Genomic DNA, 54,894 nt, shown 5'->3' with positions numbered 1-54,894 from the left:
GACCAACCCCAACATCATCGTCGGCCGCTTCAGCTACTACTCGGGCTACTACCACGGCCATAGCTTCGACGATTGCGCCCGTTACCTCATCCCCGACCGCACCGATGTCGATCGCCTGATCATCGGCAGCTTCTGCTCCATCGGCTCGGGCGCCGCCTTCATCATGGCCGGCAACCAGGGACATCGGAACGATTGGGTCAGCACCTTCCCGTTCCACTACATGCCTGAGGTCGCAGCCTTCGCCGGTGCCGCCGACGGCTTCCGGCCAGCCGGTGACACCGTCATCGGCAACGACGTTTGGATCGGCTCCGAGGCCATCATCATGCCCGGCGTCACCGTCGGCCATGGCGCCCTCGTCGGCACCCGCGCGCTGGTGACCAGGGATGTCGAGCCCTACACCATCGTCGGCGGCAACCCGGCCAAGCCGATCCGCAAGCGCTTCGCCGATGAGAAGATCGCCATGCTGCTCGAAATGAACTGGTGGGACTGGACCGACGAGCAACTCGCCGGCACCATGCCGCTGCTCACATCGAACCGCATCGCCGATCTTTACGCCTACTGGCAGACGGCAGTACTGAAGGCATAGCCCAACACCGGGAGGAGGCCGCGTGAGGCTGGTTCTGCTGACTGCAGTAGCCATGATCGCCTTCGCGGCCAACTCCGTGCTGGCCCGCCTCGCCTTCGCGACGGCCGGCGCCGAGCCCTTGAGCTACACGGCCATCCGCCTCGTTTCGGGCGCCGCCATGCTCTCCATCCTCCTCGGCTTGCGGCAGCGCACGCTGCCCCGCTCGCTCGGCGGCAGCTGGCATGCGGCAGCAGCCTTGTTCGGCTACGCCATCGCCTTCTCCATCGCCTACGTCCTGCTGGGCGCGGGCACAGGCGCGCTGATCCTGTTTGCCAGCGTGCAGGTTGGCATCATCGGCTGGGCGATCCTCAAGGGCGACCGACCGGGACCGCTCGAGTGGCTCGGTATGGCCGTTGCGCTGGCCGCCTTTGCCTGGCTGGTGTCGCCCGGGCTGGTGGCGCCCCACCCGGTCGGCACGCTCCTCATGGTCCTCGCCGGCCTGTGCTGGGCCGCCTACACCTTGCTCGGCCGCGCCTCCCGCTCTCCGCTGCAGGATACCGCCGGCAACTTCATCCGCACCGTCCCGGTCGCCGCGCTTCTGCTGGTGGCCGGCCTTGCCGGCCAGCCGATCGACCCTGCGGCCGCAGCCTATGCCGCAGCCTCCGGCGCATTGGCTTCCGGTCTCGGCTACGCGGTCTGGTACGCCGCCCTGCCCGGCCTGCCGCGCACTACCGCCGCCATCGTCCAACTGACGGTCCCGGCAATAGCTGCCATGGGCGGCGTCTTCTTCATCGGCGAGACCGTCACCGGGCGGCTGGTCCTCGCTTCGATCGGCATCCTCGGCGGCGTGGCCCTCGCCCTTGTCGGGGCCGATCGGCGTCGCAGCGCGATCTCACGTTAGTCACTGAATAACCAAGCAGATTAGCTGCCGCTTAGTCCGGCGATACTATCTTCTCCGCCATTGCCTTTGGGGGGCTCATTGTCATGCATTTTCCAGCGCTTCTGGCGCGGCTCTTGTTTGCCGTTCTTCTTCTTTCTTTTTCCACCTCGAACACGGTGGCGCAGGACGATGCGCCGGCCGAGCCGGTGAAGGTCGGCGTCTATCTCAGCGCGCCGTTCGTCGCGCGCGAGGGAGACACCTATTCCGGTCTCGCCTACGACCTGTTCCACGAGATTGCGCAGCGCAACCAGATCACGCCGGTCTACGTGGACTACGAGACGCCCCGCGACCTGCTGGCCGCGATCAACGCCGGCGAGATCGACGTGGGGATCGGTAACATCACCATCACGCGCGAGCGCGAGGACTTCGTCGATTTCACCCAGCCCTGGCATGATGGCGGCCTGCGCATCATGACCGCTGCGTCCGATGGGCTGAGCCTTGGCGAACTCCTCGGCGAACTCGGCGACGCCGGGCACCTCAGGGCGTTGCTCTGGCTCGGCTGCATCATCGTCGTCGCCACGATCCTGCTGACCCTGTTCGATCGCAAGTTCGACAAGGATTTTCCCAGGGGCTGGCTGCCCGGGCTTATCGACAGCTTCCACCATGTCGTGTCCATCGCCACGTCCGGCCGGACCTCGCGCAAGCCCATGTTCGGTGCCTTCGGCAAGCTGCTCTCGGCATTCTGGCTGGTCTGCGGTGTCGCCGTGCTGGCCTTCGTCACCTCATCCGTTGCCAGCGTGATGACCGCTGCTGCCGTAACCGACGAGATCAAGAGCGTTGCCGACCTTGGCGATCGCACCGTCGGCGTGCTGGCCGGCGGCATGTCCGAGGCCTATGCCAAGAAGATCGGGCTCACGATACGCCCCTTCCGCACCCTCGGCGAAGCCTCCCAGGCGCTTGGCGAGCAGCGCATCGATGCCATCATCGCCGACGGCTCGGTCCTCGAATATCACGTTCATCACGAGGCCCAGGCAGGCCTGCAGGTAGTCGGACCGCTGTTTGACCCCGAAAAGTACGGCTTCGTCACCGCCAACGAGAGTCCGTTGGGCAAGGCCCTGTCGCTCGAAGTCCTCGGCGCTCACGAGGACGGAACAACGCAGGCCCTGCGCACCAAGTACCTGGGCATCGAGCACTGACGCCACAGGTACGCAGGCGAGCCGCCCCCTCGGCGGCGGCTCGCTTCACCGACTACGCTGCCTGATTGACCGGGGAGTTGTCATTCGCAGGCCCGCCATCAGGCGTGCCCTCGATGACAGCGAGACCGGCTCGCGCCACGACGATCAGTCCGCCGACAGGCTTGCCCCGCTCCGTGCGGATGACCGTCTCGGTCGCCACAAGGTCGTGGAAGCCGATGGAGCGGCAGAGCTCGATCGCATGCCTGCCCGAATGCTGGAACCTCAGGTTCTCGGTCAGCACCACGGGCTCCTCACCCGGATGCGTCTCCAGCGTGAAGGCCAGCAGCCCGCTCGGCGCGAGCACGCGACGGGCCGCGATCAGTGCAGGAGCCAGGTCGCCGACATAGTTGAACACGTCCGCCGCCACGATCAGGTCGCACCCGGCCGTCTCGGCCTCGAGGAAGGCAACCAGTTCGGCCCGCTCCAGCCGGTCGTAGATGCCCTTCTGCTTCGCCTTTGTCAGCATCCCGACCGACAGGTCGACGCCTTCCAGCCAGTCCACCAGTGGGCGCAGCCTCTCGCCCATGAGCCCGGTCCCGCAGCCCAGGTCAATGGCCCTGCGCACCGGCCGCGCGGGCCGTGACGCAAGCACCGATATCAGGGCAGCAGCAAGCTCGTCCGGCATCCGGTAGCCGAGTCCTTCGACCAGCGAGGTCTCGAAACGCGGCGCGTAGTCGTCGAACAGCGCCGCGACATAGTCCGGGGCCGGACTCCGATCGCCGCCCACGCCATGCGCCGCGAGCTTCAGTCGCGCCCCGAACACGCCCTCGTTGTCATGCGCCAGCAGCTCCGTCCATGCCGATATCGCGCCCGCGACATCGCCGGCCTGCTTGCGGTATTGCCCGAGCAGATCCCAACCCGCGGCCCACCACGGCGCCAGTTCGAGAGCCTGGGCCATGACCTCGGCCGCCTCGGGAAAAGCGCGCTTGGCTGCCAGCGCCACGGCATAAGCGGCGCGGCGGTCGGCGACGATGTCACCGGACGAATACTGTATTCGATGCAAGTTTGCTTGCCCCCAGCAGGCGCGACGCAGCTGCAATTAGCGCATCGCCGACGGCTGGGGAAGGTGGGGGCGGAGGGGAATTTCCACTTTGCTGTCACATCGGTGCGGCATACAATGGACCAAGGTCAACCCAGGCTTCGGGCCGGCCTGCCGGGCCAATGCACCGGCGTTCCCTACGCCTCGACGCACCCACTCCCCGGTGCGCAGGACTACTTGCCGGATCGAATTTCAACCCGTCGCGCCATCGGCTCGCCGGGCAAAAGTCGTTTCATTGCCCGTATTGATAGGCGGAACATTTCCGGCTACAAGTTAATAGTCGAATATTGCGGCCGACACTTCGTGCCTGGCGTCTTACGCGCCTGCTGAGGTCATTCCAAGAATTCGATGGGCAAAGGTTCCTATTGGGGTGGGAACCGCCACGGCAGTCTGCGAAAGGGACTCTATATATGGCTACCGGCACTGTGAAATGGTTCAACGGCCAGAAGGGCTACGGCTTCATTCAGCCCGACGAGGGTGGGGCTGATGTCTTCGTGCACATCTCTGCTGTCCAGCGTTCGGGGCTTTCCGGCCTCGATGAAGGCCAGAAGGTGACGTACGAGATCGTCAAGGACAAGCGCACCGGCAAAGCAGCCGCGGACAACCTCCAGGCGTCCTGATCTTCCGGACACCACCGGTTCGGCAAAGCGCGGCCCCGCGTGGGCTGCGCTTTTGTCTTTTCTGGCTTCGCGCTGCCCCCCGACGGCATCGTGATCGCCGACCTATCCGCGAGAATCGCAAGGCAACGTGACCGGCGCCTGCAACAACGAAATCCGCGTCGACAATGTGCAGCGTGGCCCCATGGGTCTGCGGCGCGTCCTCGAGCGGCCAGGCGATGGTCACTACTGGGCCGAACTGGCCCAACCGGACTAAGGCCTTGACGCCGCCACGATATGCAACGATATGCACCGCTCGCGAGGGCACTAAGTGGCCGCGCGCTTGACCGAAGCCTTCGTCGAAGGCAACTTAGTCTTACGCTCCCCCTTCAGGTCAGCTTGGTGACGACGCCGAATGACTTTGGCCGGGTGGAGCTTTCTTGATTTGGAGACGGCCATGGAAAAAATTCCGCTGACACCTGTTGGTCATCAGGCCCTGGCTGAGGAATATCGCCGCCGCACGGCCGAGGATCGCCCCAAGATCATTGCCGATATCTCCGAAGCCCGCGCGCATGGCGACCTTAGCGAGAACGCCGAGTACCATGCCGCCAAGGAGCAGCAGAGCCTCAACGAGGGCCGCATCAAGGAACTCGAGACGTTGCTGGCGCTTGCCGAGATCATCGACGTCACCAAGCTCTCCGGCTCGACCGTCAAGTTCGGCGCCACGGTAAAGCTCGTCGACGAGGATACCGAGGCCGAGAAGTCCTACCAGATCGTGGGCGACGCCGAGGCCGACCTCAGCAAGGGCCGCGTCTCCATCTCGTCCCCCATCGCCCGCGCCATGATCGGCAAGGAGCCAGGCGATTCGGTCGAGGTCGCTGCCCCCGGCGGCGCCAAAACCTACGAAATCCTCGAGGTAAAGTTCGTCTGATCCACCTGAGCGCGGTATCGGCCGCGCGAAGCTGTGGACTTTGGGACACCAGCCTGCGCTCCATCGTCTCAGTGCGATGGAGCCGGCCTTGAAACGTGGGCACCTATCCTCCTATTTTGACTAGACTAAAAGTCTCAGTGTTTTGGAGCATGTACGGTGCACGCTAAGGTCGTCATCATCGGATCGGGTCCGGCCGGCTACACCGCCGCCATCTATGCGGCGCGCGCAATGCTCGAGCCGGTCATGATTGCGGGCCTCCAGCCCGGCGGCCAGCTCACGATCACCACCGATGTCGAGAACTATCCCGGCTTCGCCGACGTCATCCAGGGCCCCTGGCTCATGGAGCAGATGAAGGCTCAGGCCGAGCACGTCGGCACGAAGATGATCAACGATATCATCGTCGAGGTCGACTTCGACCGCCGCCCCTTCGTCCTCAAGGGCGATAGCGGCACGACCTACACCGCCGATGCCGTCATCATCGCAACCGGCGCCCAGGCGCGCTGGCTCGGTCTCGACTCCGAAACCCACTTCCAGGGCTTCGGCGTATCGGCCTGCGCCACCTGCGACGGCTTCTTCTACCGTGGCAAGGAAGTGGTCGTGGTCGGCGGCGGCAACACCGCCGTCGAGGAAGCCCTCTTCCTCACCAACTTCGCATCCAAGGTCACCGTCGTTCACCGCCGCGGCGAGTTCCGCGCCGAGCGCATCCTGCAGGAGCGCCTGTTCAAGAACGAGAAGGTCGAGGTGATCTGGAACGCCGAGATCGAAGAGGTCTACGGCGACGACATGCCCCGCTCCGTGAAGGGCGTAAAGATCCGCGACACCAGGACCGGCCAGGTCACCGAGAAGAACGTCGATGGCGTCTTCATCGCCATCGGCCACCAGCCGGCGACCTCCATCTTCTCGGGCAAGCTGGACATGAAGCCCGGAGGCTATCTCAAGGTCGTGCCCGGCGGCACCTCCACGAACATCCCGGGTGTCTTCGCCGCGGGCGACGTTACCGACGATGTCTATCGCCAGGCCGTGACTGCGGCCGGCATGGGCTGCATGGCCGCACTCGACGCCGAGGAGTTCCTCGCCTCGGTCGAGCTCGCGGAAGCTGCGGAATAGCCGATGCTGGATTGGGACAAGCTCCGCATCTTCCACACCGCCGCTGAATCAGGGTCCTTTACCCACGCCGCCGAGCGGCTGAACATGAGCCAGTCTGCCGTCTCGCGGCAGATTTCGGCACTCGAGGAAGACCTTGGGCTCAAGCTCTTCATCCGCCACGCCCGCGGGCTGGTTCTGACCGAAGTCGGCGAGCAGCTCTTCCGCACCGCGCACCGCATGCATTGGGAGCTGCAGCAGGTCGAGACGCAGATGTCCGAGAGCCAGGAGGTGCCGACCGGCCCCCTGCTCGTAACCACCACGGTGGGTATCGGCTCGACCTGGCTATCGTCCCGCATCCACGAGTTTCTGATCCTTTATCCGGAAATCCAGATCGAGATTAAGCTCAACGACGCCGAGCTCGATCTCGCCATGCGCGAGGCCGACGTCGCCATCCGGCTGCACCGGCCGAACCAGTCAGAGATGATCCAGCGCAAGCTGTTCACGGTGCACAACCACTTCTATGCGTCGCGCAGCTATGTCGGCGAGTTCGGCGAGCCCTCCGCCGTCGAAGATCTGGACAAGCACCGCATCATCTCGTTCGGCGAGCCCGTCCCCTCCTACCTCGGCGACATCAACTACCTCGAGCGCCTCGGCCGACCGGACTCCTCGCCCCGCCGCGCCGCCATGAAGGTCAACGCCATCTACGGCATGATGCAGGCCGCCCGCGCCGGCATCGGCATCGCCATGCTGCCCGACTACGTCACCGAGGGTGAGGACAACCTCGTCCGCGTCCTCCCGGGCATCGAGTTGCCGGCCTACGAGGCCTATTTCGTCTATCCGCCCGCGCTGAAGAATTCCAAGCGCGTCGGCGTCTTCCGCGACTTCCTCGTCGGCAAGGCACGCGAGTGGTCATTCTGAACCGTCTGCTCGGGCTGGCGCTCCTGCCCGCCCTCCTCGTCGCGCCGTCCCAGGCGGACTCGCTAACGTCCGGGCAGTTCGGCGCGATCTTCTGCATGTCGCGCCTCTCCGGCGACATGGCGCCCGTCCTCGCCATCCTCACGCCCGAACTCACCGACCTCGTCGGCAAGGCCGACCCGGCGCAGGTCCGCTGGCAGGGCAAGCCCGACTATGCCGCCATGTGCCAGCCCGTCGGCGCCGCCGGCACGGCCGAACGCCCCGAGATCATCCTCTCCTACCAGTACCGGGAACCCGACAAGGCGAACTTCTCCGATCGCCTCGTCACCGTGTTCGTCGATGGCCGCCTGCGCCTCGACGACATCCTGTTCGCCGACAAAACATCGCTCCGCGACAGCCTCAGCTGATTGCTCCGCGCCTCAGCGCGGCCGCACGACCGTGAAGTCCAGCTGCGCGCGCACCGCGAAACCAAGCTTCTCGTAGAGCGCGATGGCTCCGGCGTTCTCGGTCTTCACGTGCAGGAACGGCACGCGTCCCTCCGCCCCGATCAGCGCCGACACATGCGAGACCAGCGCCTTTGCCAGCCCCCTGCCCCGGAATTCCGGCCACGTGCACACCGCGCTGACCTCTGTCAGCCCGTCGAGCCGCATCCGCTCCCCGCTCATCGCCATCAGCCGCCCGTCCTCCGCCCGCAGCCCGAAGTAGTGCCCCATGCCGATCGTCCCGAGACGAAACGGTCCCGGCTCGGTCGCCGTCGCCAGCTCCAGCATTTCAGGCGCATCGGCAACGGTGAGCTGCACCGCCCCGACGCCACGCGCCGTCGGTGGCGTCTCGCACACCATCTGGAACACCGGCACCACCTGCAGCACATCCCAGTCGCTGGGCACCGCATACTTCGATGCCGACACCAGCCCAACCGCCCCCTCCGGCTCGATCAGCGGCCGCAACTGTGCGAACGCCGCCTCGTCATAGGCCTGCAATCCCGCCAATGGCGACAGCTCCGCCCGGTATCGCGCCGCCCCGCCATTCAGCTGCCCCAGCGCCATGTGCTCGGTGGTCAGCGCATTCCACGCGGGATCGTCGAGCAGGGAGAAATCCGTCATGGGCAAAGTCCTTGAGTATGGCGACACGCCTCTATCACCCATGCCCGTTCATCGGCAATTCAGCCGCCTCCGCTAGAACGGGCCAACCTCGGGGATCACCATGCACCGTTTCGCCGCCGCAGCCGCGCTCTGCCTGCTCGCCACGCCGTCATTCGCCCAGATGGTCACCATCAGCCCCGAGCAGATCGGCGAGATCTTCTGCATCGCCCGTGAGGGCAACGACATGACACCGGTCGAGGGCCTGCTCACCGCCGAACTGAAGTCCGCCATCGCCGAAGCCGAGGCGAAGAACGACACCATCCAGAAAGCCACCCCGGACGAGAAGCCGCCGCTCGGCGACGGCATTCCGTGGCAGGCCTTCCCCGACTATGCCGACACCTGCACGCCCGGCGCTGTCACCCTCACGCCAGGCGAAGCCAGTGTCGCCATCGACTATGCCTTCAAGGATTACCCAGACGCCAACTTCAGCGACTCCCTGATGCTGAAGCAGGTCGACGACCCCGCGACCGGCGCCAGTTTCTGGCGCATCGACAACCTCGCCTACGCCACCGAGGGTGACCTGCGCACCGTCCTTTCCTCGGTCTTCGAGAACTGAGCGGGCCAGCGATCCCGCCCCTTGACGCGCCGTCCCTAAAGGCGCATTCCGACCTTGTTCCGGGCGCTTGCACCCGGACCTTCATCAAGGACTGAAAATGAACCCCGACAGTCGAAGTCGATCTTCGATCTTGCCGGCGCTCTAGGCTCCACGGGCCGGGCGCGCTGGCCCGGCTATATAGTGGAGCCCCGTCATGCTGCGTGCCTATATTCGCGAAGGCGACCGCCTCGTTCCCACCGATTTTGACCCTGCGTCCGACGCCAATCTCGGCGGCGCCGTCTGGTACAGCCTTACCGACCCCACGCGCGAGGAAGACAAGTTCGTCGAGTCGTGCCTCGGCATCGACATCCCGACCCGCCGCGAGATGCAGGACATCGAGCCCTCCGCTCGCCTCTACAGCGAGGACGGCGCCGAGTTCATGACCATCACCGCCCTCATCGACGGTGAGGGCGAGCAGCCGATCAAGACGCCGATCACCTTCGTCCTGCGCAACGACCAGCTGGTGACCGTCCGCTACGCCGACCCCAAGCCGTTCCGTCTCTACGAGCGTTTCGTCTCCCGTGCCAACAAGGGCGAGTTCGGCGGCGAGCGCGTCATGATCGGCCTGCTCGAATCCTTCATCGATCGCCTGGCCCAACTGCTCGAAACCACCGGCGACGGCATCGACCAGATCTCGCGCGAAGTGTTCGGCAACAAGGCCAAGAAGCCCACCCGCAAGACCCGCGACCTGCAGTCGCTGATCGAGCAGATCGGCAAGAAGGGCGATGTCCTCACCCTGGCCCGCGAGAGTCTCGTCTCGATCAACCGGCTCGTCAGCTTCCACCAGACCGCCGGCACCGACGATCAGCGCGCGGTGCGCGAACGCAGGCTGGAACTGAAGGTCCTCCAGCGCGACGCTACGGCGCTCAGCGACCACGCCGCTTTCCTCTCCGACAAGATCACCTTCCTGCTCGACGCGACGCTGGGCCTGATCAACCTCGAGCAGAACCAGATCATCAAGATCTTCTCGGTCGCGGCCGTGGTGTTCCTGCCGCCGACGCTGGTCGCCTCGATCTACGGCATGAACTTCGACTTCATGCCCGAGCTGGACTGGGCCCTGGGCTATCCGTTCGCGCTGGGGCTCATGTTCCTGTCCGCGCTCCTGCCCTACCTGTTCTTCAAGCGTAGCGGCTGGCTCTGAGCCCTGCCGGATTCGCCCATGGCACTGACAAAAAACTGTCACATCAGGGCCTTAGGCCACAAACATGAACAACCGTGCGACAGCGTGGCACACCGGATTTAGGGAATACACGAGCAAACCCATCGACTTAGCAACCATGCGTTTTTTGCATAACACGCATTCATCATTCCGGGTTGATAGGTCAGGATCACGAACCTATATCCCGCCCCGACAGCAGCTGAGCGCTTCTCCCTCCTCCTCCTCGCGCTCGTTGTTGTTCCTCCTTGCAGTCAGCAATGTCTGCAAACTCGGCCCCGCTCTCCCCTCGAGCGGGGCCTTATTCTTTTCTGCCCCCGAAATGAAACCGGTGCTGCAATGTGACGTTTACGTCATGTCAGCACAGCTGTCCTTTCCCTGCGGAAACTGCATAGCTGGCATGTAGCAATGCGCATTGCTGACCAAACGGTCAAAGTGCATATTGTGAGTGTCGATGTGAGCCGCACCGTATCCTCCTCCCACGGTCCTGCTCTGCGACACCCGGTTCGAAGTCGTATCCTCCTCCCTCGACCTAGAACCACTGGCAAATGGCGTATCCTCCTCCCTCGTCCATTTGCCACCACTTTCGATTTGGACTTCGGTCCTTTTCATCAGGCTCCATCTTCGGATGGAGCCTCTTTTTTTGCTTCCGACGACTAGACCATCCGAGCGCGCTGGCGATGCGCCCGCGCCTGACGCATGGCAGCCGTTCCGACTAAGCGTTTGTCCGCAGCGGCCTTCACCGCGATAGTCAGTTTCAAGAGATCGCGGCCTACCTCCTCCCAGGCCGCTTCTCCTTGGTCGCCCGCTTCGGCGAGCCGGCCTCCGGGGCTCCGCTCATCCCCTCGAGCGGAGCCCTTTTTCTTTTTCTGCAACATGTGCCCGGCATTTCCTGCCGGCCTGACCGTTCCGAGCCAGCACGGCGCCCGGAAATCCGGGCTTTGCGGGCTGGCACGCGATCTGCATGGGGTTCCGTCGAACGTCGGAGGCTTCCATGACCAGCGTCGGTACCGTCAGCCAGTCCATGAGCTATGCGCAGATCCTCGCGAGCGCGCAGAAGTCGCAGCAGGCCACCGCCGGCACCGCCGCTTCGACGTCGGGTAGTTCCGGCAGTTCCGCCACCAGCGTGACGCTCTCCGATGCCGCCAAGGCCGCGCTGGCCGAGAAGAGCTTCGCCACCGTCACCACCGAGGCGCGCGCTACCCTCGACAAGCTGCTTTCCGACGCAAAGCTCACGAGCCCGCTGAAGGACGGCAAGCTCGCTCTCGACCTCAGCAAGGTCGATCGGCGCGAGCTCTATGCGATGAGCACCAACTCCAACCAGCTGTTCACCGCCGATGAGCAGAAGGCCGCCGCCATCGAGCTGCAGAACCGCTTCGACCAGGCGCTCGCCGGCCCCACCGCCGTCGGCCGCGTCACCGGCAGTGTCAAAGGCCTCTACGTCGCCGCCCTCGCCTATTTCGACGCCATGGGCCCTGAGGAGAAGGCCTCCGCCGCTTATGTCGACCAGCGCGCCGCGCTCGAGGAGATGCTGAAGCAGATCGAGGCCAAGCCCTCGACCCTCCCTGGCGCCGTGCCCAACGATCCGATCAACGCCTACATGGAGCGTCTCGCCACAGGCGAAACCGGCAAGCCGCGCGACATCGCCAACGTCGCCGCCGACGCCCGCACCACGCTCGACGCCCAGTACAAGGCGACCGGCAGCAGCAAGCCCGACTATTCCGAGTTCGACAGCCGCTCCCTCGCCTCGGTGGCGCTCAACTCGGCGGACAAATTCTCGCCGACCGAGGTCCGAGCCGCTTCGCAGGAAATGCGCTCCCGCTCGGGCGCCGCGCTGCTGCAGAGCCTCAAGTCCGCCGGCAACGGCAACCCCGCCGGCTTTGCCCAGAACGTCATCTCGCTCTACGGCGCCATGAGCAGCGAGGAGCGCGCCGCCGCCGGCTGGTCCGAAAACCTCTACAACGCCGCCGTCGCCAACTATCAGACGGCCAGCAAGCTCGGCTCCATCCTCGGCCAGGTCACCGGCTCCTCCGCCTTCGGCAGCAGTAGCGGCGACGAAGGACGCTCGATGAGCTTGATGGACTATCTGTAGGCGCCGAACGTGTAGGTAGTCCTTGGCGGTTTCCACGACAAAGTGGCCGCGCGTGACCCCAGGGCCTTGCGCCGGTATCATGAAGAGAGGGCAACATCGCGCAGGGCGGCTTCCCCATGGATACGATCGCAGCCATCTATGGTCGCCGTTCGATAAGGGACTATGAGCCCCGCCGGGTCCCGCGACCGCTTATCGAGGCGATACTGCGCGACGCCGCGCAAGCGCCGACCCCGCCAGTGAGCGGCGAGGCACCATTCGTTTTCATCGTCATCGAGGGCCTCGAACGCATCGCCGAATATGGGGCTGCGGCACTCGCTTTCGCCAGGCAGCACCGCAGACCCGGCACCGCCTCCGACTGGGTCGAGAAGCCGGGTTTTCTCGTTTTCTTCAACGCGCCGGCCGTCGTCATCGTGTGCGGCTTCGATGACGGCTACGGGCAGGCGATCCAGGACTGCAGCCGCGCCGGCCAGAACCTCATGCTATCGGCGCACGCGCGCGCCCTCGGCACATGCTGGGTCGGCTCGCCGATGCAGTGGTTGCGCGACCCGGCCACCAGCGCCAGCCTCGGCGTCCCGGCCGGCTACACGCCGCATGCCGCATTCACGCTGGGCTATCCATCAAAAGTTCCAGGCGCGAACCCGCGCGGGATGCCGGAAATCATCTGGCGGGCATGACGTAACGAGCTCCGCGCGAGTGCTGGGCAACGCCATACGGCAGTCCAGTGAGCCGCCCTCACCCCTACCCCGCGAGATCATCAAGCGCGGCGTTCAAACTCGCCAGCCGTTCGGCCCCGATGCGTTCCGCATAGCGGGCCTCGATCTCTCGCTTGACCTCGTTGCCATCAGCGATCGCCTTGATCCCCTTGGGCAGCAACCGGACGATCTTCCCGCGCTTGTCGTCAGGGTCCGGTACGCGCTCGACGATCTGCTCGGCGACCAGTTCATCCACCAGTTGCTGAACGGCCTGCTTGCTGATCCCCATCGCAGCGGTGAGTGCGGATTGTGAAAGGCCGCCCGGACGCAGATGCCCCACCACAGCGCCGCGCGCCTCGGCCATCCAGCCATGCCCGCGCGCCGCCATGCCTGCGTCGAACTCGGCCTTCCATTGCCGCGCCAGGCGCCATAGCCGCCATCCGACATGGTCGATCAGCGGCGGAAGTTTATCGTCAAGTTGCTTGACCAACTCATGCGCTCCATGTAGTCAAGTTGCTTGACGATACGTCTTCACGACCACCCATGCAAGATAACGCAAGGAGCACGACCATGCCGCTCATCAACAATGCCAATCCGCCCAGTTTCGAGATACCCGGTGTCTCGTTCGTCAACGTCGCAGCCCCGAGCCGCGGCTCGGTGGAGAATGCCATATGGCGGACCCGCGTCGAGCCAAACTCGCTCGGCCTCGAACATCACATGACGCGCGAGGAGATCATCGTCGCCGTCAACGGCAAGGGCGTGGTCCAGGTCGGCGCCCACCGCTACGAACTCGCGCCCGGCGACGCGTTCGCCGTTCCAGCCTTCACCAGCTTCCGGCTGGGCTCCTTGGGAGACGAACCGTTCGAAGCAGTCACCGTGCTCCCGGCCGGCAGCCACGCCGTGGTAGCGGGCAAGCCGTCGTTCCAGCCGGCTTGGAGCATCTAGCGAAAACGCGGCGGCCAACCGGCCGCCGCGGTTCGCGTGCGCCCCGTTAAACGGTAACCCCAGCAAACCCATCCAGCGCCGCCGTGATCGCCTCAGCCATCCCGGCATCTCCCGCCGAGTGCCCTGCTCCGTCGATCACCACCAGCTCGGCCCCCGGCCAGGCCCGTGCCAGCTCCCACGCCGTCACCAGCGGCCCCTGCAGATCGAGCCGCCCCTGTACCAGCACGCCCGGTATCCCGCGCAGCCGATGGGCATTGGCGAACAACTGGCCCTCCTCCATCCACGCCCCATGCTGGAAGAAGTGCGTAACGATCCGGCCACGCGCCAGCAGCCGCGCCGGATCCACACCATCGGACGGTCGCCCGACCTGCGCATTTACCGAAGCCGCCGCATTGTCCCAGTCGTGAAAGTCCCGCGCCGCCTTGTCTCGCACCGCCGGATCGGCATCGAACAGCAGCTTGTTGTACGCCGCGATCAGCTCGTCCTCCGGCGTCCCGACCGGCGCGCCCGCGACGAACCGCTCCCACTCCGCCGGGTAGAGCGGCGCCATGCCGCGATAGAGCCAGTCGATCTCCCGCCGCCGCGTCGTCGTCACCCCTCCGAACACCATCGCCGCAACGTGCTCGGGGTGCTCCTCGGCATAGGCAAGCCCCAGCGTCGTCCCCCACGACCCGCCATAGATCACCCACCTGTCGACGCCGAAATGTGCACGCAGCCGCTCGATATCGGCGACCAGATGCGCCGTGGTGATCACCGAGAAATCAACGCCCTCGCCCGATGCATGTGGCGTGCTCTTGCCGCAACCGCGCTGGTCGAAGCCAATGATCCGATAGCACCGGGGATCGAAGAACCGCCGCATCGAGGCCGAAGACCCCGAACCCGGCCCGCCATGGAGGATCAGCGCCGGCACCCCGTTCGGGTTGCCCGCCTCTTGCCACCAGAGTGCGTTGCCATCCCCGACCTCGAGCCAGCCGCTCGCGACCGGCTCGGTTACGGGGTGGACCATCAGCTCACCTTGGCGCAGAAATCCTGGATACGGCTCACCGCATCCTCGAGCTGCGCATTCGACGCCGCGTAGCTCAGCCGCATGTGCCCGGCGAGGCCGAACGCCGAGCCATGCACCAGCGCCACGCCGGTCTCTTCGAGCAGCGCCAGCACGAAGGCCCCGTCGTCGGTCAGCGCGCGGCCACCGCCGGAGGTCTTGCCGAGCAGCCGCTGCACCGACGGGAACACATAGAACGCTCCCTCGGGCGTCAGGCAGTCGAGCCCGGTATTGGCGTTGAGGCCGTTCACGACGAGGTCGCGCCGGCCCTGGAACACCTTGAGCCAGTCCTTCAGGAACCCCTGCGGCCCGTTCAGCGCTTCCACCGCCGCCCACTGCGAGATCGACGATGGGTTCGTGGTCGATTGGCTCTGCAGCTTCAGCATCGCGCCCAGCAGCGGCCGCGGGCCGGTGCAGTAGCCGATGCGCCAGCCGGTCATGGCGTGCGACTTCGACACGCCATTCATCGTCAGCGTCCGCTCCATGAGCTTCGGCTCGACCCCCGCGATCGTCGCGAACGTGCCGCCATCATAGACCAGCACTTCGTAGATATCGTCGGTGAGGATGTGCACGTGCGGGTGCCGAAGCAGCACATCCGCCAGCCCGCGCAGCTCGTCGCGCGTGTAGGCCGCGCCGGTCGGGTTCGACGGCGTGTTGAGGATCAGCCATTTGGTCTTGGGTGTGATCGCCGCCTCGAGCACGTCCGGACGCAGCTTGAAGCCCGTCGACGCATCCGCCACCGCGAATACCGGGTTGGCATCGCACAGCCGCACGATCTCCGGGTAGCTGACCCAGTACGGCACCGGGATCACCACGTCGTCGCCGGGGTTCAGCGTCGCCATCAGCGCGTTGAAGATGATCTGCTTGCCCCCGGAGGAGACGAAGCAGTCCGCCGCCGTGACATCCAGCCCGTTGTCGCGCTTGAACTTCGCGGCGACGGCTTCCTTGAGCTCCGGGATGCCATCCACGGCCGTGTAGCGGGTCTTGCCCGAGTTGATCGCCCGGATCGCCGCCTCGCGCACATGCTCGGGCGTGTCGAAATCCGGCTCGCCCGCGGCCAGCGAGATCACGTCCTGCCCCTGCCGCTTCATCTCCACGGCCTTCGAGTTGATAGCCACCGTGGCGGACGGCTGGATGCGGTTCATTGCGTCGGACAGAAAGGCCAAGATCGTCTCCCCGGAAAACTGGCCGGAAAGCTCTATGCGCTCGTCGCGTACCGCACAATCGGTCAGTCGTTCTAGATGCCCAGGCCCGGCTGCTTGACCAGTTGCACGCCCTGGACACGCCAGCCCGCCTCTTCTTGGCCCAGCTGGTAGATGGCCTCGTAGAGGCTCTGGTCGGTCCCCAAGAGCTTCACCTCCTGCACCACCACGTTCTCATCGATCCGACGAAACGCGCCGAAGCTGTGCGAGCGCGACTCCATGATCGGTGCATAGCCCGATCCGATGATCGAAACGAAGAAGGCATCCGCGGATGAGAAATTCGACTGGAAGTACGCACTGGCGAAGCTGAAGGCACTCGGCGCGTCCTTGGCGCGAAACGCCTCGATCTGGCCGGTGATCACCGCCTGCCACGGCTCCGAAATCGCCGGCAGTTCGGCCTCCTGGGCCGTGATCCCAGCAACCATCACTCCCCAGAACGCCGTCCCCAGCATCACCCGCCCGATAGCGACTCTCGCAGCACCCATCTCCACCTCCCTGTCGGCGGACGGGGCGCCCCGTCACAGGAATGCCTCAAAAACGTCCGCCCTTCACCGCCGTAGCAACGAAACATCCGCGCATTCCCGCGGTCACCTCACTGCGTTGTGATCGTCTGAATTGAGTGAGCGAGCCGATGTCCCCCACCAAGCTTCCGACGCCGAAAAAGCCGCAGTTCCGGCTCCCCAAGCTTCGCCTCGGCAACCCGCTGACCACGGCCGCGGCCATCTCGTTCTCGCTCACCTTCGTCGCCGGCGGCATAGCGTTGCTGCTGGGGGTGTTCCCCGCGCACGCCATCATCGGCAGCCGCGAGTTCGATACCGGCGTCATCCTGTTACTCGTGCCGCTCACCGCGCTGCTGTTCGCCATCATCGTCGAGGTCGTCCGCTCGATCCTCCGCGAAGGACTGCGTCCGGCCAAGCCGCGGCAGGCCAACCCGCTGTCCGCCTGGAAGCCGGGCCACGGTGAGGGCTGATTAACTGGCGGTAACGTTTCCTCGATCCGTTCATCTTCCCGTTAGTTGCAATGCCGTAAAAGGCAGGTAGCGCTCACTTTGGCCAGTGATGCGCCCGCAAGAGTTCGCCCCCTGAGAGGCGCGCCGGCGGCGTCAGACACCAGCGACTGAGGAAACAATGACCCGATCCGATTTTGCCCCGCTCGGCCGCCCGCTGCGGGGACTCCTGCTTGGCACCGCCTTCGCGAGCCTGGCTGCCAGCGGCGCCCTCGCCGAAACCCTCACCGTAACCGACATCGCGCCCACCGACGCTTCGGGCTACGGCCTCAGCGTCCCGACCATCGAAGTCGTCGATGGCAACCTCAACGAAGGCACCGTGCGCGGCCTCTTCACGGGCACCCCGGATGCCCTGCAGCCGCTCTCGACGCTCAACGCCGCTTCGGTGACGATCCCCGAGATCTCGGTCTCCTACAAGATCGACGTCGAAGGCGCCGAGCCCGCCGTCATCACCTACCACGATCTCGTCCTCACCGATGTCGTCGACGGCGTCGCCGCATCCGCCACCGTCGCCTCGTCTGAGTTCAAGGGCGGCGAGGCCGGCATCGCCAAGTTCGGCGAAATGTCCGCCAGCAATTTCGATCTCGGCCGCCTGCTCGGTTTCTACGGCCTTGTTCCGACGGACGGCACCGACACTGAACTGCGCGAGGTCTATTCCGACTTCACCTTCTCGGGCGGCACCTTTGCCGTCGACGGCGTCTTCAACTGCGACATTGGCGGCGCCGAAGTGGCAAGCTTCAGCGCCCGCCCGCTCAAGCAGAGCATGGGCGACATCCAGGGCCTGATCCTCGAGGCGGAAGCTGCCGAGAAGGCCGGAACACCGATCGAGCCCGAGCAGATCAAGCAGATCGTCCTCTTCTACACAGACCTGCTCACCGCCTTCTCCTCGTCGCCGATGACGTTCGAGGGCATCGATTGCTCCGGCCAGGACGACGCCGGCAAGCCTCTCGCCTTCTCGGCGGGCACCATTACCGCCGGCGGCTTCGAGCCAGCCATCTACCCAGACTTCTCCCTCGACGATCTCAAGATCGAGGTCGAGGGCGACGGCCACGTCAACTTCGGCAACTTCACCTGGAAGCGGATGGACTTCACTACCGCGATCGAGACCGTCGAAGCCGCCACTACCCTCGACGAGGCCTTCTTCACCGCCAACTGGCGCAAGCTCGTGCCCGCCATGGACGGCTTCAGCCTTGCCAACCTCGATGTCGACGTGCCCGACCCGGACAAGCCTGGCGCGCGCGTCAAGGGCACGCTCGGATCGTTCGACGCGACCCTCGGCAACTACGTCAACGGCATCCCCGCCGACGTCGCGCTGACCCTCGCGAACTTCATCCTGCCGATCACCGCCGACATGAAGGACCTGCCCGTCCAGGACCTGCTCGACCGTGGCATCTACACCCTCGACATCTCGCTGGGCACCAAGCTCGCCTGGAACGAGGAGGCTTCGACCATCGAGGTCGAGGACGTGCTGATCGACATGGGCGCGCTGGGTCGGGTCAACTTCTCGGGCACTTTCGGCAACGCCACCGAGGCGCTGTTCGCCGACAACCCGGACGAGGCCCTCATCGCCGCCCAGATGATGACGCTCAAGGCGCTCACCATCGAGGTCGAGGACCGGGGCATCGGCTCCATCGCCTTCGCTGCCGGCGCCAAGGAAGCCGGCCAGCCGGAGGAAGCCTTCCGCACTGCCGTCGCCGGCATGGCGCAGGGCATGACCCTCGCCTTCCTCGGCAACACCACCGAGGCGCTCACCGCCGCCCAGCAGCTCGGCACGTTCCTGCAGGGTGCCTCGCACCTCAAGGTGACGATCACCAGCAAGGACGAAGCCGGCATCGGCCTCGCCGACCTCGCCGCAGCCGAGACCAACCCGGCAGCGCTCGCCGGCAAGCTCGACGTCGTCGCCGAAGCCAGCGGCGAGCCGGTCGTCCTCCCCCTCGTCGAGGCTCCCCCCTCGATGCAGGACCAGAAGCGCGACCTGAAGACCCCGGCCACCACGCAGTAAGCAAGGGCCGCACCTGATCCTCCCCCGCGCGGCGGGGGAGGAAACCGGCGAAACGGTGAAGCGGGCTGCCCACTGACCGACTTGTCCCCTCCCCCCTTTGGGGGCACTATGGTGCCCTGAGAGAGGAGGACTAACGATGCAAGTCGAGACTATCCTTCAATCCAAGGGTCACACGGTCTTCACCGTGGAAGCTGGCGCGCCGCTCTCTGAAGCCGTGCACGTCCTCAACACCAAAAAGATCGGTGCCGTGGTCGTCGTGGACGCCAAGGGCAAGGTCGTCGGCATCCTGTCGGAGCGCGACATCGTGCGGCGTCTCGACAAGGATCCAGTCGCCCTGCTCGCGTCGCCCGTGCGCAGCGCGATGACCTCCAAGGTCATTACCTGCACTTCGGCCTCGACGGTGTCGGATCTCATGGAAACCATGACCCTCAACCGCATCCGCCACATCCCCATCGTGGAGGGCGGCAAGCTCACCGGCATCGTCTCCATCGGCGACGTGGTGAAGCGCAAGATCGAGGAAACCGAGCAGGAAGCCCTCGCCCTCAAGCAATACATCGCGTCTTAAGGTCCGGGCCTGCCCCGGGGATGCAGGGGCCGCGCGTCGACGCGGCTCCACCTCTTCCTTCTCCGCTTGTCGGAGAAGGTGGCGCGAAGCGCCGGATGAGGGCTGAGCCCGTCACCTTTCCAACCTTTCCGCCATTTCATCGCGCCGCAATCCCCCCGCAATCCGACGCAGGGCATCGTCTCCCCATTGCCACTCTGGGAGACCACGATGACCCCGACCCGCGCCTCACTCTTCGCCGCCCTCGTCGCCGCCCTCGGCCTCACCGCCATGAGCCCCACCTTCGCTGCCGGCCCGCAGCATCAGCGCCACGACACCGGCCGTATGCTCGAGTTCCGTCGCGACGGCGGCGCCTTCCGCTTCGCCCAGTTCTCCTGCAACGATCGCGCCGCCGACCGGCTCGAGCGTCGCCTCGACCGCATGGCCGGCAGGCTCGAACTGACCAAGGAGCAGGAGAAGCTGTTCGAGGACTTCCGCACCTCGGCCCTCACCGCCCAGACCGAATTCGCCGACCAGTGCGACACCATCCGCCCGGGCGCCACTGCCAGCAAGGAACGCGCGGACCTGATCCAGCGCCTCGAGCAGCGGCTGAAGTTCGATGAAGCCCGCCTCGCCGCCATGAGCGAGCTCCTGCCGCACTTCAAGACCTTCTACGGCAGCCTGACCGACACCCAGAAGCACGAGCTGATGCCCGGCCGCGGCATGGACCAGCCCCACGCCCCGCGCCCGGGCGCCCAGTCGAACGGCTGATCCCCAAGGCCGACCTCGCTCCGCGTGAGGTCGCCTCAGCCGTACCGAGAAGCCCCGGCGTCCCTCCCGCCGGGGCTTCTGACCAAAAGTCCTATCTTCCGACGCTCGACCTGCCCCCTTGCAGCCTCTACACATAGAGAACGCGAACGGGAGATCGCGTTATCCTGGAGGGGTTTCAGACGTGAAGATTACTTCGGTTAGGACCGCGGCCACCCGCGGTCACTGCATGCACTTGTGGGTCATGATCGAGACCGACGCCGGCGTCACCGGTCTCGGCGAATGTGTCCATGGCGGACATCAGGCCATCGCCATCATCCAGGAATTCGCGCCCAAGCTGGTCGGCCGCGATCCCTTCGCAATCGATGCGATCTTCGAGGAAATGCGGCGCAGCCTCGTCTTCGAGGGCGGCTTCGCCGGCGCGCTGATCACGGCGCTGACCGGCATCGAGATCGCGCTCTGGGATCTCAAGGGCAAGGCGCTCAAGGCCCCGGTCTACGACCTGCTCGGCGGCAAGTTCCGCGACGACATCCGGGTCTACTGCGACTGCGAAGTCGAGCCCGGCATGAACATGGACGAGATCAAGCGCGTCGTCGACGAGGTGCTGGAAGCCGGATTCACCGCGCTCAAGATCGACCTCGATATCTTCGCATACGGCCACCACGGCAGCGAGACGGCGGGCTTCGTCAAGGACCGCTTCAACATGACGCCGGACCGCTGGGAGCACGACCGCATGGTGCAACTGGCCGAGATGGTGGTTGCCGCCGCAGGCCCCACCGTCGAGGTCGCCGCGGACCTCCACACGCGCCTCGACAAGCACAGCGCCATCCGCCTCGCCCGCGATCTCGAGCACCTGAAGCTCATGTGGCTCGAGGAGCCGATCCCGCCCGAGAACATCGACACCATGCGCGAGATCACCCAGGCCACTTCGACGCCGATCTGCGCCGGCGAGAACCTCTACCTGCGCCATGGCTTCCGCGACCTGATCGAGAAGCACGCCGTCGACATCATCATGCCCGACATCCCCAAGTGCGGGGGCCTGTCGGAGTGCCGCAAGATCGCGAACATGGCCGAGATCTACTCTATGCCCTTCGCGCCGCACAACGTGTCGTCACCGATCGGGACGATGGCCTCCGCGCATGTCTGCGCCACCGTGCCGAACTTCCTCGTCCTCGAGTTCCACTGGTTCCATCGCGACTACTGGTCGACGATCACCGACGGCGGCGAGATCATCAAGGACGGCAAGATCACCGTCACCGACCGCCCCGGCATCGGCCTCGACCTCAACTTCGACGTCGCCAAGGCCCACCAGTACCCCGGCACCACCTGGTTCGCCTGATCAACGTAAGCTCCCTCCCCCTTGAGGGGAGGGGCTGGGGGTGGGGATCCATCGGTGATCCCCGCCCCCTCCTCAACCCCTCCGCAAGGGGAGGGAAGCGACGGCCTCAACCTCGGCGCGTCCCGCACGGCTCCCATGCAACAGGCGCCCTAACGCTCGGCCCCCTGCCCCACCACTTGTGGTGTCAGGAGACCAGAGCATGACCAGTCGTTTCGTCCGTAATCTCAAATCCGCCTTCGGCACCTTAGCTGCCGCGGCGCGCGCCGCCGGTTCCGTCGAGAACGGCCTCCAGCCACGCCGGCGTGACCTCGACGCCCTCGGGATCGACCCGGGCACCTTCCGCAGCATCGACCGCTAGAGCCTCAGGTGAGTTCCCCTCCCCCTTGAGGGGAGGGGTTGGGGGTGGGGGTCCATCGGCGATCACCGCACCACCCCACCCCTAAGGGAGAGGGACGCGACAACCGCCCCTACCTCACCAGCGCCGGCCGCTTCGGATCGAACGCCCAGCCCGGGATCACGAACTGCATCGCCGCCGCGTCGTTGCGCGCCCCGGCCGGCAGTGAGCGATAGAGCAGATGCGCCGCCTCGAGTGCGGCCTCGTCCAGTTCGACACCGAGCCCGGCACGCTCCGGCACCGCCACCGCCCCGTCGCGGATCATCGGTGGTTCGGCCGTCAGCCGCTGCCCGTCCTGCCAGATCCAGTGCGTGTCGAGCGCCGTGATCTCCCCCGGGGCGGCCGCCCCGACCTGCGTGAACATCGCCAGCGAAATGTCGAAATGGTTGTTCGAATGCGAACCCCACGTCAGCCCCCAGCGCGCGCACAATCGGGCCACGTCGATAGAGCCGCGCGGCGTCCAGAAATGTGGGTCGGCCAGCGGAATATCGACGCTACCCAGCCGTAGCGCATGATCCAGCTGCCGCCAGTCGGTGGCGATCATGTTGGTCGCGACCTTGAGCCCGGTGCGCCGCCGGAACTCGGCGAGAATCTCGCGACCCGAGAACCCGGCCTCCGCACCACACGGATCCTCGGCATAGGCGAGGATGCCCTCGAGCCGCTTGCCGATGCCGACTGCCTCCTCCAGCGACCACGCCCCATTGGGGTCGATCGTCAGCCGTGCTCCGCGGAAGTGGTCGGACAGCGCCTCGATCGCCTCGGCCTCCTCCTGCCCCGACAGCACCCCGCCCTTGAGCTTGAAGTCGCGGAAACCGTAACGCGCTTCTGCCGCCTCGGCCTGCCGCACGATGGCCTCGGCGTCGAGCGCCGGCTCGTCGCGCACGCGCATCCAGCCGTCTGCCCCCGGCGGCGGCACGCGGTAGCCAAGCGGCGTGCGCGTGCGGTCGCCCACATAGAACAGGTAGCCCAGCATCGGCACCTCGGAACGCACCATCCCGTCGCCGAGCAGTTCCGCCATGGGCACGCCCTGGAACTGGCCCATCAGGTCGAGCAGCGCGCATTCGAGCGCGGCCACGGCGTGCACTGCGACGCGCAGGTCGAAGGTCTGCAGCCCCCGCCCCCCGGCATCGCGCGAGGCGAAGGCGTCGCCGACTTCGCGCAGGATCGTCCGGTAGAGCCCGATCTCTCGCCCCTCGACGAAGTGCCTCGCCTCCTCGAGCGTGAAGGCGATCGCCTCACCGCCCGGCACCTCGCCGAGCCCGATATTGCCGGCACTGTCGGTGAGGATGACGATGTTCCGCGTGAAGAACGGAGCGTGGGCGCCGCTCAGGTTGAGCAGCATGCTGTCCTGCCCCGCAACCGGCACGACGCGCATGCCGGTAACGATCGGTGTCGAGTGCGGCACCCTGCCCTCCCGAAAGACGATTGGAAGAAGCAGGCGAGGTTGCGCCCGCCCGCCTGTCGGTCAGCCCTTCACGGCCCCCACGGTTAGCCCACCGACAAGGAAGCGCTGCGCATACATGTAGAGTATCGCCACCGGGATCGCTGTCAGCAGCGACGCTGCCATCAGTTCACCCCACGGCAGGATGTCGCCCACCACCATCGACTGCAGCCCGATCGGCAGCGTCCTCAGCGACTCCGACGTGATGAACACGAAGGCGAAGAGGAACTCGTTCCACGCATTGGTGAAGGCGAACAGAGCCACCGAGAGCAGCGCCGGCGCCGCCAGCGGCAGCGTGATGCGGATAAAGGCGTACAGCCGGCTCGCCCCGTCGATCATCGCCGCCTCCTCGAGCTCCACCGGGATCGAGCGGAAGTAGCCGATCAGCACCCAGGTCGCGAAGGGCACGAGGAAGGTCGGGTAGGTGGTCAGCAGCGCGCCGTAGCTGTTGATCAGCCCGAGATCGCTCAGCGTCTGGTAGAGCGGGATGAAGATCAGCGTGCCGGGCAGCAGGTAGGTGATGAGGATCGCCGTCGTCAGCAGCCCTGCCCCGAGGAACTTCAGCCGGGTCAGCGCATAGGCCGCCAGTGCTGCAATCGCCACGGAAATGACCGTGCTCAGGGCCGCGACCAGGATCGAGTTCCCCAGCCACACCAGGAACGGCGAGCCGAAGATCAGCTCCTGGTACTGGTTGAGCGTTGGCGGGCTCGGCCAGAAGATCGATTGCCGCTGGCTGATCTGGGACGTCGTCTTGAACGAGGTGATCAGCACCCAGTAGAACGGGAACAGCACGAACACCATGATCGGCAAGAGGATCAGGATGCGGATGCCGATCCCCATGCGTTCGCGGCCCTGCGGCTTGAACACCGGCTTCTCGACCGACCCGGTCATGCGCTTGCGCAGCGACCGGCCCAGCACCTCGATGCCGCGGTTCAGCATGTCGAATGGCCAGAAGAAGATATCGAGCACGAAGCTGAACAGCCGGCCGAAGAACTTCCCGATGCCGAGCCCCGGCTTCTGCACGCCTGCGGCGCGCTCGTCGTGCCGCATGTACTTGGACAGCAGGTAGATCAGGAACGCCATCAGCGGCGCCACGCTGAGCGCAATCGCGCTGCCGGGGCCATATTGCAGCGAGCCGATCGCCTTTTCATAGGCGAGGATCGAATAGAGGCGGGTGGCGCCGCTCGGCCCGCCACCGGTCATCAGGAAGATCAGCCCGAACTGGTTGAAGGTCGAGATGAAGCTGAGCAGCAGCACCACGAGGATCACGTAGCGCATGCCCGGCAGCGTGATGTAGCGGAAGCGCTGCACGGCATTGGCGCCATCGACTTCGGCCGATTCATAGAGTTCGGTATCGATCGCCTTGAGGCCGGCAAGCAGCAGCAGGGTGAAGAACGGAATGCCCTTCCAGACGTTCACCGCGATCACGCTGCCCAGCGCGAGGTTCGAATCCGACAGCCAGCCGAGCGGCTTGTCGATGAGGCCCGCGCCTTGCAGGATCGGGTTGAGGCCACCGAACAGCGGGTCGTAGATCGACTTCCAGGCCAGCGCGGTGACGATTTCGGGCACGATCCACGGCAGCAGCATGATCGCCGACATCAGGTTGCGCCAGGGCAACTTGGAGTGGAGGATCATGGCGATGGTCATGCCGGTGACGAACTTGATCGACAGCGACCAGAACGTGAAGTTGATCGTGTTCGAAAGGCTCAGCAGGTAGTCCGAATTGGTGTAGAGCCGCTGGTAGTTCCTCAGCCCCACCTGCACCGTGTCGCCGGTGTTGAAATTGAACGTCGTCATCGACATCAGGATGGCGCTGATGAACGGCCAGAAGATCAACCCGGCCATCAGCACGACCATCGGCAGCACGAACAGGTAGGCGATCTTCCAGTCGCGGCCGAATATATTCTTGAGCTTGAACCGCGGACGCGCGGCGGTAGTGGTGCCGCTAACGGGCATGTCGAGAGTGATGCGCTTGTCCATAGTCAAGCCTCCTTCCAGCTGAAGCACCGGTGGCTGGTGCAGTAGTTGGGCGCCGTCGGGCGTCACGATGTGACAGCCGCATTCGACACACGATGGCCGGAGGGCAGCGCTGCCGCCCTCCGGCCAGGAAGCAGTGCAGCCTTAGGGCTGCATGATCCCGCCCTCCTCGAAGAGGTCGACCATCTTCTGGTGGGCATCCTTGACTGCATCGGCGGGCGACATACGGCCCGAGATGACGTTGCCGACCGACTGCTCGAGCACGCCCTGCGCGCGGATGGCGTCGACGCCCGCGTTCGGGTTCGCCGGCCACGACTGGCCGAGGAACGGATCGGTGACGTCCACCGCTTGCTTGATGGTCGCAAGGTTCGGTTCGGCAGCCAGCAGCTCGGGGGTCCAGAGCTTCTGGTAAGCCGGCGTGAACAGCACGCTGCCCAGCGACGCGATCTTGCTGAAGTTCACCGGGTCGAGCAGGTTGAGCGCCAGTTCCTTGGCGAGCGCCGCGTTCGGAGCACCCTTGAACACGGTCATCCAGCCGCCGACGTTGCCGCCGTCACGGCTGTCGCCGTTGATCGCCGCCGGCGCCTGCAGCAGCAGGGTGTTCGGATAGACCGGGTTCGCGTCGCGCTTGGACTGCGCATAGATCGAGAAGGCGTTCTGGGTGAACCCGATTTGCCCGGCGAGCCAGGCCTCGTTGTTGCCCGTGTCGTTCCAGCTCTCGACACCCGGCGGCAGCATGGCGGCATACTTGCCGTTGCGGTCGTAGGTTTCGCGCAGGAACTCGAAGGCCGCCACGGTCTCCGGAGAGTTGAAGGTGACGACCTGGCCCGTCTCGTCGGTAAAGTGGCCGCCGAAGGCCTGCACCGTCGCGATCAGGAAGCCGAAGCCGTCGCCGGACTGGTTGGGGGTGAAGCCCCAGCCGTAGAAGTCGGGCCCGGAAATGGCGAGCGCTGCTTCGCGGCGATCGACGATCGTCTTCAGCGAAGCGGGGTCGATGCCCTTTTCCTTCAGCTTGTCGCCACGCGCATAATAGCCCGTCGTCGTGCCGATCAGCGGAACGGCCCACCACTTGCCGTCGAGTTGCGCCGTCTTGGCAGCATTCAGGCCCGGCATGATGTCGCCGTAGAGCCTGACGGCCTCGTCGACCACGTCGGTCATGTCCTCGACCAGGTCGAGCAGGTGCAACTGCGAGATCGACACGTTCGACGTGTAGGCGAAATCCGGCGGATTGCCGGCCTTCACTGCCGCCGTCATCTTTCCCATGAAGTCGCCGAACGACTCCGGGTTCGTGGTCGAGATGTCGAGTTGGACGCCCTTGGAATCCGCGAAGGCCTGCACCGTGTCGCGGAAGGCCGTCTGAGCCGCCTCGAAATACTCGGTGCGGTGAATGACGGTCAGCTTGCCGCTGGCGCCCACGGGCAGCGCCTCGTCGGGCTTGGGCGCGTCCTGGGCGAATACGGGCAACCCGTTCGCGCCCAACACCATGCCGGCGCCCACTGCCGCCGAGCCACGCAGGATGTCGCGGCGGCTGAACTTGTTCTTGTCCATGATTGGTCTCCTCCTTCTGATTTTCCGTTCCGGGCAGTCGGTCCCTCCACCGCATGCCCAGGTCTCCCCACGGGATCGCTAGATCATCGCAACAAGGCCTCCTGCGCACAATCGGCGCCTGTCGGGATGCATGGTGTGTGGAAGTGCTCGACACCGGCACGAGCGAACTGGAGCGCCCGAGACCGGAAAGAACCGGGGGTGTTCAACGGTGTATGTTTCACGTCGCCCTCCCTCCCCCGGGACGTTGTGCGGCCGTCGGCGTCACTCGTCATGCCGAACGTAACTCAATCTGTCGGTCAATCCCACACCTGTCAACGACCAATCATACTGCCTGTGCGCAACACCCCGTTGAGAACCGCCACGCAGTGCGTTGACACGACCGGAATGGTGGTGATAGTCGCAAGTAATCATACTAATCTGAGCAGGAGACGTGAATGTCCTTCGACGAGATCAAGGCCAAGATCGGTTCCGGACTGCTCTCATTCCCCGTCACCGACTTCGACGCCAATGGCGAGTTCGATGCCCCGAGCTACGCCAGGCGTCTCCAGTGGCTGTCCTCGTTTGGCGCCGCGGGCCTCTTTGCTGCCGGCGGCACGGGCGAGTTCTTCTCCATCGGCTATGACGAGTATGACAACGTCATCCGCACCGCCGTGGAGAACAGCGCCGCCGACGTGCCGGTGCTTGCCGGCGTCGGCTACGGCACCCGCATGGCCGTCGATCTCGCCCGGCGTGCCGAGGCGGCCGGCGCCGCCGGCATCCTCGTCCTGCCGCACTACCTGATGGTGGCCGAGGAGGCCGGCGTGCTGGCCCACATGAAGGCCATCTGCGCCGCGGTCGGCATCGGCGTCATCTACTACGCCCGCGACAACAGCCGCCTCTCGCCAGCCTCGCTCGAGCAGCTCGCCGAGGCCTGCCCCAACTTCATCGGCTACAAGGACGGCATCGGCGACCTGCAGCTCATGCAGCGCATCGCCTACCGGCTGGGCGACCGCGTCGTCCATATCGGTGGCCTGCCGACAGCCGAGGTCTTCGCCCAGCCCTATCTCGAGATGGGCGTCACCACCTACTCGTCGGCCGTGTTCAACTTCGTCCCCGAACTGGCCCTGCGCTTCTACCGCGCCGTCCGCCAGCGCGACACCGCGACCATCGACGCGCTGATGAAGGGCTTCTACCTGCCCCTGATCGAGTTGCGCGACCGCAAGCGCGGTTACGCTGTCTCGCTGGTCAAGGCAGGCGCCGACCTCGTCGGACGCGGCGCCGGCAAGGTCCGCCCGCCGTTGACTGACCTCGACCCGGGCGAACGAGATACTTTGGCGGCACTGATCGCCGCGCACAGCTGATCGTCGCAATTTCGCCTTGGGCTGGAAGTATTTCCATTTTTCATGGAAGTGGAACGGCCTGCGTACTCACCACTGGTGATTGATGGCCTGTCGTACTCCGACTGGGAGGACGACGCCGATCACCTTCGTCAACTTGCGGCAGGTTCGGGGCGCGTGACCAAGAAGCAGGTCGCGCACACCGAAAAACTGCTGGCCAGCCTGCAGGACGAGCTTGACGCGATCGACAGCGTCAGCCCCCGCCTTGTCGGCTTCGATGCCGTGCGCGTCGGCTGCGTCCGCGACCTGCTCTTCGCGCTCAGGATCAGCCTGCTGGAAACCCGGCGGCTCCTCGAGGCACGCACCGCGAAGCGACCGGCAAAGTCGCGCAAGGCCATGGCCTCGACCTAGGCCGGCCGGCATACCACGGTAATAGAATACCGCGATTGTTACTGAACCTCCGCGAGGCTTTCGCAAGCGCGAGGAAATGCCCGACTTCGTCCGCGACGCCCTCGAGCGCAGCGGACTGCGCGAGCAGTACGACGCCCGCCCACCCGCGCAACGACTACCTGCTCTGGATCAACAAGGCCAAGCGCGAAGCGACCAAGCACAAGCATCTGGCCCAGATGCTCGATGAGCTCGAAATCGGCGGAGTCTACACGGGCATGAAGTGGAACGGCTAGGCCGCCCCGCTCACCAGACGTCGCCGTCCCGCCAGTCGCAGGCGAGATCGCCACCGAGATCCAGCGGCTCGACCGGCAGCACGAAGATGCCCGCATCCTCCTCCTCGGTGCGCTCGAGCCCATGCGGCGCCATCGCGAAGGTGCGGCCCTGCCAGGCCAACCAGCCCTGCCCCTCGTAGAGCGAGCGCCCCTCATCCGAAGCGCTGAGGCCGCCCACCGCATAGGCGCCGTGGATGACGTCGCCGAGTGCCCCCATGATCGCCCCGCCATGGCCGCGTCGGCGCCGGTCGGCCCGCACCGCGACACCCTCGATGTACCCGCCCCGCAGCACCCGTGCCGTCCCGGCCGCGCCGGCCGGCGGCGTGTACAGCAGCCGGCGCTGCACCACCGAGCCGTGCCCGACCAGTTGGCCGTCCTCCCATAATGCCAGGGCATGGACGCCGCCCAGCGTGTGCTCCCAGTCCGCCTCGGCGAAGTCGTCGCCATAGGCTTCGTCCAGCAGCGCGCGAATGGTGACGAGCGTCGCGGAGTCCAGCTGCCAGGTGTGGAGCAGCGACACCGCGCTGCGTGCGGGATCGGGAGATGTCATGCGGCCGCTCCTCGGGTCAACGATGGGAGCGCGACCGTAGGCGAACCCGGCTCCCCGGTCGATGCCCTCGCGATCACGTCCGCTTGCCGACCTCGACGCTGTCCGCCCGCCATCCCAGCGCCTGTTCGCTCAGCGTGATGCCGAGCCCCGGCCGGTCCGAGACAAGCATGCGCCCGTCCCTGATCTCGAGTTGCTCGTTGAACAGCGGGTCCAGCCAGTCGAAATGCTCGACCCAGGTGTCGTGCGCATACGCGGCCGCGAGGTGCAGGTGGATCTCCATGGCGAAGTGCGGCGCCATGTTGAGGTACTTCTGCTCGGCCATCGTCGCGATCTTCAGGAACTGCGTAATCCCGCCGACCCGCGGCGCGTCCGGCTGGATGAAATCGACCGCGTTGCCCGCGATCAGCGCCATATGCTCGGCGACGCTGGTCAGCATCTCGCCCGAAGCAATGGGGGTCGTGAGTTGGGCCGCAAGGCGTGCGTGTCCCTCGACGTCATAGGCGTCGAGCGGCTCCTCGATCCAGACGAGGTTGAACTCCTCGAGGGCGCGTCCGACGCGCTCGGCGGTCGGCCGGTCCCACTGCTGGTTGGCATCGACCATGAGCGGCACACGGCCATCGACGACCTTGCGCACCGCCTCCATCCGGGCGAGGTCGGCCATCGGATCGGGCTGCCCGACCTTGATCTTCAGCCCGCCAATTCCTGCTTCGATCGAAGCCTCGCAGTTGGCAACCAACTGGTCGGTCGGCGTCGACAGGAAGCCGCCCGAGGTGTTGTAGCAGCGCACCGAGTCCCGGCGCGCACCCAGCAGCTTCGCCAAGGGTAACCCCGCGCGCTTCGCCTTCATGTCCCAAAGCGCGACGTCGAACGCGGCGATGGCCTGCGTGGCGAGTCCACTCCGCCCTACCGAAGCACCAGCCCAGGCGAGCTTGTCCCACAGCCGCGCGATGTCGTTGGGGTCCTCCCCGATCAGGGCCGGCGCGATCTCCCGCGCATGCGCATAAAGCCCGGGTCCGCCCGCCCGCTTGGAATAGCTGAAGCCGATGCCCTGGTGCCCGCGCTCGCTCTCGATCTCGGCGAAGAGCATGGCAACCTCGGTCAGCGGCCGCTGCCGCCCGGTCAGCACCTTGGCGTCGCTGATCGGCGCCTTGAGCGGCAGCATGATCAGCGACAGCTTCACCCAGGCGATGCGATCGGTCGTGGCCGGTCCCGCCGCAAGTCCGGCAAGCGGACTGCTGCCGGGGATGGAGGTATTCCCGTTCACGCTACCTCCCCCGCGAGGTCGTCGCCTCACGCGCCGTACGGATCCCATCCGTTCGCCTGGAACAGCGCGATGATGTAGCCGAAGCAGAAGGCGAAGGCCGTTTCCATCGAGTTGTCGGCGTCGATATGCGGCACATGGTCGGGCATGATCATGCCATCGTAGCCAGTCTCCTTGTAGATCTTGAACGTCGCCGGCATGTCCATGTCCCCGGCATCGGGGAACTCCTCGGTGAACGAGTAGCGGCCGCCCTTGATGTTGCGGAAGTGGACGTTGAAGATCTTCTTCCGGCTGCCGAACCAGCGGATGACCTCCGAAATTTCCGCCCGCGGGTTCTCCAGCCCCTCGGCCACCGTCCCCTGGCAGAAGTTGAGCCCGTGATAGGGGCTCTCGCAGGTCTGCACGAACCGCATCAGCCCCTCGACGCTCGACAGCACGCGCGTCTCGAAACCGCGATAGCCCGGCCGCGTCATCGGGTCGTGCGGATGGCAGGCGAGCCGCACCTTGTTCTCGGTCGCAACCGGCACGACGCGCTCGAGGAAATACTCGATGCGCTCCCAGAACTCCTCGGCGCCCACCCGGCCCGCCACGGTGAGCACGTCGTCGTCGGTCGTCTTGTCGGCCCGGAAGGTCGACAGCACAGCCCCGCCCCTGCCCCGCTCGGACTCCGTCCGCGGGATGCCCAGCACGTTGAAGTTGTACTTCGCCGCGCCGATGCCGACCGCCGCCAGGTCCTCGATGATCCTGCAGATGCCGTCGATCTCGCGGTCGCGTTCGCCGGGCCGGCCTAGCACGATGCCCGGCGCCTGGTGGTTGCGCTCGATGCCGGAAGACGGCAGCGGCAACTGCACCATGTCGAGCACGAGACCATGCTGGTCGATGCGATCCACATGGCGGGCAAGGATGTCGCGGTTCCACTGGTAGGGGTCGCCGACCGGGTCTATACAGACGTGCCGGACACCCAATTGTGCCAGCTGCCCGAGGTAGCGGTCCCCTACCTTGGCGAACTGGTCGCCCCCCAGCTGAGTGCCGACGTACATCGCATTCCCCCCGATAGTTTATGACTTCTTCAAAGTAGTATGATAGATTTTTGCAGTGGGCAACCGGCAGTCACACAACGCCGCCTATGCCGCTGCCAGGCCTTGCACATCAACCCGTTTTGAACCCAGCCATGTCCGCCGCACCCACCGTCCACCTCACCGACCGCGTCAAGCTCGGCCTCCTGCGCCTCATCGAAACGGACAACCTCCAGCCCGGCGACAAGCTGCCGCCGGCCGAGCAGCTGTGCGAGAAGTTCTCCGTCAGCCGCACGGTGGTCCGCGAGGCCATCGCCAGCCTGAAAGCCGAAGGGCGCCTGCGCTCGCTGCGCGGCAGCGGCGTCTATGTGGAGACCCCGTCGGCGACGACGAGCGAGCTGTCCATGTTCATGGCGGCGCCGCAGGAGATCGGCGACATCCTCGATTTCATGGAGTTCCGCATCAGCGTCGAGGTTGAAGCGGCGGGCCTCGCCGCCGAGCGCCGCACGGAAACGCACCTGTTGCGCATGGAACAGGCCCTCGCCCAGTTCAGGCGGCATCTCACCGACAACACTCTGGGCACCGAAGCCGACCGCGCCTTCCACCGCGCCATTGCCGACGCGACCAACAACAACCGCTTCCGCCTCTTCGTCGACGAGATGGGCGAACGGCTGCTCCCACGCCGGGCTCTGGGCGCGAGCTTTGCCGACGAAAAGAGCAAGGCCGATTTCCTCGACGCCATCCAGCTCGAGCACCGCCGCATCTACGAAGCCATCGCCGACCGCAAGCCCGACGAGGCCCGCATCGCCATGCGTCGCCACCTCGAGGATGGCCGCCGCCGCTACCGCGAGTGGCGCATCGCCCACGATACCCGCTGACACCAGCCGACCACTACTCTGCCGACGACGCCAGCCGGCTCTCGAGCAGCTCGCCCGCCTTGTCCAGCAAAGGGTAGGCAGCAGCCGCGACGATGAACGAGTTCACCAGCTTCATGTCGCGCATCAGGTCCAGATGCAGCGCGCTCGATTGCGATGCTGCCGAGAACCCGTCGCGCATGTGGGAGAAATGCCGCGTGGTCCCGTTCTGCTCCGCCCGGCGGAACACCACCTTCTCGGCGGCAAGGATGCGCGCGACGTTGGCATCCTCGGTGACGAACAGCGAGGCCGCCATCCGGGTGTTGGCGATGAGCCGGTCCATCATGGCAACGAGTTCCACTTCGCTGTCCGCATCAGGCAGCAACCCGCGCTTGAAGCGCTTGGTGGCGTGCGGCAACAGGTTCCGGTCCAGCACGTCGCCGGCCTGCTCCATGTTCATCGAGAACACCATGATCTGGTGCAGCTTCTGCCGGTCCTCGTCGCTGAGGTCGTCCTCGTCGAACAGCGCCAGGTAGCGCTTGATGGCCGTGTTGAGCCCGTCGAGCGTGTCGTCCATCGCCCGCGTCTCGGCGACCAGCCGGCGATCGTGCCTGACCAGCGCATCGCGTGCACCGGTCAGCATCGCCTCGAGCGCGTCGGCGAGCCGCAGCGCCTCGCGCTGCGCTCCGCCCAGCGCCATCATCGGCGTCTCGAGCGCGGCGTGGTCGAGATAGATCGGTCGCGCCGGATCGGCCGTATCCTCGCGGTCCGGCACCAGGCGTGTCATCAGCGCCGCGATCTGCCTCAGGAAGGGCAGCGCGAGCAGCGCCATGACGATGTTGAAGCCCAGGTGGAACAGCGCGAGCGAAGTCCCCTCGCCCAGCCCCGTCCCGCGGAGCAGCGTCACGATCGGCGCCAGCGCCACCCAGGCGATGGCAACGCCGACCAGCCGGTTGAAGAGGTTCGCGAGCGGCAGCCGCCGCGCCGCCGGATCCCCGTCCCCCGCCTCGAACAGCGGATTGAGCGCCGTGCCGAGGTTGGCACCCAGCACGAGCAGCAGCGCGCTTTCGAACCCGACCACGCCGTGGCTCGCCAGCGAAATGATCAGCAGCACCACCGCAACGCTCGAATGCACCGCCCACGAGGCAAGTGCACCAAGCAGGACGGCGAGGAGCGGCATGGCACCGAGCAGCCCCAGCAGCGCCACGACCTCGGCTGAGCTGGCCATCGGCTCCAGTGCTTCGAGCAACTGATGCAGCGCCAGCAGCATCAGCCCCAGCCCGATCAGCACGCGCCCCAGGTCGTGGCTCATCGCGCTGCGATCGAGCCGGAACAGCAGCACGCCGCCGGCGATCAGCGGCGCCGACAGCACCACGACATTAAACGAGAGCACGGTGACGATCAGCGCCGTACCGATATTGGCGCCCAGCATCACCGCCATCGCCGGCACCAGCTCGACGAGCCCGGCAGCGGTGAAGTTGGTCGCCATGAGCGCGGTCGCGGTGCTCGACTGCAACAACGTCGTCACGCCGATGCCGGCGAGCAGCGCCGCGAAACGGTTGCGCAACGTCCCCGTCAGGACCGCACGGAGTCGAGGCCCGAAGGCGCGCTGCACCCCGGACTGCACCATATGCGCGCCCCACAGCAACAAGGCTATGGCGCCGGCAATGGCAAGCGTAGCGACGAAAGACTCCAAGTCACCGCCTCCGAACTGCCCCGCACGCAATCATGTCTGAACATGACGGCAATGCAATGGTTTCCGGAATCCCGCTGGGTACGCCGGGCGGCGTCGTCGACAACTGAGGTGGGAAGATTGGGTGGCGGAGAGGATGGGATTCGAACCCACGAGACCCTTTAGAGGTCTGCGCCCTTAGCAGGGGCGTGCCTTCGACCACTCGGCCACCTCTCCGTCGCGCCCTCTAATAAGGCAAATGGCCTTGAGCGCAAGGGGAAACTGGCCGGCTTCACACTTCGTTCTCGGGATGCGTCCTTGCAGGTTCTTGCAGCCGAAAACGAGAACAAACGGGGATTCTGCGGGGGTCCCCGTACACTGCGCGTACAGGATGTTCACACCACGTTCCCGGCTCACTCGCGAGAACTGGCCCTCCTAACCCACCCAGCTTTGTCCTGAAAGGATGATGGGGAATGACGACGACAATTGAACGCGCTGCCGCGTGGATCGCCGGTCGCGATACCGGGGCTTCCTCCAAGGCACTCTGGGCCACGATGATGGGCGTGCCATCAGACAAGTCGCACCCCCATGACGGGGACGACCTTGGCCGGTGCATACGGCTGCTGGAAGCTGTCCCGGAGTGGAAGGCCCGCATTGGCGAGATGGCCGCAGTGTCAGCGTATTGGGCGGCCCTCGTCCCCCACTGGGACGAGTTGGTCGAACTGCACAACCGATCGGGGCGCGAAGTATACGTCCGCATGCGCCAGCTACTTGATCCGGTCGAGGCCGCCGACCCCAAAGTCTTTCGCATGGGCAAGGGCGTTACCGTGTCGTTCGGTCGCTGACACCCCTATGTGAAGGAGAGAGATAGGCTCACACCGGCTGTCCCCGGTCCTTCACGGTATCCAGCGGGATCATCGGGCCAAGCACGCACCCTTCGGCAACGCCCCATAGCTGGATGAGCCCGTTTCCACCTTCCACCAGCAGAACGTGGTCGATGACGCTGCCGTCCACAGGCACGAGGTCGATAAGCCCGCCGTCGACACTCTCGGCAGCAGCGACGGCATCGGGAACAGCAAGGCACTCCTGCGCCCTCACCGGGGCAACAGCAGCGAACGCAAGTACACCCGCGATTCCTGCAAGCAGGATCACGGCATCAGAAGAGCGGATCATGATAGCTTCTCCACGCAGACGGTTGCGACCCCCGCCCGGGTCATTCCGATATGGCGGGCAGCGGCAGTGCTGAGGTCGAGATGGCGGCCACGGACGAAGGGGCCGCGGTCATTGATGCGGACGACGACGGACTTGCCCCGGTAGGTGACGCGGAGCTTGGTGCCGAAGGGCAGCGTCTTGTGGGCCGCCGTCATGCCCTTGCCGGTGAAGCGCTCGCCGTTGGCGGTCACCGAGCCGGATTCCGCGCCGTAATGCGATGCCACCATCCGGCTGCAGGCGAGCGCAGAGTTCGTCAGAAAGAGAAAGGCGCCCGTGAGGATCACGAGCGCCGCAGCGATTCCAGCGATGATGTGTCGGATCAAGGGGTCTTCCCCCCGGAGTTGATCCAGGTCCAGAAGCCCGTCGCGATAATGCTCCCGGCAACGACGAGAACGCCCACCAGAACCCAGTTGCCTATCTTGGCAGCGGTGCCATCCCACCCGATGCGGAGCCGGCGCAAGAACCGGAAATCTTCGCGTGCCTCGTCCTGATGCTCACTGCCGTCGAGCCTTAGCCCGGAATCGGCCAGTTCTTCCCGAACCGCTGCCTTCACCACAGAGGCGAGCTGGCGGAGTTGTTCCGGCGTAAAGGAGACGTCGTCCGCCATTTACGAATTCCTCAAATGCGTCTGGGTAGTATCAGGCACGGGCAGTCTCCAGTTCATCTCTGGGGTTGTCCTAGGCTCCGGAGGGCAACCCACTGCTTCTCCGGGGCCGATCGATCATCGTCCGAGCTTCAGCTTCAACAGCTTCTCGATCAGGGTTTCCTTCCGCTGGCCTAGAGCGGTGCGGGTCAGTTCCTCGACAACGGTCTTCTGCGGGATCTCGCGCAACTCAACCTGCCGGCCGTCGATCACGACCTGAGGTTTCACCGTGGCTCGGTAGGAGCGCCACTGCACGAAGGCCCAGACGATGAAGCCGCCTGCCGCCTTCAGCGACAGGTCCTCCCAGTTGCCTTGCAGCACGAGCAGGGCAGTTTGCTGAATGTCGGGCGGCATCAGGGAATAGAGACCGAGCAGGCCGCTCAGAGTACCGGTGAGAAGCCCACCGATTTCCCAGATACGGCGAAGGAACCACTGCACGGCAACAGAGGCGAAGAACGAGCCCATCGGGCGTCTCCTAGAACTTGATGGTGAAAGCGGCGATGAGAAGCGCAGCGGCCACGACCACCCAGAAGATGGTCCAGCCGGAGATGAAGCGGGCCTTGCTGGTGACGGGCGCCGGGTCTGGGGCGGCGGCCGGGGGCTTCGTCGTCGGGATCGGCGGTTCGGCGGGAACTGTCGGCGGCTTCGATACCGGGGCAGTCAGTTGGACCGCCGTATCTCGGACGTCTTCCACGCGGTTCGACCAGCCCTTGCCGAACGTCTCCCAGGTCTTCAGCCCCTTGAGGAACGACATCCGCTGATCGCAGAGCGAGTGGATGAGCTTGATCGGGTCGGCGGCCTTCACAGCCGCGAGGGTGATCGGGCCAACAACACCGTCCTGCGCCACGCCCAGCACGCCTTGAAGGGCTTTCGCAGCTCGAGACGGGCCACTGTTCACGGCGTAGTCGAACACGGCATAGTCCACGCCGGCCGGCAGGTCATCGCCACGAACGGCATTCCAGTAGACCGATCGATAGACCTTCGCGACCTGCTCCCGGGTGATGGCCTTGAGGTCGGCAATCGTGCCTTCTCGCTTCACCCACTTGCGGAAGGTGGCGAGCGTGATGCCCATGTTGGTCGGGCCGCCAGGGTCTTTCGAATGGTTCACGTACCCGCCCTCGTGCCGAAGCACAGAGGCGAGCGCGCGTGCGAACGACGCGTTCATTGGGATACTCCGATGTTGGAAGTTCAGGTGCGCTGGAACAGGCGCTTGATCTGCTTGTAGATCGGTCGAAAGAGGATCATCAGCGCGACACAGAACGCCGCGATGGCCCACGCCCAAGGCGGGAGGACTTGCTGCAGGCAATCCAGCAACGTGCCGTCCGTGCCGCCCAGGTCGTGCACGTCACAGCAGGCGCGGATGGATGGGAACAGCCATTCGAGGAACCAGAACCCGGTGCAGCCGTCCGTCATTTCCAGTACCGGTCGTTTTGGTAATCTAGGGGAACCGGGTCCATCGCCTTGAGCGCCCATTCGGCATTGTAGGCAGCTTGGATGCGAGCGGCGACCTGCAGCCCCATGGACACGAGATCGGCCGCTGTAAGCTGGTAGGTGACGTTGTCGAAGCCGCGGAAGGCGGTCATGTGCTCGGGGCTGGCTGCCGAGAGGTACTGCCCCACCGATGCTAGTCCCTGGATGTTGCGCTGGGAAAGCGCATCCATGTTGATCTGGATCGTCCCAACCGACAGCGTGACCGCCAGTGGCAGCGCAATGCGCCGTTCGCGCTCAGCGTAGAGGTCATCCTTGCTGACCAACGGCCCCTGAATTCCGTGAACGCGCAACACGTCAGATAGCTCGGCCTCGGACCCAATCCGCGTGACACCCGCGCCTTCCGGCAGTTCGGTGACATAGGCCACTGCCTCCGAGGACCAGTACCGAGTCTCGTCGCCAGCCACGACCCAGAACCAAGAATGAGGGGAAAAAGAGCGATCCATGCCTAGCTCCTTAGATGTACTGACCGCCTGTCGCGATCGCGCCAGCCGAACTGCCGGGAAGGTAACTCGCCCCACCGCCGTTGGTGTCGATCACGCCATTCTGTGTGGCAGAGTACCTGACACCAGTGGCCGAACCAACGAACGTGTTGCTGTAGACAGAGGCGTAACCACCATTGATCGCCTGACAGAAGGCGACGGAGAAAGCTGGGGTGCCGGTGAGAGTGATCGTGCGGCCTCGGAGGGTGCCATTGCTGAGAGCCCCGATGTACCAGTGGCGCTTTGCACCCCCCGATATGGTGTAGTTTTGGTAGGCGTAGAGATTACCTAGCGACTGGGTGTAGGCATGCACCTCGGTGCATGCGCCGAAGTCGACGTTCCCGAACGCGACATAGCTCCCGCTATCCGCGAGAATGCCGTAAGCCCCCGTCATCTTCAGCCCAGTGATGTTGTATCGTCCTAGGGCAGCAGGGGCAGCGAAGCAGATGCCGCCCGTGACGTTCACGACGACGTTGGCCGGAGTAGTCGTGTTGCCCTGAATGGTAATAGGCCCCGCCCCGACATAGCTCTTGAGGGCGTTGGCTGCATTGTAGGTGCCATTCGCGAGCTGAATGGTGACGTTGTAGATGGACAGGTCTAGTGCGCAGGCAACGTCGATCGCCTTCTGGATAGTCAGGAAGGCCCCACCGGCTGTGTTCGTGAGCCCGTCGTTGCTATCGTTGCCGTCAGTTCGGACATAGTAGATGCGGTTGGCGGTCAGCACCTCTCGAACACCGATAACGGACTGAATGCCTGCGACCGTCGTGCTGTTGAGCAACGAGGCGATGAACGCCGTGAGCGTCACATCGGCATCGGGAAGTACGAAGGCCCGGTCGGCTGCCAACGATGACGGTGCCTGCAACGTCACCTTGTGAGCGCCGTTGTCCGTGTCCTCGGCCAGGTCGAGAGAGGCCGGGCCGGCGGGGCTGGCCTTGGTAAGCAGCGCCGCGCGTGACTCCACGTCGTCCAGATCAACGGCCTGGGTGACGGTCAGGTGGTCAACCTTGGCAAGCTGCGCTGCCGTGGCAAACTTCTGCGTAGTGGCCGCGTCGTCGATGTCGTCGGCATCAAGCACTACCGTGCCAGTCTTCCCGTTGACGCTGTTGACCGCCCCGGCGCCGTCGGCGCCCTTGTCGCCCTTCGGGATCTCGAAGTTGAAGACTGCCGCGCCAGCCGTGCCAACGTTGGTGACCGTTGCAGGGTCGGCCGGATCGACGGTGGTCACCGTCCCGACAGCGATGGTCGCGGCGGCACCTTGCGGGATGTCGAAGTCGAACACCGCGTCGTTCTCGTCGCCGGAGTTCGTCACTGTCGCAGGGTCGCTGGGGTCAACGGTCGTGACCGTGCCAACGGCAATGGTCGCCGCGAAGCCCTGAATGCCTTGGATGCCCTCGGGGATGCCGAAGTTCAGCACGACATCCTGTGCGGTACCGACGTTCTCAACCGTCGCGTCGGAGCCTGCTGGCAGCGTCGTGACAGTGCCGATCGTCACCGAGGCGTTGATGTCTTCAATCGGGATCAGGTCTTGCCAGTCCTGCCCGACATAGCGCCACTGGACCATCGTGCCAGTGTTCTGCAGCTCGATCTCCATGGGCATCAGTGACGGGATGACCCGAAGCCGAACCTTCGTCGGCTGAACGGCTTTCGCCCGCACCGCTACCTGGGGCTGGGACTTGATCCGCAGCCGAGGGGTGATCGTATCGCTCATGCGCCAAACCCGCCGCCGACGAACACCAGCGAGCCAGTGAACAGCTGGGTCGTGCCCGTGCCGTTCGTCATCCGACAGCCGACCTTGTAGGTGTTGCGGATGTCGAGGCTTCGCATCTGCTCCTTGGTGAAGCGCCACTGGATCGTGCCGGCCTCGGGGATCTCGATGCTGTTGTCCGCAGTCGTGGCAGATAGATAGGTCGAACCCCGGCAACTCACCTCGAGCTCGAACAGAACGTCTGTCGTATCGAGCGGCAGGTTGGTCCTGTCGTCGGTGAGGTCGACCCGCTGCGCCCAGTCTGCATCGTCGGTGGCGAAGAACTGAAGTTCGTACATGGCCTACCTCAGAGTTTGATGAGCCAGAGAACGAACATGGATGGCTGCACGTTGGGGTGCGCTTCACCCGACCCGGCGTCCGCCATAGCGCCCGTAACCGCCACCTCCCCCGAACCGCCGATCTGCTGTCCGTCGGTGTTGGAAGGCGTGCCGGTGAAGGCGTTTCGCGTGAGGTTGTTGAAGTGGCGCAGCATGAAGCCGCCGCCGCCATCCGTGGCGCTCTGCGAGCTGTCCGACGTGCTGACGCGGAACGCGTGCCCGTGGTTCGGCATCTTCAGAGTGCCGTTGCCGTGGGCGTGGGCAGGCATCTGCCCCGAGGTCAGGGTGTGCGTCGAAGCACCAACCGTGGCGCCTAGAGTGGTGTTGTTCTCGCCACCGTCGACCAGCGTGTCCGCGATGCGATTGGCGTCCGTGTTGCCCATCGCGCCTAGGCCGATGAAGCCTCTGTCGCGACCATCGGGAAGCTGGATGGTCTTGTTCGCCGCCCAATCTCCGGCCGCTGACGCGCCACGCCCGCCGGAGACGGTAAGCGTTGAGTCCTCAGTCCACAGATGGAGGAACAGGTCCTCGCAGTCGGCGTTGGCCCGCTCAGTGGCGCCCGACGCAGCGGAGCCGATTGTCCGCCCGTTGGCGCGCACCCAACCAGAGGTCGCGGTGTTTCCATAGTGGGGCTTCAGGTCGCCAGTGCGCGCCAGTAGTTCGACGGAGGTTTCGCCGGCTGACGGTGGCACATAGTCGGCCGCCTGAGGCACGCTGATGTCGTCGTCGTCAAAGACGAGCGTGTCGTCCGCCTCGAGCATCTTCTGCCGATAGGAGCCCGGCGTCGGGTTCAGATAGACAATCGGGAAGATGCCTCGCGCATTGGCAAGGATGGGCTGGTCATGCGCAACACTCAACGACCCGTCCGTGTAGACGACCTGCGGCGTGGTCGTGTTCACGTCGTAGAAGAACAACTGCGCCCCAACCATAGGAGCGCCGTTCTCGTCCAGCCAGGGCGTGCGCCCGCCGGGCCAAATAGCAGCCATATCGATTTCCCCATGAGAAAAAGGGGCCGCCCCGGGAGCGCCCCTTTGGTAGATACCGGCTCAGTCGTGGGCTGTTAGGACAGCGCCGCGACCTTCAAGCGGTAGAGTGGTCTGGCAATCTCGCGATGCAGTCGCTGCGCTACCGAAAGCCTGCGGCGGCTAACGGTCGAGGCTCCCATCGTTTCGAACAACGAGGGGCCGGCGACCAGCATCGGCACCTTGTGGAGCCATGCCATTTGCAATGCGGTGTCAACCGGACGGTCGAACACCTCAGTCCATTCTAGGAGCCGCTGTGCGGCCTCCCTGCCCACTAGCTGGGCCGCGGCCCGAAGGCCGACCCGCCGCGGCTTTGAGAGCGTCCAGCTTCCTTGCTGTGCGATCACGTCGCCGGGTTCTGCTCTAGTCTGCTTCTTCAGCAGCCGGACGTACGAGTCGGGAGACGCGACACTCGCAAGCCATGCCGCGTGCGCCGCGAACTCGCCGCTGACGTTCACAACGTCATCCTCGAACACAATCCCGAATGGCACGCTGCCGTTGGCGATGATGCTCCACGCTCGCCTGTGACTGAGAAAGCACCCGATCTCACCGTCATTCAGCCGGAACGGGTAAGCAGGGGACAGAAAGCGCGGCTGGTAGTGGCTGCGCTCCTGCTGAGACATTTGCCGACCGTCAACTGCGTCGACAACGGTCAACTTTCCACCGCAAGCCTCTGACAGCGCTGTTACATTCGCGGCACGGTCAGTTGCTCGTTCAAGGTGGATGACTAGTGTATCCACTTCCCTCATGAACAACGAATACACTGATGCGGCCACGTTCGGAAGTGGTTGTTGAACCAGTCCACCATCGCGCCTATGTTCTGCCGATGCCTGATTTGGAACCAAAGACCGTTGAGGGGCGAGCGCGCCGCGTACAGCGGTACTCGCCCATCTTCTTCTGGTATGTGCCTCTGATGGCCATGATCTGGCTCGGCATCGCCATGCACTACCTACAGTGGGATTGGCGATTGGCCCTCGTCGTTGGTTTGCCGTTCCTGGCCATCGGCGTCGTGATCGGTGTCCGCTTTAGGGACGTGCCATAACCGGCGGGCCGTAGTCCTCACCGAACTGAGCGAGCCCCGGCAGGAATGCGCCTTGTGCGCGCGGATTGGCTGACCTAAACGCCAAGCTCGACAGCATGCCCAGAGCATCGTCGCCTTGCAGCGTCAGCGCATTTGCAAGCTCCGAATACACTCGATCGGACATGTTACGCGTCCCCGCAGGTGTTCGCCCGGTCACGTTCTGTACGAGGCGCCGGCCGGCATTAAGCGGTTCGCCCCGCATCAGCGCCCCAACTGCGCCTCCGTCAGTCGCTTCCCTGACCGCTTCATCCGCCGCTAGACGGCCGAATGTGCGCGAGTTCGTGGCGACGTTCGCGCGCAACTCCAATGCCCGCTGCGCCTGAGCCAGACGGGCAAACAGGCGGTTGCTGGCGGCGGTATCGTCCATGATGAGCCTGATCTTGTCGCGCGCCGCTCGGCTACTCAGGTCGCGGAGCGCTTTCATGGCCTCACGGGCATCGAGGTTCGGGTTGGAGACGATGTCGTTGACGTTCGCAAGAACCTCATCCACGCGGGACCGTACCCCCTGACGCGCCATGTCGAGCTGTGGCCGCGTGAAGGCCTCGACAGTCTCGCGGGCCTCATCGCGAGCCACACTGGGCGACAAGAGGCTCTCCCCGAAACGCAGGGCCTCCCGCTGCTGGATCGGTGTCGCCGCAGTCTGTAGCGCCGCGTCGTACTCCGGCACAGCCGTCCGGGTGACATCGCGGAGGTCGCGCGCCAAATTCCCGAACGCGCGGCCAATGTCGGTCTGGCCGCCCATCGCGCCCTGCCCCTCGCCGCTCTTCGCCGCGGTGTTCAGGGCGCGGGTGATGTAGTCGATTTGCGTCACGTCGGGCTGGCGCAGATAGGTCACAGTGCCGTCGTCTGCGATCTTGGCGAGGATTTGCTTGGACTGATGCCCCTCAACCTGCATCAGCCGGTTGGCAAGGCCGATCACGCCTTCCGGCACCCGGGTCAGCATACTCTCGATCTCGAGGCCGGCTGGGGAAGAATAGTCGATGGGCTGGGCGTATGCCTGCTTGTAGGCCGCATCGCGCGCGGCCGCAGTTCCAGTGCGCAGACCGGTTTCGGTGCTCTTCACGCCTTGCGGGGCGCCCAGCGCGTCGTCCAAAGCTTGGTTGATGGTCGTGTTGGCGTTGGCGGCACGAGTCTCAATCGCCTCCCGCGCCGCTGCAGAGCCGGGGCCGGTGCGCGAGATTGCGGCATCGAGGGTACCCACCGCCGATGGCGATGCGTCAACCAGCATGGCATCAGGACCGCCCGCGCGGATCGTATCCATACCGGCAGGACCGAGCGCGTTGTCAGCGCCGAACGAGCGCTGCAGCACCTCACGAGAGGGCCGGGAGAGGTTGTCCGCCGCGACGTTGGAACGAAGGCCGAGCGAGCGGCCAATCCAGCCGAGCGCGTCGTCAATGTACGGAGCGGCCGCGCCGCCAGCCGCGCCGAACCCGGCGCCCCACAGTGCAGAGTCGCCAGCCTCTTCGAAGTCCTTGCCGCGCGCGAGTGCGTCGGCAAACGCGAGAGTGCCGCCCGATCCCCCGCCGAGCAAAACGCGCTGCAGCGCCGGGCCAGTCATGCCAAACGCAAACTGCCCTGCCTTCGTCGCAGCAAGTGGTAGCGTCGAAACCACGGCACCGGTCAAGTTTCCTGCCGTGGCGCTGACCGGGTTCGCTTCTTTGGCCTCGGCAAACTCCTGGTCTACGTCCTCCTTGGTCATGCCATGTACGGCAGCGCGGCCCTGCTTGGCCCAATCAACCAGCGTAGGCCCGGCTACCGGCACACCTTCGAGGAACGAACCGCCAGCGGTGTACAGCTTGGCTGCGATGTCGGTATTCGGTTCCGAAATCGCAGGCGCGGGCGGCTCTGCGCTTACCTGTGGCAGTTCCCGCCCAGCCTTAGCCTGCTGTACGGCCCAGTCGGCATACTCCCGGGAACCGGGCTTGAGCCCTTCTGGCGCCGCCGCTGTGGCGGCTTCTCCCGACTGCTCTGCCTGCCGCTTGCGGGCTGCTGCGAGGGCTAGAGCCTTCTGCTGTTCTGCTGTCAATTCTGCCACAGCGCACGCTCCTCAGGGGTGAGAAACTGCCACAGCGCAGCGTCCCCGGTCCAATCGGCGGGAGGCGCGTCGCCGGCAGCGTCGGTCTTCGGCGCACCTTTCTGCGAGTCCTTGAACGCCTTGAACGGGTTGGGCAGAGCGCGGATTTGCCTGTCGGCTTCCTGCCACTTGATCTCGCCGCTGAGGGCCTGGGACGCAATCTCTGCCGCCTTGACCTTGTGGTCCTGGATGGCTTGGAAGGTGGCGATGATGAGAGCATTGCCTTCGGGACTCTTGCCGAGCCCGGGCAGCGACTTGAGGAACTGCTTGGCGTCGAAGTCCGACGACGCTCCGGCCCCGGGGGTGCGCATCTGCGGGGCCATGCGCGAGATGATGGCGTCGTACGCCTGCCCCTCACCCAAGCCGCTGATGTCGATTCCCGCCGCCTCGGCATAGGGCCCAAGTGCGTTCAGAACTTCCGCGGTCTTGCCGGTTTCGAGGCTGGCGCCAATGTTCCGCAGCGCCTCGAGGTCGGCCATCATCTCTTGCGCCTTGGCGCCACCCGCAACGGTCTCATCCATGCGACCTGCCGCCAGCTCGTCGGCCTTCTTGCCAAAGGCGCCAGAATTGCCGGCAGTGTCGACGTTGACCGTGGTGCCGCTCTTGTTCTGTGCCTGCCAGTCGGCAAACGAGCCGGCGAACCCTTGAGACAGGGCGAACATGTACTCCTGCATGTCGTCCGTGGGCTTGCCCGCCGTGCTCGACTGGGCAACCTTGATAGCGTCGAGAGCGAGGGGGCGGGTCACCGGATTGCGGAACAGGCTCATCATAATCTCACGCGACGGCAGGCCGCCCGGCCCCGACACGTCCAGAGGCGCCGCATAGCCACCCTTCCCGTTCCCGCCCTTCTCCGCGGCCCACTGAGAGAATTGCCCAACTGTCATGCCCTGCAACTGCGCGTTGGCCTCAATCACGGACGGATCGACATACGCCGAAACGGGGCTGTTCGGGTCACCGCCGAGCACCTTGGATGCACCTCCTGCGCCAAGGAAGTGCGCGGCATAGAGCGCACCCGGATTGACCGGCACGCCTGCGCCGCGCAAGTGCCGGGCATTGTCCGCGGTAAAGGCGCGAATAGCCTTCTCCTGCTGTGCTGGGTCAGTGCGGCCATCAGCGGTCAAACCCAGCTCGGGGTGCGACTGCATCAGTCCCTGCCAGGTGCTGTCGATGAACTGGTACCGGCCCAACGCACTCGAGTTCGGGTTCTTTGCAGCGTCGTTGCCGCCGCTCTCAGAGCGCCGGGTGTTGGCAAAGTATGCCGATAGCATCGGGTCTTCGGCCGCCATTGCCGCCTCATGGCTGCTGCCGACCAATCCCGTGGTCTGTGCGCCACCACCGGGAGCCGACTGCGGCCCGTATAGGCTGTCGATGTACGAGGCGAAGGCATCAGGCGCTTCCGCTTCGAACCGTTCCTGCCGCCCATCAGCAACGCCCTTGTTCCACTGATCCAGCACGTCAAGGATCGTGGTCTTGGTGGGCTGGGGAACCGCGTAGCCGGGATAGTTGATCTGGACCATGGCTCAGCCCTCAGTACAGCGCCGGCATGCGGGTCGTGGGGTTCACAGAACCACCACCGCCGAAGCCGCCATAGCCGCCGAATCCGCCCCCACCGAACGCCTTGCCGCCGATGCCGACAATCGCCCCGAGGGTATCGAGCATGGCGCCCTGCCCCGCTTCCTTGCCCGCCGCCTTCTGGTTGTTTGCACCCATGTAGGCGGACGACAGGCCGCTCTCGAAATCGAGCCCAAGGCCGCGCCCTGCCACGTCGCGGTCAACGCCACCCGTGTACATGTCGTTGTACCCACCAAGCCGGGTCAGCCAGTCACCATAGTTCTGGTCAGCAAAGCCCGTGGCGTACCGCAGCATGTCGAGGTCGGTATTGCCGGAGTTCCCACGGCCGTACTTGGAGCCGAGGCGCTCGATAGCCTGCTGCCCCTGATCCATTGCGAACTGATAGCCGGGGCCTGTGGTGAAGGCCTCCCGCGCACGGCCAAAGCCATCCTCGCCGCCGAGCCCCATGGCGTCGGCATAGAGGCCGGCACCACGCTTGCCGAGGTCGAGATAATCGCCCGTGACGTCCTGAATGCCGCCGATGATGCCGCGGCCGGTCGTGCCGAGATTGTCGATAATGCCCTTGTTCTGCTTGGCCGCCTCGATGGTGGCCTTGCCCTTGTTGAGGCCCAGCCAGTCACCGATGGTTTCGAAGATGTCTGCCATTCTGGGCTCCTACTTCAGCACGCGAGCGGTCAACATGCCGCTGCCAATGTCCAATGCGCCGCCGCTCTCGTTCTGGAAGCGGACGGAAACGGTGTTCGCGGCACTCACCCAAGCCGTGATGAGGATGCCCGATGTCGCGAGGGAGAAGGACGCGGCCGCCATGTCGCCAAGGGCCGCGCCGGGAACGGTGACAGTGGTTGTCGCCCCTGCTCCGTCCGCCAGGCTCGCCGGGTCGTAGGTGGCCGTGCCCTGCAATGGGGTCAGTTCATCGAGCTTGCCCGCCAACTGGACGAACCAGTCGTACCAGACCTTCGCCATCATCCCGTTCGCTTCGACAAGGCGAGCGCTTGGGATCGGGATAGGCCGGATGCGGTCGGACGCGCTCACGCTGCCCGCTCCTCAACGTCCATGGCCCCACCGAAGAATGCGATCTCGATGGGGTCGGAGATGGTCATTTCCCAGATACGACCCTTGCGCCCCGTCATGCCGGCGCGGTTGATGTCGATAGGCACGTTCTCGCCCTGAGTGCCGAGCGAGCGGGTCAGGTAGTTGCCCCACGTGCGCCCGCCATCATCGGACCAGCGAATGCGGACGACAGGCTCCGTTTCGATTGGGGAGATACCCGCGTCGATGCCGACGCCTACCTCGAAGTCGAAGCTGGCCTTGTTGACCACTGCCCGGCCCGGGAACCGGTGCGACTGCGCAGATCCCAGCGTCCACACCAGCGGGCTTTCATCGTCGCGCTTGGCTGTGGAACTGAGTTCGAACACCTTGCCGCTGTCGAGGTCGAAGGTGAACCACTTCCCCCACGCATTGACGCCGTAGCGGCAGCGCCAATCATCGTGGCCGTATGTCTGCCTCTCGTGCCAGTTGCCGGTGGACACGTCATAGACCCACGTCCAGCCCGGGCCGCTCAGCACCCAATAGGCATGGCCGGCCGCCTGGTAGACGAAGGCGATGAGGTCGGTGGCGCTCGAAACGGCCTCGATGAGCCGGTCCAACTCGGGAGGTGAAATCTTGGCCGGGGTATAGCCCTGCATCGTGCGGACGGTGTTGTCGTTCGCCACGAAGATCAGGTTGTCCGAAAACCCCGGTTCGAACCCCGCAACAGCCCATGGGCCCTTCAGCCCGACCGGAACGACCACGCCGCGGTTGGAGGCAAAGCCAGTCGGATTGGCCGCATTGGAATAGAACTCGAGCGAGGCAAACCCCATCGCTATGAGGTCGCTGCCAAGCGCCACTCCGCGATAGAGCCCGTCTGGATCGGCTTCAGCCGTCGTGCGATCGACAGACGAGAACGTCGTGTCGTTGATGCCCGACTGGTACATTCCGCCGGCTTCGGTGGTCAGGATGAAATAGCCGTCGATGAAGCAGATCGAGTTCACCGAGGGCAGATCGCCATCGCTGAAGCTCGTTACCGCCGAGCCGGAAATGTTGATGGAGGACATGCCCGACGAATGGACGATCAGCACGTCCGGGATCGGGGCTTTCATGTTGCGGGCCATCGTAACCGGGCCCGACCCGCCGACTGTGCCCGTCAGCTCCGTCACCACGCCGCCGTTGGTGATTGAGTACGCCTTGTCGTTGGACACGACGTAGAGGACCGAGCCGACGAGCAGCGCCCCCCGGATAGCGGTCTGCGTCGTCGCGAAGCGGTTGATCAGCCCAGCGACACGGCGCCAGACGATCTCGCTCCGCGAGCCGGTCGGGGCCTTCTCGGCAAAGCAGTTGATCAGCCGCCCACCCGTTTCGGTCGGGTTCACACCCGGCGCAGTGCTGGTGGGGAAGTTGATGGGCGGCATCAGTAGTATTCCGTCGTCTGCGACTGGCCGGACAGGAACGTCGGCTTCAGCGCCCGCAAACGGCGCTCAGCCAGAAGGCGGACTTCCTCGCTGGGAGCTGAGCCAAAGGCCCGGGCGCGCGCGTTAGCGAGCAGGACGCCCAGGTGGTCGAAGGCGTCTTCCTCGTACTCGTCTGGGTTACCCCACACCCAGATATCGCGGGTCGCGAGGTCGCTCATGACGGGTTCGACGGCGTCGTTGATGACGGCGTAGTCCTCAGCCGCAGCCGTTTGGCCCGCGCCGACGACCCCGAGCTCGATCAGAGCCCGGTTCACCAGTTGTTCCCGCGACTTCATGAGCGGCCCCGCTGCTTAGTCTTTCACGTAGGCTTCTTTGTCCTCGGCACTGAGGGCATTGAAGGCGTCAGCGTCGGCCTTGGTCAGGCCTTCCTTGACTTCCCTGTCCTCGTCGCCGCGAAGGATCGAGTACTTGCCGCGGCCCCGGTGCTTGGCGCGCAAGCCGACGAACGGTTCGCCGTCATCGGGCTCGTCATCGGGCTCGTCGTCGCCGGCATCGACGCCGTCGACTTCGAAGTGCGGGTTGGTGCGGAGCTTGGCGATGAGCGTGGCGTGCTCGACCGGGTCCACTTCCTCAGCCCGACCATCGAAGAGCCGAATGCCACCAATGGTGACCACGGCTTCGTCACCGGCCGGCGCGTGATAGGTGATCTTGGTCATTCAGCGCCTCACTTCATGTAGCCGAAGAAGCGCGGCTTGATCGTGCCGGCCGCCGCGGTTGCCGCCGCCGTGGTGGTCTTCCACACGATCTCGGTGTCTTCGGTGAACTCGTAGTTCAGCCCCGAAGCAGCGAGCGTCGTATTGGTGCCGCCCGCCTGACCGGTAGTTGCGCCCGTGATGAAGCGGTCATCGTCCACCGCATCGCCGATGGCGAACACCAGTGCAGGAGTGCCGGTGTCGAGGTCGGGAACGACCACGGACAGCGAAGTCAGAACGAAGCCCTTGGGGACGACGAACAGACCCACGGTCTTGTTGAGGGCAAGGTCAGCAGCAACGAGCGCGATGTCGTCTCCAAAGACCTTGGCGGTACGGGCGAAGCCCTGCGGGCCAGCCTGGGGCTGGCGATACGCCTTGCGATCAGCCATTTGCCGATCTCCTTTGCGATTTCATGAGAAGGGAAAGGGCGGGAGTCTATGCCCCCGCCCGACGCATTACTGGTTGGCAACGCCGGCCACGAAGCCGGTCACCATGCCCCAGTCGACAAGCTTGCCGTTGCCGGCGGACGCGCCTTCGCTCAGCGGGGCCTTGGCGATCTTGCCGGTGCCGTACTGCGCTTCGATGCCCATGCCGGTGATGAAGTCGTAATCACCGTCCTCGAGCTGTGTGGGACGGGGCATCTGGCCGGTCACGTAGGCAAGAGCACCCTGGCCGCACAGGAACACCGGCTCCACGTCGATGGTCGAGGCGCCGACGCTCTTGAGCAGGAGCCGCTGAGTGATCTCGGGGATCTCGACGTAGATCACGCCGTCGTAGACCAGCGAACCGCCAGTGAAGAGCGGGTTGGTCTTGGTCACGTCGCCCCCTTCGCGGGAACGCGCTTCACGGTTGGCTGCGACCATCACGGGGTCCGCCTTGAGGTCGCGGAAACCACGCGAACCGCAGAAGCACACGTACCATTCCTCGTCGCCGTCCTCGATAAGGTAGGGCGTGATCTTCGGCCGGCCGTTGTAGACGCCCGGGTTGTTCGGATCGACGCCCGACTGCTTCGCCTGGTCCTTCATCAGGCTGCCGACCGCCACCGACATCTTGTCGGAGGTGGAGTCGACGTTGCCGACAGCCGTAGCGAAGGTGGTCGAGTAGTTCGAAATCGCGGCACCGAATACGACACGGTCGTAGTTCGACGTGACCCACGAGTTCTTGTCGCTGGCGCTAGCCGCCGCCCACTTGATGCCGTTCACGCGGTTGCCCGGGTTGCCGAAACGGCCGGACTGAATGGACGACGTGGGGATGGACAACAGTGCGTCGACCAGATCGTCACGGACGATGCGGCGGGCCCAGCCACGGAGAAGGCTGCGGGCGGTCGAGCGGACCGAGAACGAGCTTTCCTTATTGGCAGCCCGATTGTTGGCAACGCCGTTACGGGCCCAGTCGGCCCAAAGCGGCATGCCGTAGCTGTCGATCTGCTCTTCGTTGCCGCGCAACTGGCCGGTACCGACGCCGTCGCCCGAAAGCTGGGTAACAAGCGGGACGCGGATTTCCTTGCCGTCTGCATCGAGGTCGGCCATGCGAACGATGATCGAAGTCGAGTCATCGCCCATGTACTTGTCGAAGCGCGACTTGCGCAGGAAGTCGGTCGCCACGTCCTTGCGGAATTTGACGACTTCGTTGTTGGGATGGTTCGGAGTAAGGGCCATTTCGGGCTCCCAAAGATTGGCCGGGCGCTAGCCTCTGCCGCCCCGGCGCGTGGTTGCTGAGAACAGCTCCGCATCGCTCTGGTCGTTGGCCGCAGATGCAGCCGACGCGGCAGTGCCGATGTTTCGCAGTGATGGGATCGCAGGCACTTCCGAACGAGAGGGGGCAGTAACGGCTGGCTGGGCAGTGCCGCGGGCACGTTCAATGACCTGAGCCTGAAAGGTCGGATCGGACATGCGCTTCTCAAGCTCGGCTGCGAGCCAGGCGTCAGGGTCGCCCCCGATGCGCTGCATGTTCTCCCGGGCCTTCTGACCCTGGTGCCACCGCACGATGTCCCCGACTGAATCGCGTGACGCCTGTAGGCGGGCGTTCACTGCGGCCCCGTCGAGAGCGCCCTGCTCAATCGCCTGTTTCATGGCGGTGTGAGCAGCAACGACGGCTTCATGGCCGAACTCGCTCACGGCTCGCGTGTGCGAGAGCATGGCGCGCATTTCGACCATCTCCTGCTGGATCGGCGTCAGCTTGGCTCCAACGAACCCATCAGGATCGTCCCAGAACTCATTTGGCTGCTGCTGCTGCGCAGGTTGCGGTGCCGGCTGCCGCTGCTGAGACTCGTACGCCGCCAGACGCCCCCGAAGCTCGTCACGCTCCCGTTCGGCCGCCCGGCGCGCATCCGCTTCTTCGCGGAGACGTGCGGGAGGAATGGCGGGTTCGTGGCGCTGCTGATCGGTGTCGGCGGGCGGTGTCGTCGGCGCTTCAGCAACAACCGGAGCCTCTAGCGACGGCGGCGCCTCTTCAATCGGAGCCTCGGGAATGGGCGTGTCGCCCGAAACCGTGGCACTGAACAAAGCGGTGTCGTCGTCGGCCGCAAGGCCGTTGTCGTTCTCGTTCATGTCGTGACTCCCGGACTATCGCGTCCGATGGCGTGACCCTCTCTGTCGCGGAGAGCGATGCGGTGCCGAAATCAGGGTCTCGGCTGGCCCTGCGCCGTATCGTGGCGCTGACGAACTACTGAGCGGGCGACTGCGGCTGTGCCGCGCGCAACGCTGAAGCACGGAGATTGAGGCGCTTGCCTTCGAGGTCCATCAGCCCGCTTTCGCGGTCCATGGCATGCTCTTCACGGCGGTATGCCTGCTCCTGCTGCCGGTCGACGACATCGAGCATCCGATTCTGCTGGTCGGCAGCCCTGTCGGCGCCGATGTCCTGCGTCTCCGCGATGATCTTGTCGGTTTCTGCGACCGTCTTGCGGTTCTCGGCAACCTTGCCTTCGAGTTCGACCATGGCCGCCTTCTGCTGAACCGGATTCGGCTGCTGCGGAGCGGAAGCGGCCTGGCGGAACTTGGCCTTGGCCGACGCCGGCATGGCGGACGTGTCGATAAGCACCTCGAGCGCCGCCTGAGCGACCTGTGGCGACAACATCGGGCCGACCGAACGAAGCGCTTCACGCACCGACTCGTTCGTGTCCGCCTGCATGTTCACGGTATCCGGGCCCTCATCGAGGATGATGTCGACATCGAGCGAACCAAGCTTGTTGGCGATGACCGGCTGGCCTGTAGTGGGATCGACGGTGAGCTGATTGATCGCCAGCCAGTCCGCCAGTTCCTCATCATCCGTGACCCTGATCCAGCGTTCGGCCGTCCACACGCTTTGGACAGCGTTCCAAATCGCCCGGTAGAGCCGCCACTTCCAGCCCTTATAGCCGAGCAGATACGGCCCCAACTCAGCGATGCCGGCCTGCTGCTGCAAGGCGATGGCCCGACCCGACATGTCCTGCACACCCGTACCCATCAGGGCGGGGTTGAAGCCGTAGTTCTCGATTTCTGCCTTTGCCTCTTCGAGGAAGCCCAGGCTCGCGTTCAGTTCGGCCGCCCTTGCAGCATCATCGAACTCAGGCATTTCGGCGCCGACCGGCACCACGACGACACCGTCCGGTCGCGCCAGTTCCGCGCGGATTTTCTCTGGTTCGATGCCCTGCCCATCCCGAACGATGATCCGGCGCGATTGGCTGGTGTGCAGGCCTTTGGAACGCCGCTGGTTGATCTCGTCCTGGCTGCTCTTCATATTGCGGACGAAGCCGTAGCGGTCGCCGTCGTGATCGACGTTCGCGGAGAACATGATGTACTTGCAGATCAAGCGGCGCTTCTGGTCACGCAGGTAGGACCGACCCTCGGCAAGGATCGCGGCTCCGGTGTAGATGCAGTAGAACCAGTCGTTCCCTACGCGATACCAATGGTCGATGACGCGCACCCGACGATGGTTCTCATCGCCTGATACCCACTTGTCGTCACTGTCGGGGTTGCTGGTGAGTTCGGAGCCCTGGTCAACCGAAGCCTCGATCTCTGCCCGCTTGTCTGGGAAGGTCGCCAGAAGTTCGGCCGTGTCAGCCCACTTGCCGATGCCCATGTAGCTGGCGTCGGAGAAGTCAGCGCTTTTCGAGCGCGGGTCATAGAAGAAGCCGCTCGGGTCCACGACCTCGAAACCTACTTCGGTGTCGCCCAGATCGCCCGGTTCGAGGATGATCTCCACGCCCCCGATGCCATCAACCGCTGCGTTGAGCCCTACGATGGGCGACTTCTCAGCCCAGCGTTGCTCATCGAGCACATAGCGCACGACGGCAGTCGCTACCTCAGCTCCGGCTTCATGCTTTGGCGTGCGAGCGAACCCGCGGGGGTCTTGCCTCTGCTTCTCGAGCAGCCCCACCACAGCGTTGATCTTTCGGGCAATGCGGTTGAACGTAACAACCGGCTGCTTGCGCCGATTGAAGGTTCGTATCTGCTTCGCCGTCCACTGCGAGGCGTGGTAGTAGCGCCGAGCCTCTTGCTGCTCTTCGACCTCGGCAGTCTTGCCGTCGAGATAGCCCAAGTACTCTCGCTTCAGCCGTTCCAGAGAACGACCGCCGCCCTGAGGCTGTGCGGGCGCTGCGGCTGCCGGCGATGGCGCGTATCCGGTATCGATCATCGATTGTCCTCAGTACGACTGCCAGTCGCCAGGTGCTGCAGCGTCAGAGCGCGAAGAATAGCCGGACCGGTTTCGGTTGGTCTCGGCCGCGGTCTTGTTGCGCACCCACGGCCGAGACATGCAGGCGTATCGCCAGTCGTCCGCCGCATGGTCTTCCATCTCGGTATCGAGGTCTTCCGGCCTTGCCTCGTCGTGCTGCAGCATCGGTATGGTCCGGATGCTGTCTCGGCACGTTGAGAAGCAGAAGATCATCGGCCGCCCTTCCGGGTTGGGCTTGCCTTCCTCGTCCAGCGTCGTCCCGATGAGCCGCTGGCGCATGATGTCCCAGCCACCCATGGCGCCGCGTTGGGAGACGCGCTTGTTGTCGGCGTGGCGGAAGAAGATCTTCTTGTCGCCTGAGCCAATGGTGATCCGGCTCGCTATCGATGGCCCGCCGTCCTCGGCAAATGCAGCGGGGTCCAGAACGCCTAGACCGACCTTTTCGGTTTCGCGCTCAGCTAGTCCCTTGCCTACCTGTTCGGCGGTGAGCTTCAGCCCCTTGTTCGGCTTGCCCGGCTCGCAGCCGTACCACTCGCGGTAGCGAATGATGGCGCCACGAGGGAGCAGAACGCCCGTCACGGGATGCCGGGTGTCGTCCCCTACTATGGCCCACCAGCCGAACGAGAACGGCCTTGCGCTTCCCCAGTCACCAGACCTGAACTTTGCCCAGTCATCGGGGATGGCGAACGGCTCGATGACGTGCAGTCTCTCCGACCAGCAATCGAAGAACGCGCCGTCTACGACATCCCAATCGCCGTAGCGCATGGCCCTGACCAAGGCCTCACTGCCGAGGCCATGCAACCGGGCCTCATACAGCGGGTCTTCCTCGGCAAGGGTCGGATTGTCCTCGAGCCGGGCCGGGAGAT

At 65.1% G+C, this 54,894-nt stretch carries 60 protein-coding genes, 1 tRNA gene and 1 pseudogene (1 of these 62 only partly in view); 25 read left to right on the top strand and 37 right to left on the bottom strand.

Annotated elements, in window-relative coordinates; all coding sequences use genetic code 11:
- From catB to PRN20_RS18485, 3 genes are all read left to right on the top strand, one after another.
- A protein-coding gene (gene catB / locus PRN20_RS18495) for a type B chloramphenicol O-acetyltransferase (RefSeq protein ID WP_273959116.1) crosses the window boundary here: on the top strand, window positions 1-586 show its 3' portion. It extends 53 nt beyond the left edge of the window; 586 of the gene's 639 nt are visible here — the last part of the coding sequence; its start codon lies off the left edge, out of view; its stop codon occupies window positions 584-586.
- A gap of 22 nt (window positions 587-608) precedes the next feature.
- Complete coding sequence (locus tag PRN20_RS18490) at window positions 609-1,466, top strand: DMT family transporter (protein WP_273959115.1); 858 nt, start codon at window positions 609-611, stop codon at window positions 1,464-1,466.
- Between the two features lie 83 nt (window positions 1,467-1,549).
- Entirely contained in the window at window positions 1,550-2,641 is a 1,092-nt protein-coding gene (locus tag PRN20_RS18485) for a transporter substrate-binding domain-containing protein (RefSeq protein ID WP_273959114.1), read from the top strand.
- 52 nt (window positions 2,642-2,693) lie between these two features.
- On the opposite strand, the gene PRN20_RS18480 is transcribed toward PRN20_RS18485, so the two are convergent.
- Window positions 2,694-3,683 (bottom strand): methyltransferase, encoded by a 990-nt coding sequence (locus tag PRN20_RS18480; protein WP_273959113.1) that lies wholly within the window; start codon window positions 3,681-3,683, stop codon window positions 2,694-2,696.
- Between the two features lie 446 nt (window positions 3,684-4,129).
- Between PRN20_RS18480 and PRN20_RS18475 the strand changes: the two genes are divergently transcribed.
- From PRN20_RS18475 to PRN20_RS18455, 5 genes are all read left to right on the top strand, one after another.
- Entirely contained in the window at window positions 4,130-4,339 is a 210-nt protein-coding gene (locus PRN20_RS18475) for a cold-shock protein (protein ID WP_273959112.1), read from the top strand.
- A gap of 433 nt (window positions 4,340-4,772) precedes the next feature.
- On the top strand, window positions 4,773-5,246 hold the full coding sequence (greA, locus tag PRN20_RS18470) for a transcription elongation factor GreA (protein ID WP_273959111.1): 474 nt from the start codon (window positions 4,773-4,775) through the stop codon (window positions 5,244-5,246).
- 156 nt (window positions 5,247-5,402) lie between these two features.
- The gene (trxB, locus tag PRN20_RS18465) at window positions 5,403-6,353 is read left to right on the top strand and encodes a thioredoxin-disulfide reductase (protein ID WP_273959110.1); all 951 of its coding nucleotides are present in this window, start codon (window positions 5,403-5,405) and stop codon (window positions 6,351-6,353) included.
- A gap of 3 nt (window positions 6,354-6,356) precedes the next feature.
- The gene (locus tag PRN20_RS18460) at window positions 6,357-7,250 is read left to right on the top strand and encodes a LysR family transcriptional regulator (RefSeq protein ID WP_273959109.1); all 894 of its coding nucleotides are present in this window, start codon (window positions 6,357-6,359) and stop codon (window positions 7,248-7,250) included.
- On the top strand, window positions 7,238-7,654 hold the full coding sequence (locus PRN20_RS18455; RefSeq protein ID WP_273959108.1) for a hypothetical protein: 417 nt from the start codon (window positions 7,238-7,240) through the stop codon (window positions 7,652-7,654). The genes PRN20_RS18460 and PRN20_RS18455 overlap by 13 nt, the downstream gene beginning before the upstream one ends.
- 12 nt (window positions 7,655-7,666) lie before the next feature.
- Here PRN20_RS18455 and PRN20_RS18450 read toward each other — a convergent pair whose 3' ends face one another.
- Window positions 7,667-8,350 (bottom strand): GNAT family N-acetyltransferase, encoded by a 684-nt coding sequence (locus tag PRN20_RS18450; protein ID WP_273959107.1) that lies wholly within the window; start codon window positions 8,348-8,350, stop codon window positions 7,667-7,669.
- Window positions 8,351-8,450: 100 nt separating this feature from the next.
- On the opposite strand from PRN20_RS18450, the gene PRN20_RS18445 reads away from it, so the two are divergent.
- The 4 genes from PRN20_RS18445 to PRN20_RS18430 all read left to right on the top strand — a co-directional run bounded on the left by PRN20_RS18445 (window position 8,451) and on the right by PRN20_RS18430 (window position 12,906).
- The gene (locus tag PRN20_RS18445) at window positions 8,451-8,945 is read left to right on the top strand and encodes a hypothetical protein (protein WP_273959106.1); all 495 of its coding nucleotides are present in this window, start codon (window positions 8,451-8,453) and stop codon (window positions 8,943-8,945) included.
- 193 nt (window positions 8,946-9,138) lie between these two features.
- Window positions 9,139-10,125, top strand: coding sequence for a magnesium transporter CorA family protein (locus tag PRN20_RS18440; RefSeq protein WP_273959105.1), 987 nt, complete (start codon window positions 9,139-9,141; stop codon window positions 10,123-10,125).
- A 1,009-nt stretch (window positions 10,126-11,134) separates the two neighbouring features.
- Window positions 11,135-12,232, top strand: a complete 1,098-nt coding sequence (locus PRN20_RS18435; RefSeq protein WP_273959104.1) for a hypothetical protein — start codon at window positions 11,135-11,137, stop codon at window positions 12,230-12,232.
- 116 nt (window positions 12,233-12,348) lie between these two features.
- Window positions 12,349-12,906 carry a nitroreductase family protein gene (locus tag PRN20_RS18430; protein WP_273959103.1) on the top strand — a complete coding sequence of 186 codons (558 nt, stop codon included), beginning with the start codon at window positions 12,349-12,351 and terminating at the stop codon, window positions 12,904-12,906.
- Between the two features lie 64 nt (window positions 12,907-12,970).
- Here PRN20_RS18430 and PRN20_RS18425 read toward each other — a convergent pair whose 3' ends face one another.
- Window positions 12,971-13,414 carry a MarR family winged helix-turn-helix transcriptional regulator gene (locus tag PRN20_RS18425; RefSeq protein ID WP_273959102.1) on the bottom strand — a complete coding sequence of 148 codons (444 nt, stop codon included), beginning with the start codon at window positions 13,412-13,414 and terminating at the stop codon, window positions 12,971-12,973.
- A gap of 80 nt (window positions 13,415-13,494) precedes the next feature.
- Here PRN20_RS18425 and PRN20_RS18420 point away from each other — a divergent pair, with 80 nt between their 5' ends.
- Entirely contained in the window at window positions 13,495-13,869 is a 375-nt protein-coding gene (locus PRN20_RS18420; protein ID WP_273959101.1) for a cupin domain-containing protein, read from the top strand.
- 46 nt (window positions 13,870-13,915) lie between these two features.
- Here the strand turns inward: PRN20_RS18420 and pip are convergent, their stop codons facing one another.
- From pip to PRN20_RS18405, 3 genes are all read right to left on the bottom strand, one after another.
- Window positions 13,916-14,875 (bottom strand): prolyl aminopeptidase, encoded by a 960-nt coding sequence (pip, locus tag PRN20_RS18415; RefSeq protein WP_273959100.1) that lies wholly within the window; start codon window positions 14,873-14,875, stop codon window positions 13,916-13,918.
- Window positions 14,875-16,077, bottom strand: a complete 1,203-nt coding sequence (locus PRN20_RS18410; protein ID WP_273959099.1) for a pyridoxal phosphate-dependent aminotransferase — start codon at window positions 16,075-16,077, stop codon at window positions 14,875-14,877. Before PRN20_RS18410 ends, pip begins: the two co-directional genes overlap by 1 nt.
- Window positions 16,078-16,148: 71 nt before the next feature.
- Window positions 16,149-16,598, bottom strand: coding sequence for a DUF4864 domain-containing protein (locus tag PRN20_RS18405; RefSeq protein WP_273959098.1), 450 nt, complete (start codon window positions 16,596-16,598; stop codon window positions 16,149-16,151).
- 146 nt (window positions 16,599-16,744) lie between these two features.
- Between PRN20_RS18405 and PRN20_RS18400 the strand changes: the two genes are divergently transcribed.
- The 6 genes from PRN20_RS18400 to PRN20_RS18375 all read left to right on the top strand — a co-directional run bounded on the left by PRN20_RS18400 (window position 16,745) and on the right by PRN20_RS18375 (window position 22,127).
- Window positions 16,745-17,083, top strand: coding sequence for a hypothetical protein (locus PRN20_RS18400; RefSeq protein ID WP_273959097.1), 339 nt, complete (start codon window positions 16,745-16,747; stop codon window positions 17,081-17,083).
- Between the two features lie 157 nt (window positions 17,084-17,240).
- Window positions 17,241-19,121: a hypothetical protein gene (locus PRN20_RS18395; protein WP_273959096.1), complete on the top strand. Its 1,881-nt coding sequence runs from the start codon at window positions 17,241-17,243 to the stop codon at window positions 19,119-19,121.
- 136 nt (window positions 19,122-19,257) lie between these two features.
- Window positions 19,258-19,686 (top strand): CBS domain-containing protein, encoded by a 429-nt coding sequence (locus PRN20_RS18390; RefSeq protein WP_273959095.1) that lies wholly within the window; start codon window positions 19,258-19,260, stop codon window positions 19,684-19,686.
- Window positions 19,687-19,893: 207 nt separating this feature from the next.
- On the top strand, window positions 19,894-20,433 hold the full coding sequence (locus PRN20_RS18385) for a Spy/CpxP family protein refolding chaperone (RefSeq protein WP_273959094.1): 540 nt from the start codon (window positions 19,894-19,896) through the stop codon (window positions 20,431-20,433).
- A 181-nt stretch (window positions 20,434-20,614) separates the two neighbouring features.
- Window positions 20,615-21,769, top strand: a complete 1,155-nt coding sequence (locus PRN20_RS18380) for a mandelate racemase/muconate lactonizing enzyme family protein (protein ID WP_273959093.1) — start codon at window positions 20,615-20,617, stop codon at window positions 21,767-21,769.
- Window positions 21,770-21,968: 199 nt separating this feature from the next.
- Window positions 21,969-22,127 carry a hypothetical protein gene (locus PRN20_RS18375; protein ID WP_273959092.1) on the top strand — a complete coding sequence of 53 codons (159 nt, stop codon included), beginning with the start codon at window positions 21,969-21,971 and terminating at the stop codon, window positions 22,125-22,127.
- 109 nt (window positions 22,128-22,236) lie between these two features.
- On the opposite strand, the gene PRN20_RS18370 is transcribed toward PRN20_RS18375, so the two are convergent.
- The 3 genes from PRN20_RS18370 to PRN20_RS18360 form a co-directional block, all read right to left on the bottom strand.
- Window positions 22,237-23,538 carry an enolase C-terminal domain-like protein gene (locus PRN20_RS18370; protein WP_273959669.1) on the bottom strand — a complete coding sequence of 434 codons (1,302 nt, stop codon included), beginning with the start codon at window positions 23,536-23,538 and terminating at the stop codon, window positions 22,237-22,239.
- Between the two features lie 90 nt (window positions 23,539-23,628).
- Window positions 23,629-25,584, bottom strand: coding sequence for an ABC transporter permease (locus tag PRN20_RS18365; RefSeq protein ID WP_273959091.1), 1,956 nt, complete (start codon window positions 25,582-25,584; stop codon window positions 23,629-23,631).
- A gap of 141 nt (window positions 25,585-25,725) precedes the next feature.
- On the bottom strand, window positions 25,726-27,129 hold the full coding sequence (locus PRN20_RS18360; RefSeq protein ID WP_273959090.1) for an ABC transporter substrate-binding protein: 1,404 nt from the start codon (window positions 27,127-27,129) through the stop codon (window positions 25,726-25,728).
- A 434-nt stretch (window positions 27,130-27,563) separates the two neighbouring features.
- Here PRN20_RS18360 and kdgD point away from each other — a divergent pair, with 434 nt between their 5' ends.
- From kdgD to PRN20_RS18345, 3 genes are read left to right on the top strand one after another with little or no spacing between them, the layout of a single operon-like run.
- The gene (gene kdgD, locus PRN20_RS18355) at window positions 27,564-28,469 is read left to right on the top strand and encodes a 5-dehydro-4-deoxyglucarate dehydratase (RefSeq protein ID WP_273959089.1); all 906 of its coding nucleotides are present in this window, start codon (window positions 27,564-27,566) and stop codon (window positions 28,467-28,469) included.
- Window positions 28,470-28,511: 42 nt separating this feature from the next.
- Complete coding sequence (locus tag PRN20_RS18350) at window positions 28,512-28,856, top strand: hypothetical protein (protein WP_273959088.1); 345 nt, start codon at window positions 28,512-28,514, stop codon at window positions 28,854-28,856.
- Between the two features lie 35 nt (window positions 28,857-28,891).
- Window positions 28,892-29,128, top strand: coding sequence for a YdeI/OmpD-associated family protein (locus tag PRN20_RS18345; RefSeq protein WP_273959087.1), 237 nt, complete (start codon window positions 28,892-28,894; stop codon window positions 29,126-29,128).
- A gap of 10 nt (window positions 29,129-29,138) precedes the next feature.
- On the opposite strand, the gene PRN20_RS18340 is transcribed toward PRN20_RS18345, so the two are convergent.
- The 3 genes from PRN20_RS18340 to PRN20_RS18330 form a co-directional block, all read right to left on the bottom strand.
- Entirely contained in the window at window positions 29,139-29,717 is a 579-nt protein-coding gene (locus PRN20_RS18340; protein ID WP_273959086.1) for a GNAT family N-acetyltransferase, read from the bottom strand.
- A gap of 73 nt (window positions 29,718-29,790) precedes the next feature.
- On the bottom strand, window positions 29,791-30,981 hold the full coding sequence (locus PRN20_RS18335; protein ID WP_273959085.1) for an L-talarate/galactarate dehydratase: 1,191 nt from the start codon (window positions 30,979-30,981) through the stop codon (window positions 29,791-29,793).
- A 26-nt stretch (window positions 30,982-31,007) separates the two neighbouring features.
- Window positions 31,008-32,018, bottom strand: coding sequence for a mannonate dehydratase (locus PRN20_RS18330; protein WP_273959084.1), 1,011 nt, complete (start codon window positions 32,016-32,018; stop codon window positions 31,008-31,010).
- Between the two features lie 131 nt (window positions 32,019-32,149).
- Here PRN20_RS18330 and PRN20_RS18325 point away from each other — a divergent pair, with 131 nt between their 5' ends.
- On the top strand, window positions 32,150-32,872 hold the full coding sequence (locus PRN20_RS18325; RefSeq protein WP_273959083.1) for a FadR/GntR family transcriptional regulator: 723 nt from the start codon (window positions 32,150-32,152) through the stop codon (window positions 32,870-32,872).
- A gap of 13 nt (window positions 32,873-32,885) precedes the next feature.
- On the opposite strand, the gene PRN20_RS18320 is transcribed toward PRN20_RS18325, so the two are convergent.
- Both PRN20_RS18320 and PRN20_RS18315 read right to left on the bottom strand, forming a co-directional pair.
- Complete coding sequence (locus PRN20_RS18320) at window positions 32,886-34,544, bottom strand: Na/Pi cotransporter family protein (RefSeq protein WP_273959082.1); 1,659 nt, start codon at window positions 34,542-34,544, stop codon at window positions 32,886-32,888.
- 122 nt (window positions 34,545-34,666) lie between these two features.
- A tRNA-Ser gene (locus tag PRN20_RS18315) sits at window positions 34,667-34,757 on the bottom strand.
- Between the two features lie 236 nt (window positions 34,758-34,993).
- Here PRN20_RS18315 and PRN20_RS18310 point away from each other — a divergent pair.
- Window positions 34,994-35,365: a hypothetical protein gene (locus PRN20_RS18310; RefSeq protein WP_273959081.1), complete on the top strand. Its 372-nt coding sequence runs from the start codon at window positions 34,994-34,996 to the stop codon at window positions 35,363-35,365.
- A gap of 28 nt (window positions 35,366-35,393) precedes the next feature.
- On the opposite strand, the gene PRN20_RS18305 is transcribed toward PRN20_RS18310, so the two are convergent.
- The 11 genes from PRN20_RS18305 to PRN20_RS18255 form a co-directional block, all read right to left on the bottom strand.
- Window positions 35,394-35,693 (bottom strand): hypothetical protein, encoded by a 300-nt coding sequence (locus tag PRN20_RS18305; RefSeq protein ID WP_273959080.1) that lies wholly within the window; start codon window positions 35,691-35,693, stop codon window positions 35,394-35,396.
- Window positions 35,690-36,052 carry a septal ring lytic transglycosylase RlpA family protein gene (locus PRN20_RS18300; RefSeq protein WP_443112599.1) on the bottom strand — a complete coding sequence of 121 codons (363 nt, stop codon included), beginning with the start codon at window positions 36,050-36,052 and terminating at the stop codon, window positions 35,690-35,692. Before PRN20_RS18300 ends, PRN20_RS18305 begins: the two co-directional genes overlap by 4 nt.
- Window positions 36,052-36,339: a hypothetical protein gene (locus PRN20_RS18295; protein WP_273959079.1), complete on the bottom strand. Its 288-nt coding sequence runs from the start codon at window positions 36,337-36,339 to the stop codon at window positions 36,052-36,054. Before PRN20_RS18295 ends, PRN20_RS18300 begins: the two co-directional genes overlap by 1 nt.
- A gap of 114 nt (window positions 36,340-36,453) precedes the next feature.
- Entirely contained in the window at window positions 36,454-36,840 is a 387-nt protein-coding gene (locus tag PRN20_RS18290; protein ID WP_273959078.1) for a hypothetical protein, read from the bottom strand.
- A gap of 10 nt (window positions 36,841-36,850) precedes the next feature.
- A complete protein-coding gene (locus tag PRN20_RS18285) occupies window positions 36,851-37,540 on the bottom strand; it encodes a glycoside hydrolase family 108 protein (RefSeq protein ID WP_273959077.1) in 690 nt (229 codons plus the stop codon).
- Window positions 37,541-37,563: 23 nt separating this feature from the next.
- Window positions 37,564-37,788 (bottom strand): hypothetical protein, encoded by a 225-nt coding sequence (locus tag PRN20_RS18280; protein ID WP_273959076.1) that lies wholly within the window; start codon window positions 37,786-37,788, stop codon window positions 37,564-37,566.
- A complete protein-coding gene (locus tag PRN20_RS18275; RefSeq protein ID WP_273959075.1) occupies window positions 37,785-38,309 on the bottom strand; it encodes a DUF4376 domain-containing protein in 525 nt (174 codons plus the stop codon). Before PRN20_RS18275 ends, PRN20_RS18280 begins: the two co-directional genes overlap by 4 nt.
- Before the next feature lie 10 nt (window positions 38,310-38,319).
- A complete protein-coding gene (locus PRN20_RS18270) occupies window positions 38,320-40,053 on the bottom strand; it encodes a hypothetical protein (protein ID WP_273959074.1) in 1,734 nt (577 codons plus the stop codon).
- Entirely contained in the window at window positions 40,050-40,388 is a 339-nt protein-coding gene (locus PRN20_RS18265; protein WP_273959073.1) for a hypothetical protein, read from the bottom strand. The genes PRN20_RS18270 and PRN20_RS18265 overlap by 4 nt, the downstream gene beginning before the upstream one ends.
- An 8-nt stretch (window positions 40,389-40,396) precedes the next feature.
- A complete protein-coding gene (locus PRN20_RS18260) occupies window positions 40,397-41,413 on the bottom strand; it encodes a hypothetical protein (protein WP_273959072.1) in 1,017 nt (338 codons plus the stop codon).
- A gap of 74 nt (window positions 41,414-41,487) precedes the next feature.
- On the bottom strand, window positions 41,488-42,198 hold the full coding sequence (locus PRN20_RS18255; protein WP_273959667.1) for a glycosyltransferase family 25 protein: 711 nt from the start codon (window positions 42,196-42,198) through the stop codon (window positions 41,488-41,490).
- Between the two features lie 17 nt (window positions 42,199-42,215).
- On the opposite strand from PRN20_RS18255, the gene PRN20_RS18250 reads away from it, so the two are divergent.
- Window positions 42,216-42,491 carry a hypothetical protein gene (locus PRN20_RS18250; RefSeq protein ID WP_273959071.1) on the top strand — a complete coding sequence of 92 codons (276 nt, stop codon included), beginning with the start codon at window positions 42,216-42,218 and terminating at the stop codon, window positions 42,489-42,491.
- On the opposite strand, the gene PRN20_RS18245 is transcribed toward PRN20_RS18250, so the two are convergent.
- The 12 genes and pseudogenes from PRN20_RS18245 to PRN20_RS18190 form a co-directional block, all read right to left on the bottom strand.
- Complete coding sequence (locus PRN20_RS18245) at window positions 42,475-44,565, bottom strand: hypothetical protein (protein WP_273959070.1); 2,091 nt, start codon at window positions 44,563-44,565, stop codon at window positions 42,475-42,477. The two genes, PRN20_RS18250 and PRN20_RS18245, sit on opposite strands and share 17 nt — an antisense overlap.
- A complete protein-coding gene (locus PRN20_RS18240) occupies window positions 44,553-46,121 on the bottom strand; it encodes a hypothetical protein (RefSeq protein WP_273959069.1) in 1,569 nt (522 codons plus the stop codon). The genes PRN20_RS18245 and PRN20_RS18240 overlap by 13 nt, the downstream gene beginning before the upstream one ends.
- A gap of 10 nt (window positions 46,122-46,131) precedes the next feature.
- Window positions 46,132-46,821: a hypothetical protein gene (locus tag PRN20_RS18235; protein ID WP_273959068.1), complete on the bottom strand. Its 690-nt coding sequence runs from the start codon at window positions 46,819-46,821 to the stop codon at window positions 46,132-46,134.
- A 9-nt stretch (window positions 46,822-46,830) separates the two neighbouring features.
- Window positions 46,831-47,208: a hypothetical protein gene (locus PRN20_RS18230; RefSeq protein ID WP_273959067.1), complete on the bottom strand. Its 378-nt coding sequence runs from the start codon at window positions 47,206-47,208 to the stop codon at window positions 46,831-46,833.
- Window positions 47,205-48,623 (bottom strand): hypothetical protein, encoded by a 1,419-nt coding sequence (locus PRN20_RS18225; RefSeq protein WP_273959066.1) that lies wholly within the window; start codon window positions 48,621-48,623, stop codon window positions 47,205-47,207. Before PRN20_RS18225 ends, PRN20_RS18230 begins: the two co-directional genes overlap by 4 nt.
- Window positions 48,623-48,958: a hypothetical protein gene (locus PRN20_RS18220; protein WP_273959065.1), complete on the bottom strand. Its 336-nt coding sequence runs from the start codon at window positions 48,956-48,958 to the stop codon at window positions 48,623-48,625. The genes PRN20_RS18225 and PRN20_RS18220 overlap by 1 nt, the downstream gene beginning before the upstream one ends.
- 15 nt (window positions 48,959-48,973) lie before the next feature.
- Window positions 48,974-49,339 carry a hypothetical protein gene (locus PRN20_RS18215; RefSeq protein ID WP_273959064.1) on the bottom strand — a complete coding sequence of 122 codons (366 nt, stop codon included), beginning with the start codon at window positions 49,337-49,339 and terminating at the stop codon, window positions 48,974-48,976.
- A gap of 8 nt (window positions 49,340-49,347) precedes the next feature.
- Window positions 49,348-49,764, bottom strand: a complete 417-nt coding sequence (locus PRN20_RS18210) for a hypothetical protein (protein ID WP_273959063.1) — start codon at window positions 49,762-49,764, stop codon at window positions 49,348-49,350.
- Between the two features lie 66 nt (window positions 49,765-49,830).
- Window positions 49,831-51,033 carry a phage capsid family protein gene (locus tag PRN20_RS18205; RefSeq protein ID WP_273959062.1) on the bottom strand — a complete coding sequence of 401 codons (1,203 nt, stop codon included), beginning with the start codon at window positions 51,031-51,033 and terminating at the stop codon, window positions 49,831-49,833.
- 27 nt (window positions 51,034-51,060) lie between these two features.
- A complete protein-coding gene (locus tag PRN20_RS18200; RefSeq protein ID WP_273959061.1) occupies window positions 51,061-51,924 on the bottom strand; it encodes a hypothetical protein in 864 nt (287 codons plus the stop codon).
- A 115-nt stretch (window positions 51,925-52,039) separates the two neighbouring features.
- Complete coding sequence (locus tag PRN20_RS18195) at window positions 52,040-53,989, bottom strand: portal protein (protein ID WP_273959060.1); 1,950 nt, start codon at window positions 53,987-53,989, stop codon at window positions 52,040-52,042.
- A 9-nt stretch (window positions 53,990-53,998) separates the two neighbouring features.
- Window positions 53,999-54,894, bottom strand: a pseudogene (locus PRN20_RS18190) (terminase); the annotation flags it as partial.

It is taken from the genome of Devosia sp. ZB163, assembly GCF_028613635.1.
Taxonomy (GTDB): Bacteria; Pseudomonadota; Alphaproteobacteria; order Rhizobiales; family Devosiaceae; genus Devosia_A.
Note: the sequence above shows the minus strand (reverse complement) of the source record. Positions and strands in the feature narration are given on the sequence as shown.

Excerpts from the sequence above, each read along its gene's own strand:
- PRN20_RS18485 (WP_273959114.1), top strand. The coding sequence starts at position 1,550 with ATGCATTTTCCAGCGCTTCTGGCGCGGCTCTTGTTTGCCGTTCTTCTT.
- PRN20_RS18475 (WP_273959112.1), top strand. The coding sequence starts at position 4,130 with ATGGCTACCGGCACTGTGAAATGGTTCAACGGCCAGAAGGGCTACGGC.
- greA (WP_273959111.1), top strand. The coding sequence starts at position 4,773 with ATGGAAAAAATTCCGCTGACACCTGTTGGTCATCAGGCCCTGGCTGAG.
- PRN20_RS18460 (WP_273959109.1), top strand. The coding sequence starts at position 6,357 with ATGCTGGATTGGGACAAGCTCCGCATCTTCCACACCGCCGCTGAATCA.
- PRN20_RS18450 (WP_273959107.1), bottom strand. The coding sequence starts at position 8,350 with ATGACGGATTTCTCCCTGCTCGACGATCCCGCGTGGAATGCGCTGACC.
- PRN20_RS18445 (WP_273959106.1), top strand. The coding sequence starts at position 8,451 with ATGCACCGTTTCGCCGCCGCAGCCGCGCTCTGCCTGCTCGCCACGCCG.
- PRN20_RS18440 (WP_273959105.1), top strand. The coding sequence starts at position 9,139 with ATGCTGCGTGCCTATATTCGCGAAGGCGACCGCCTCGTTCCCACCGAT.
- PRN20_RS18435 (WP_273959104.1), top strand. The coding sequence starts at position 11,135 with ATGACCAGCGTCGGTACCGTCAGCCAGTCCATGAGCTATGCGCAGATC.
- PRN20_RS18430 (WP_273959103.1), top strand. The coding sequence starts at position 12,349 with ATGGATACGATCGCAGCCATCTATGGTCGCCGTTCGATAAGGGACTAT.
- PRN20_RS18420 (WP_273959101.1), top strand. The coding sequence starts at position 13,495 with ATGCCGCTCATCAACAATGCCAATCCGCCCAGTTTCGAGATACCCGGT.
- pip (WP_273959100.1), bottom strand. The coding sequence starts at position 14,875 with ATGGTCCACCCCGTAACCGAGCCGGTCGCGAGCGGCTGGCTCGAGGTC.
- PRN20_RS18405 (WP_273959098.1), bottom strand. The coding sequence starts at position 16,598 with ATGGGTGCTGCGAGAGTCGCTATCGGGCGGGTGATGCTGGGGACGGCG.
- PRN20_RS18400 (WP_273959097.1), top strand. The coding sequence starts at position 16,745 with ATGTCCCCCACCAAGCTTCCGACGCCGAAAAAGCCGCAGTTCCGGCTC.
- PRN20_RS18395 (WP_273959096.1), top strand. The coding sequence starts at position 17,241 with ATGACCCGATCCGATTTTGCCCCGCTCGGCCGCCCGCTGCGGGGACTC.
- PRN20_RS18390 (WP_273959095.1), top strand. The coding sequence starts at position 19,258 with ATGCAAGTCGAGACTATCCTTCAATCCAAGGGTCACACGGTCTTCACC.
- PRN20_RS18385 (WP_273959094.1), top strand. The coding sequence starts at position 19,894 with ATGACCCCGACCCGCGCCTCACTCTTCGCCGCCCTCGTCGCCGCCCTC.
- PRN20_RS18375 (WP_273959092.1), top strand. The coding sequence starts at position 21,969 with ATGACCAGTCGTTTCGTCCGTAATCTCAAATCCGCCTTCGGCACCTTA.
- PRN20_RS18370 (WP_273959669.1), bottom strand. The coding sequence starts at position 23,538 with ATGCGCGTCGTGCCGGTTGCGGGGCAGGACAGCATGCTGCTCAACCTG.
- PRN20_RS18365 (WP_273959091.1), bottom strand. The coding sequence starts at position 25,584 with ATGGACAAGCGCATCACTCTCGACATGCCCGTTAGCGGCACCACTACC.
- PRN20_RS18360 (WP_273959090.1), bottom strand. The coding sequence starts at position 27,129 with ATGGACAAGAACAAGTTCAGCCGCCGCGACATCCTGCGTGGCTCGGCG.
- kdgD (WP_273959089.1), top strand. The coding sequence starts at position 27,564 with ATGTCCTTCGACGAGATCAAGGCCAAGATCGGTTCCGGACTGCTCTCA.
- PRN20_RS18350 (WP_273959088.1), top strand. The coding sequence starts at position 28,512 with ATGGAAGTGGAACGGCCTGCGTACTCACCACTGGTGATTGATGGCCTG.
- PRN20_RS18340 (WP_273959086.1), bottom strand. The coding sequence starts at position 29,717 with ATGACATCTCCCGATCCCGCACGCAGCGCGGTGTCGCTGCTCCACACC.
- PRN20_RS18330 (WP_273959084.1), bottom strand. The coding sequence starts at position 32,018 with ATGTACGTCGGCACTCAGCTGGGGGGCGACCAGTTCGCCAAGGTAGGG.
- PRN20_RS18325 (WP_273959083.1), top strand. The coding sequence starts at position 32,150 with ATGTCCGCCGCACCCACCGTCCACCTCACCGACCGCGTCAAGCTCGGC.
- PRN20_RS18310 (WP_273959081.1), top strand. The coding sequence starts at position 34,994 with ATGACGACGACAATTGAACGCGCTGCCGCGTGGATCGCCGGTCGCGAT.
- PRN20_RS18305 (WP_273959080.1), bottom strand. The coding sequence starts at position 35,693 with ATGATCCGCTCTTCTGATGCCGTGATCCTGCTTGCAGGAATCGCGGGT.
- PRN20_RS18295 (WP_273959079.1), bottom strand. The coding sequence starts at position 36,339 with ATGGCGGACGACGTCTCCTTTACGCCGGAACAACTCCGCCAGCTCGCC.
- PRN20_RS18290 (WP_273959078.1), bottom strand. The coding sequence starts at position 36,840 with ATGGGCTCGTTCTTCGCCTCTGTTGCCGTGCAGTGGTTCCTTCGCCGT.
- PRN20_RS18285 (WP_273959077.1), bottom strand. The coding sequence starts at position 37,540 with ATGAACGCGTCGTTCGCACGCGCGCTCGCCTCTGTGCTTCGGCACGAG.
- PRN20_RS18280 (WP_273959076.1), bottom strand. The coding sequence starts at position 37,788 with ATGACGGACGGCTGCACCGGGTTCTGGTTCCTCGAATGGCTGTTCCCA.
- PRN20_RS18275 (WP_273959075.1), bottom strand. The coding sequence starts at position 38,309 with ATGGATCGCTCTTTTTCCCCTCATTCTTGGTTCTGGGTCGTGGCTGGC.
- PRN20_RS18270 (WP_273959074.1), bottom strand. The coding sequence starts at position 40,053 with ATGAGCGATACGATCACCCCTCGGCTGCGGATCAAGTCCCAGCCCCAG.
- PRN20_RS18265 (WP_273959073.1), bottom strand. The coding sequence starts at position 40,388 with ATGTACGAACTTCAGTTCTTCGCCACCGACGATGCAGACTGGGCGCAG.
- PRN20_RS18260 (WP_273959072.1), bottom strand. The coding sequence starts at position 41,413 with ATGGCTGCTATTTGGCCCGGCGGGCGCACGCCCTGGCTGGACGAGAAC.
- PRN20_RS18255 (WP_273959667.1), bottom strand. The coding sequence starts at position 42,198 with ATGAGGGAAGTGGATACACTAGTCATCCACCTTGAACGAGCAACTGAC.
- PRN20_RS18250 (WP_273959071.1), top strand. The coding sequence starts at position 42,216 with ATGCGGCCACGTTCGGAAGTGGTTGTTGAACCAGTCCACCATCGCGCC.
- PRN20_RS18240 (WP_273959069.1), bottom strand. The coding sequence starts at position 46,121 with ATGGTCCAGATCAACTATCCCGGCTACGCGGTTCCCCAGCCCACCAAG.
- PRN20_RS18235 (WP_273959068.1), bottom strand. The coding sequence starts at position 46,821 with ATGGCAGACATCTTCGAAACCATCGGTGACTGGCTGGGCCTCAACAAG.
- PRN20_RS18225 (WP_273959066.1), bottom strand. The coding sequence starts at position 48,623 with ATGCCGCCCATCAACTTCCCCACCAGCACTGCGCCGGGTGTGAACCCG.
- PRN20_RS18220 (WP_273959065.1), bottom strand. The coding sequence starts at position 48,958 with ATGAAGTCGCGGGAACAACTGGTGAACCGGGCTCTGATCGAGCTCGGG.
- PRN20_RS18215 (WP_273959064.1), bottom strand. The coding sequence starts at position 49,339 with ATGACCAAGATCACCTATCACGCGCCGGCCGGTGACGAAGCCGTGGTC.
- PRN20_RS18210 (WP_273959063.1), bottom strand. The coding sequence starts at position 49,764 with ATGGCTGATCGCAAGGCGTATCGCCAGCCCCAGGCTGGCCCGCAGGGC.
- PRN20_RS18205 (WP_273959062.1), bottom strand. The coding sequence starts at position 51,033 with ATGGCCCTTACTCCGAACCATCCCAACAACGAAGTCGTCAAATTCCGC.
- PRN20_RS18200 (WP_273959061.1), bottom strand. The coding sequence starts at position 51,924 with ATGAACGAGAACGACAACGGCCTTGCGGCCGACGACGACACCGCTTTG.
- PRN20_RS18195 (WP_273959060.1), bottom strand. The coding sequence starts at position 53,989 with ATGATCGATACCGGATACGCGCCATCGCCGGCAGCCGCAGCGCCCGCA.